This is a genomic window from Cellulophaga baltica 18 (assembly GCF_000468615.2).
Classification (GTDB): domain Bacteria; phylum Bacteroidota; class Bacteroidia; order Flavobacteriales; family Flavobacteriaceae; genus Cellulophaga; species Cellulophaga baltica.
This window is the reverse complement of the sequence record NZ_CP009976.1, coordinates 2,479,872-2,537,542: the sequence shown is the minus strand read 5'-3', so window position 1 is coordinate 2,537,542 and position 57,671 is coordinate 2,479,872. Positions and strand designations below refer to the sequence as shown.

Here is a 57,671-nt window from a genome sequence, read left to right as displayed (position 1 = left end):
CAAATATGAAGCTAAAAAAATGACCTTAGGTGAACTTACAGCTGTTTTAGAAAATGCCCGTAGAGAGGTAGAATGGAGCGCCGCGATGGTAAAGGCTACCTATCAAGACATTGTTAGTGAATACACGGGTTTTGAGCCTAAAGCTTATGGTTTTATTGATGATAAGATTAGAGGATCTATTGCCTTGTATTTAGGTAAAGCTGTAGGTGAGCTTGGCGATTTTATTGCAAAAGAATCTTCTTTGAGTAATAAAGTTTTAGACATACAAAACCAAAGCACATTTAGAGGCTTAAATCCCGGCTACGCCTATGGAGAATTGGTGGTGGTTGATGGCTCTCCTGATGAGATAGAAGTAGCCTCTGATAAGATTTATATTTTCCAACGTCCTCCGGCAGATTTAAAACCTGTTGCAGGAATAGGTACTGTAGCGGAAGGAAACATGGTTTCTCACGTGCAATTACTAGCCCGAAATCTAGGCATCCCGAATGCAGCATTATCCGATGAAAATTTAAAAGATTTACTAACCTATAATGGTCAGAAAGTATTTTATGCGGTCTCTAACAAAGGAAACGTAATTCTAAAATTGGAGAAAGACATGACAGCAGATGAACTTGCTTTATTTGCAAAAAAAGAACGGAAAGAAGAAAAAATTGCGGTGCCGGTAGCTAATATTCGTTTAGACGAAACTGAGATTCTAAATATGCGTAGTGTTGATGCGGATGATTCAGGAAAGCTTTGTGGACCAAAAGCGGCCAATTTAGGTCAATTAAAAAAGATGTTCCCGGACAATGTTGTAGAGGGATTAGTGATTCCTTTTGGAATTTTTAGAGATCACATGGATCAGCCCATGCCAGGACAAACGGTTACGTATTGGAAGTTCCTTAACACTATGTTTGCAGAAGCAGATAAAATGCGCGCAAATAATGTTATTGAGAAAGAGGTAGAAAACTATCAGCTTATTCAATTAGAAATCTTGAGAGCTGCTATAAAAATAATGCCGCTAAAAGATAGCTTTACCTCTTCCTTAGAAAAAGAATTCTCAACAGTTTTTGGTAAAGATTTAGGCGCAATTCCTGTTTTCCTGCGCAGTGACACCAATATGGAAGATTTAAAGGATTTTACGGGAGCGGGACTTAATCTAACTATTTTTAATGCGGTAGCTAAAGAAAAAATTATCGCGGGTATCAAAGAGGTATGGGCTTCGCCTTACACCGAACGTAGTTTTAAATGGAGGCAGAAATATCTATTAAACCCAGAAAATGTTTTCCCTTCTATTTTAGTCATTCCTAGTGTAGATGTAGATTATTCTGGTGTTTTGATCACTAAAGGATTAAATTCTGGTTTTGAAGAAGATTTAACCATAGCCTTTAGTCGTGGCGCTGGTGGTGCCGTTGATGGTCAGTCTGCAGAAACCTATGAAATTAAAAATTCTGGTGGCTATGACTTATTAGCCCCTGCACGTGAACCTTACCATAATACGCTACCAGATACGGGCGGTACTGGAAAAAAATTGGCAACTTTTGAAAAAGCGGTTTTAAATGAGCAGAATATAGAAGATATACGGGCCCTTGCAGAAACAATCCGAAAAAGAATGCCTGCAGAAACCACTACAGATTATAAAGGTGCATATGATGTAGAATTAGGATTTAAAGACAATAAATTATGGCTGTTTCAAATTAGACCTTTTGTAGAAAACAAAAAAGCATTGAGTTCTGCCTATTTAGAATCCATCACCCCAAAAAATAATACGAATAAAGAAATAGCCTTATCTACTAAATTATAACCATGAAAAAATTACTTATCCTAGGAGTACTAATTAGTTCTTGTTTTGCATTTACGACCCTTTTATATTACCCTATTGATGGGTATGAGCAAACAGGAATCAAAAGATTACTCCGCTTAGAATTAATTAAGAATGGTGAGCTAAAAGAAGCTACTCCTTTACCAGAAGGGGCTAAAAAATCATGGAGTGATATAAAACTGAATTTAACTTCTAAAGCATCGGATAGTGTGGGGAGTTTTTTACAAGTCGATGAAGATTTCCAGAAGGAAATTAGTGGTTTATTCAGAGGTTTAGACAAAAGCTACTCGCTTACTGTTTTAGATATTTCAGATTTGGATAGCATTCGGTATGCCAAAAGAAATGAAACTGCCGGGTACCAACCAGGTAGTGTAGGTAAACTGGCGGTATTAAATGCCTTGTTTACGCAATTGGCTAAAATATATCCAGATTCTTGGGAAAGCAGAACAAGTTTACTAAAAAATAAAACTGTTAAAGCGGGTGTTTGGAGCCTAACCGATGAGCATACCATCCCCATCTATAATGTAGAAAAGAAAACCTTGGTGAAACGCCAAGTTGTGGCTAGTGATGTATTTTCATTGTATGAATGGGCAGATCATATGTTGTCTGTAAGTAACAATGGGGCTGCAAGTATTGTTTGGAGAGAAGCTTTACTAATGGCAGCTTTTGGCAAAGAGTATCCTGAATTGACAGAAGAAAAGGCATCAGCTTATTTTAAAACAACACCTAAAAAAGAACTGACGGACTTAGCAAATGATGTGGTTAATTTACCTCTTCGTGATTTAGGCATCACCCATGAAGAATGGCGTCTAGGGAGCTTTTTTACAGGCGGTGCTAATACGTATGTCGGTGACAAAGGAGGTAGTACTGGAACTCCTATCGGATTGATGAAATTTTTAGTACAACTGGAGCAAGGAAAAGTGGTAGATGAAAATAGTAGCCTAGAAATGAAGCGTCTTATGTACATGACAGATCGTAGAATTAGATATGCACAATCTCCTGCGCTAAAAGATGCTGCGGTATATTTCAAATCTGGAAGCTTGTACAAATGCGACCGCTCTAATGGTCAAGTTTGTGGAAAGTATATGGGGAATGTTTCAAATTTCATGAACTCTGTTATCATCGTTGAACACCCAGATAATTGTACGTACATGGTGGTATTAATGACCAATGTATTGCGTAAAAATTCGGCTTCAGATCATATGTATCTAGCTTCTGCCATAGACAAAGTCATAAAGAAATAATAATTAAATTCTTCTTAGCTGGTTTACTACTTATGGACACATAACGTCATAATTCCATGTTAATAAAGTAAAATAAAAAACATACTACCTAGTATTTTATTACTTTTACTACATGGAGCAAAAGCAGAAATCGGAATTCACTAAACAATTAATCCTCGAGGAATCATTTAGATTATTTTATTCTAACGGTTTTAAAAGTACTAGTGTAGATAAAGTTATGCTCGCTACCAAGCTTACTAAGGGTGCCTTCTATCACCATTACAAAAACAAACAAGAATTAGGTCTCGCTGTAATTACCACAAAAGTAAAAGAGCGCGTTTATGATGGTATGGTTGCTCCATTATATCAACCGGGTAACGCTTTAGATATTTTAAAAGCTACTTTTATCGATCGTCTAAAATCATTTTCTATTCATGAAAAGAAACATGGTTGCCCCATGAATAATTTAATTAATGAAATTGGAGATGAAGAAATTGCATATCAAATCGCATTAAAAAAAATTATAGAAGAATGGCAAGCAGCGCTAATTTTCTTAATTGATAGAGGTAAATTAGAAAAAAGTATCCAACAAAATATAGAAAGTAAAGCGGTTGCTATTTATTTAATAAGTGCTTTTGAAGGCATTCGAGGCATAAGAAAGTTATACCAAGACGATGCTATTTTAGAAGCCTACATCTCTGGACTTTCTTTCTACCTGCAAAAATTAGAAGTTTAATTTTTTTTACATAAAAACATACTACATAGTATGTTTTATAAAATCCCCATCATTATGAGTCAACAAAATGAACAAAGAAGAAATTTCGTAAAAAAATCTGCCTTATTAGGCTTAGCGGGTATTGCTGCCCCACACTTAGGTTTTTCTGCGAATGATACCAAAAAAAACATAGAACCTACCCTTTTGACAGACCGTCCTAAAGTAATTTTCTTTGATGTAAACGAAACCTTATTAGACCTAAACGCAATGAGAGAAAGCGTAGGGAATGCCTTAGGCAAGAGAAATGATTTACTATCCTTATGGTTTACCACCATGCTACAATATTCATTAGTAGACACAGTAGCAAGGCAGTATCATGATTTTGGAATCGTAGGCGTTGCTGCACTACAAATGGTAGCCTCAAACAACGGAATCACAATATCTAAAGACGAAGCTACAGAAGCCATTCTCACACCCTTGCGATCACTACCTGCACATCCAGAAGTTAGATCTTCTTTAGAAAATTTAAAAAAGGCTGGTTACACTTTGGTCTCTTTCACTAACTCATCAAACATAGGTGTAAAAACACAGTTTGAAAATTCTGGATTAATAGATTTATTTGAAGAGCGCTTGAGTGTAGAAGATATCGGAAAATTTAAGCCTCATGCAGATGCGTATGATTGGGCTGCACGAAAAATGGGTGTAAAACCCCAAGAGTGTTTACTTGTAGCTGCACATGGCTGGGATATTGCGGGTGCACTCTGGGCAAATTGGAGAGCTGCTTTTATCAGCAGACCCGGCGCACAATTATATCCTTTGGCACCAAGTCCAGAACTCAATGAATCTAATTTAAAATTAATTTCCGATAAATTGATTGCCTTAAAATAAGTGCAATATGAACGTCATTAAGGAAAATATTTTAAATGCTATCACCATCATCATCATGGTATTTTTTGCATTTCCTAAATTAACAGGAATGCCTCGAAGCATAGAAGGCTTTAAGCAAATTGAAATTGCGCTAGGTATACCTGCAACTTTTTTTAGAATATTCACTGGCATTTCTGAAGTAGCTTTAGCAGTTCTTTTAATATTCGCATTTGTCTATAAAAAACAAACGTTAGAAAAAATAGCGTTTGCCTTTTTATTGATTACCATGTTGAGCGCTATTGTACTTGAACTCCTGGCTAGACCAGAACCTAAACTTATTCTTGTAGCCATAGCCGTATTTCTAGCTATTGGCGCTACTTATAAATTAAATAAAACCTATAACAACAAAACATGGTATACAATAAAGTAATTATCGTAACAGGATCCTCTAAAGGTATTGGTAAAGAAACAGCCTTACTATTGGCTAAAAACGGTGCAAAAGTGGTCATAAATCACTCTAACAGTGAAAAGGAAGCTAAAGAAACCGTTGCTCAAATAGTTGCTAACGGCGGAAGTGCATTTTCATTTAAAGCGGATGTGAGCAAAAAAAAGGAAGTAACCGCCTTATTTGATGCTACTCTTGAAGCTTATGGTAAAATTGATGTTCTAGTAAACAACGCCGGAACCATGGTTTCTAAACTATTGAAAAATAGTAGCGAAGACGATTTTAGTACCCTATTTAATGTCAATGTTAAAGGGGTATTCAATACGCTACAAGAAGCCAGTTCTAAATTAGCGGATAACGGTATAATCATCAACTTTTCTTCTAGTACCGCTAAATTGATGTTGCCAACCTATTCTCTTTATTCGGCTACAAAAGCTGCGGTAGAACAAATGACACGTGTATTCTCTAAAGAAATTGGAAGAGGAATATCTGTAAATGCAATTGCTCCAGGAGCCACAGAAACAGATATGTTTTTAGATGGAAAATCTGAAGAAACACTCACAAAACTTCGAGGCATGAATGCCTTTAATAGATTGGCAAAACCTATAGATATTGCTAAGGTAGTATTGTTTTTATCAAGCGATGATTCTAAATGGATTTCTGGTCAGGTGATTGGAGCCAATGGCGCTTTAGTATAAAAACGCTCTAAGTATAGCTCTCTTTTTGTGTATAAAGAGGGCTATACTATTTTATGCAATTCTTCCAAGGCTTCTTTTGCAAAAGATTGTATTTTGAAATTATCATCTTCCAAATACTTTTCTAGCAAGGGAATAAATTTTTTATCTTGTTGCTTACCGATCAAAAAGAAAACAGCAAGCTTTAGCTTTTGATCATTAGCTTCTAATAGCAATTGGAAGCATTCTAATTCCGTTAATATCTTTTGTTTAAATTGATGTATTATTTCTTCAGAAGTTACATCTACCACGCTGCTCTCTATAATAGGAAGTAATTTTCGTTTTAATTCTCCTGAAAGTAAATTATCTAAAAATTCTATAGCATTAGTTCTTGCCTCCTGTTTTTCACTTACCAAGCCCGCATAGGCAATGGTAATATCGTTCTGCTTATATTTTAATCCTAATAATTTAAAAATACGTTCTAAACCTGCATCCAATCTTCGCTCTAATAATTCTAATAAACTTGCACGTGCATCGCGTTCTGCTTCAGAAACTATTTCTTTTGTTTTTTTTCTATTTCGATAAGAAACTATAATCTGCGTATGCATCGCAGATAAGGTATTATGATACAATTTGCACTCCTCATAAATACTAGAAACAATTTTAGCATTATTAAAGTGAAGGCTAGGAAAGTCGGCTTTTAAGTCGCTCAAGGCTCTAATTGCTGATAGCCGCACCGCTAAATCTTTATCCTCTAGTAAGCGAAATAGGTTACGGACAGAATCTTGCGAATGAAATGCTTTAAATACTAGCGGAATAAACCTAGCAACTTCTATAGAAACCTCATGAGTTTTAACCATATCTAACAAGGTAGGCTGTATTTGCTGCCCATAGTTCTGTAGTGCTAACAGGGCTGTATTTCTCAAACTTTTATTAGGTAAAAAGCCAACAAGTAATGGAATAAACTCCGGACTTAAGGTTTGTCCTGCGGCATAAATGGCGGTTTTCTGTACCGCTTCCGAAGAGTGCAATAGGTATTCTTTTAGGATGTCATGAAAGCTTGCAATATTAGCAGCCCCTATTGTTTTCAATAGAATCTGCAATCGGTCTACATCTGCTTCATTTTCTTTAACCGCTGCAATCTCCCTAGCTATTCGTTCGGTTAGTTTATAATTTTTACGCAATGAATAATTATCTCTAGACTCCCGTGCCAAACAGAGCAATGCTGTTGTGGCTACTAATAAATTTTCGTCATCCAAATAAGCATCAAATACAATAGCTTCATTCTTTTGAGCGTGTAATAATAAGTAAGCCAATGTAGCCGCTACCAAATCCTCATCCTCACTTTTTAGCAATTCTGGTATTTGAGAAATCATACTTTTACTATTCAAAAAATAAAGACTTTGAATCGCTGCAGTTTTTATTTTAACCGAAGGGTGCTCTACCAGTAATTCTACCTCTTTTATAAATCGTTTGTCATTGATTTCCTGTAGTTTTTGCAGCATAAATAAGATTTGAGATTCTGATCCTGATTTAAATACTGTCTTCATACCTTCTACCACTGAAACGTTCTTTACAACGGAAGTATCTTTTATTTTAATATTGGCTAACTCGGCAAGGTTTTCTCTAAAGGTTTGAAAGTATTCTTTTCTAACTTTATAAATAAAAAACATCCAAATCCCCACAAGAAATATGATAATTGAAGTAATATAGTATATGGGTAAATCTAACCCCTTAATAGCAAAAATTAAGATAAAACCTGCGATACCAGTAGCTACACTATCTACAACAACATCTATAAAAGACTTTGTTTTGTTTTTAAGGTCAAAAGGTAAGGGTAAGGATAACAGTTCCGTAGCACTCTTATGAATAGATTGCTTTAAGGTGCCATCTACCGCTTTAATAAAAATGATTACCGATAATTCTGGAACAACAAAAAATAATGCTGCTCCCAAGAATATTCCTAAAGGCAATAACATTAAAGAAAAACCAACGCCCCAAATACCTACAACTCTTTGCGTAAAAAATAATTGAATTAATAGCGATAATAAATTGAAGGTGGAAAACCAAAAAGCAAAGAAAGAAGTCAGCTCATCTGGGTCTGGAATACGTGCAGAAGCAAAATCACTGTACAGATAGTCTACCAGTTTCGCAACAATAACACTGACCCCCACAATACCCGCTAGATAGGTTAGGTGCTTAGAGTTTTTAATTAATGTAATTGGTTTTACCTCTGGCACTCCGGTGCGCTTCTTCTGCTTAAATGTATTTAGTTTGATAATTCTGGCTTTCCATATTTTATTTAGCAAGGCGATACAAATCCCTAAAAACAAGGCGGCAATGAATATTACATTTTCATTGCCAATAAGCGGCGCTAATAATGATGTTAAGTACCCTCCTAAAATTCCGCCTAGAATAGCCCCAGAACCAATAAACCCGAACAGACGCTTGGCTTCTCTGGCGTTGTACACCAAATTTGCCATGACCCAAAACTGTGATGCGGAGAGAACAGCGTGAATGGCTACCCACACGTAAAAAAAATAGAGTGCCCACTTATTTAAGTAATGAAACCTCAGCAATAAGGCAAGAGCAATACTAAGGATTATAGAAACCGATAAGGTAAATCTAATTATTTTTTTTAGTGAAAAACGCGCTAATGCCCTAGAATAGGCATAAGAGCTTACTATTGCGGTTGCGGCAACTAAAAGAAAAGCCAAGGGAAGGTTTTCTACTCCTAATTCCGATAAAAATAAGGCGTTTACTGTTGGCTTGATAATTAGCAAAGAGGCTATTACCAAAAATATATACGCCAACATGTAGAAAGAAATTTTAAACTCTCCTTCTCTTATATCAAATGTTTTCTTAATTAAGTTTAGGAGCATGAAAGGTTTAAAATAATGCTAGTTACTAGCCAAAGATATTCGCTTTTTTAAAACTTTTTCTACTGGTTTTACTAAATCTCTAATAATTTGCTCTCCATTCGCATCATCTATTAAAGCTACTAGAATATAACGGCGGTCTGGATCATCTCCCCAAACCAATATAGAATCTGAATGGAAAGTACGCCAAGAACCAGATTTTCTAAACAAACGGGCATCTGGAGCAATTTGATCTAAGGTATTTACAAATTTGTGATGCAAGTCTGGATTTTCCATAATGGCCAACATTTGCTTAGAACGCTTTTCGTTCACTAATTTCCCATTAGCTAGTAAATAATAATACCTACAAACTTGCGTAACCGTAGCTGCATGACTTAAGTTTTTTAAAGGTTCTCTGTTAGTATCACCTCCGCTACCGTAGCGTTTGCCTACCCAAAGACCTCCTCCTTTATGCTCATCATAAAAAGCATATTTAGGATCTGTCATGACATCTTCTATTTTCTTGTACCCTACACGGTCTATCATTCTAGTAGAGGCTTGGTTGTTAGATTTACTAATCATTAAACGCATATCTGCCTTAACTTCCTTAGTTTCTTTTAACTGGCCTTTTTCAATAGCATCCATAGCCGCTAAAAGAATAGCAATTTTAGGTAAGCTAGCAGCATACATCATATGATTACCATTGATTCTTGCAAATCTTGTTTGCTCTGGATTGCTTAAATCTACCACACCAACAGCCATTTTCTTTTCTGAGATTAATTTCCTCCACTGTGGATTTGATTTTAATTCTTTCTCAAGGCTATTTTGTAATGATTTATTGAAGACACTAGGAAGACTTTTAATTTCTGTATCAGGAATACGAATTGGCAGCTCATCTTGTGCAAAAAGTGACGTACTGATAAGTACTAATAAAACTACAAGTAGTGAGTTCTTTTTCATAATTAAAACACAGATTTATGCTGTGTCAAAAGTATTTTTTTTATTGGTTCCTTGTGTGTTAAATTTTCATTACAATGTAAAAAAATAAAATCCATATAACACAATAGCTTACAGCAAATTACAGCGCTAGATATGTTAAAAAATTAATATTCTACTAGGTAAAAAAATAAAGTTACGTATTTTCTAGCATCTTAAAAAATAAGGCCGATTCGCAGTAAAATGTGTAAAATATACGGCATTAAAAATTCAGCACTTCTTTTTCATCAGTACCTATTATCGTTATTTCAAATTTATAGGAAGAGAGATCAGCTTTTAACCGGACGCTATTACTGCCTTCAACCCATGAAAAATCGAGCTCATGCTCCGTAGTTGCTGCAATAGTCAGTTTTCCTGTAAAAGCCGCATTAGTATTTCTTAAACGCAATAGTTTTAATTGTTTTAGCACTACTGGTGTTGCTAGGCTTTTTTTAATTTCTTCAAGAGATAGGGTGGTCCTATTTATTTCTTTGTGCCCTCCACTACCACCATGATCAGCAGCTTCATAATTGTTTTTACCTGCAAATAAATCTAAATACCATATCTGAGGTGTACCGGGCATAAATAATTGAATAGCTCTTGCCAATAATAATTTCTGATCACTTTCTCCCAAAGCACTATAAAAAGTAGCATTGACTTGGTAATAAGAAATTTTCTTCCCTGACGGATCATAAAGATTTTTAACCCTTCCACCACGCGCAATAATGGTGTCCATAATTTCTTCTATTTCTTTATCGGCTAATAAACCCTCCTGGTACACACCCTGTACTTCTTTTCCTTTAAGGTCTAGCACAGGAATACCATCATGGCATCCTAACATATTTACGGTAGTATAATTTTTAGCAACAATCTCATTCGCCCATTTCAGAAGCGCTTTATTGGTACCTTTTTCTAAAGCATGAATGGTTAAACCTGGTAAGAAAAAATCATATATAACATATCCTTTAGCCGCTACCTCATCATGAAGATGTAATCCGTATTCCGCATGGATTTCTGGTAAGAGTTGTAACTCATTTTCTTGTGCAATTTTATTAATGCGCTCTAAATAATCCCAAGTACCCGGTGTATTAAAAAAATTAGTTTGTCCCACTTCTTTATGCAAGTAGGCAAAAGCATCTAACCTAAGCACATTACACCCATAACTTCGCACTTTTTGTAAGGTCTCTTTGTAGAACTCCCATACTAAGGGCGACTTTGCATTTACATCCATCTGCCCTAAATACGACCGCTTCTTTTCTATAATTGCTAGGATCTGATCTTTATATATTTCGTGAGCTCCTAGATTAAGAGTTCTAAAATCTTGTTGCGTCGCTATCGCTGCATTCATGGTTTCACAAATAGCTACTGCTATTTTCTCTGATACATTTAAATTAGATACATCACCTATTGCTATTGGCTGATACTTAATTTCTTGGTAAAAGGTATTCCAATAGGGCTTTTCTGTTCCATCTGGGAAGATAACTTTAAGTATCGGTAGTCCAGATTTACGCATGAATAACTTATTCAAATGTTTAGCATCAGGTATAATCACTCCATTATCTGCTAGTTCTCCATGGCCCTCCCAAAACTGATTCCAATCAATAAAAAAATCTTTATATTTTGATGCTTTCCCATATTGCAACATATCTTTAAATTGCGGGGAAGCAACAGAAAGGTGATTTAAAACAATATCAAACTTAAGCATAATGCGCAATGCGGCTAAAGCTTTAAGGTCTTCTTTCGAAACAAGTTCTTGGTTAAAGTCATAATCAATAATAGAAAAACCACGATCTAAATCACTATTAAAGAAAGTAGGTAGTATATAGAATAATGAAAAAACATCTTCAAATTCGGGCATTTGTAATACCTCAATAGTATCGCTCAATTTGCTTCCAATACTATCTGGGTAAGCGTTTAGCATTACACCATTTCTAATCTCTGTCATATCTGAGGTTTATAATAACTTATTGTCTATTGCTATAATGAATTGCTTATAATAATTCTGAAATAATATTAATATTATCTGGGAGTCGCCCTACATTTTGAAGCTTTAACGCCGCTAATTTAAGAGCCACTTCTAAGCACTTTTCAATGGGTTTTTCATTGATATAAGCAAATAAAAATCCTGACCAAAAAGCATCTCCTGCACCGGTGGCATCCATAATTTTGTCTACCTTAATTGCTGGTAAAGTGATGACACCATAGCCTTGTTTTGAAAGCTTAACACCTTTACTCCCCAATGTCAAACATACTGTAGTCACCCCCTCAGAATGAAAGAAGTTAAAAATTTCATCATGCGGTACTTCTTTCTTAAACAAGCGAAGCATATCATCCTCGCTAATTTTAACGAGTGGATTAAATTTACAATAGGCTTTGATAACTCTTAATGCTTCTGCCCTACTCTTCCAAAGTTTTCTCGCATAATTCACATCAATACTTAATTGACAGCCCAATTCAAAAGCTTCTTGCGCTTTTTTAAGAATCGTAGCCTGCGCAGGGTTTTTACTTAGGGCAAAGCAGGTGGTATGAAATATTTTACTATCTAATAGTAAGGCTTTACTTAATTGTTTTTCCGTGATTGCTTTATCGGCTTGTCTAAACGGAATAAAATCTGGCGTACCCGCTGTTCTTGAAACGAAGATAACACTGGTGGGTTTGTTCTTTTTCTTAGTGATGTATTTTGTAGAAATCCCCACCTCATCTAATCGTTTAAAAATATAAGACCCAAAACCATCATCACCAACGGAAGCCACAAGCGCGGGATTTAACCCCAATCGTGCTGCATTCATCGCTACATTGGTAGGAGAACCTCCTAAATAGCGGTGATAATCTCTCGTATTATCAATTCCCATTCCGGATTGATGACCTATAAAATCTATTAAAATTTCACCTACACAGAGAATGTCTATCGTTCTTGGTTTTGTTTTCAAGTTTTTGGTTTTAGAATACTATGTTATTTAGTTTAGTTTTAAGACGCTGACTTATAGTAAAGTATAGCCACTTTTGCTAAATTAATTACCAAGATAAATCATAATTAATTTGTTTTGCAATTTTAGCTTACGAAAATGATTTCGTAATTAACTAAAACGATTTCGATTTTTATTTCTAACTTACTTTTGAAAGCAAAACCTATATTTAGACTATGAAGCCGGCAACCTTAAAAGAAATAGCTCAAAAATTAAATATATCTGTATCTACAGCTTCCAAAGCATTGAAGGATTATCCTGATGTTAGTAAAAAAACGAAAGCATTAGTTCATGAATTGGCTAAAACTTTAAATTACAAGCCTAATAGTTTAGCGGTTAACTTACGCAATAAAGAGACGAAAACTATTGGTTTAATAGTTCCCGAGGTAGTACATCACTTTTTTTCTAGTGTAATTAAAGGAATTATCTCTCAGGCAGAAAAGAAAGGCTATTTGGTAATTATTTTACAGTCTAATGAATCGTATAAATTAGAAAAAAAACAGCTTAATTTATTAATGCAGCAACGTGTAGATGGTATTCTTATTTCCTTAGCAAATGGTACGGCCGATTTTATGCACCTCAATGAAATTGTTGCTCAGGATAAGCCACTCGTTATGTTTGATAAAATTGCAAAATTAGTACGCTGTTCTAAAGTTATTATTGATGACCGCAAAGCAGCATATGATGCTACGCAACACTTAATTGATATAGGTTGTAAGAAAATAGCGCATTTTAGAGGTGCCTTATTGCCGCAGAATTCAATAGATCGTTTTTTAGGCTACAAGAAGGCTTTGTTAGATAATCAAATGGACTATGACCCTTCACTAGTTTACATCTGTGAATGTGGAGATAAAAGTTTTGAGGAAGGTAAAACCAATGCATTACAACTATTAGAAGATCATACAGATGTTGATGGCATCTTTATAAATACCGATTTAGTTGCCATTGGCGCCTTGACAGCGTTTCAAGAAAAAGGTATAGCTGTACCTAATGACATTGCGGTGGTAGGGTTTAGCAATTGGTTTATGTCTTCTGTAATATCTCCTAGTCTTACCACAATAAATCAGCCCGGTTTCTTAATGGGCAAAACAGCCTTTAAGCAACTTTACAAAGAAATTAAAAATCATAAAAAAAATAAACCAATAGAACTGAAAGAAATTATTTTACAAACAGATCTGATACTAAGAGAGTCTACCCAAGTATTTAAAAAAGAACATATCTAAGCCTTTTAAAAGTAGTATATTTGAGAAAATACAAGGTTTGATTTAGCAGTAAACAACCCAAGTACAAAATAATATGAAAAAATACATATCGCTTGCTTTAGGAATTTTTGCATTGGCAACTGTAGTGTACAGCTTTTTTGAAAATGCTATAGACCGATCAGAGATTTTAGGTTTTGAAGTAGGTATATGGAGCTATAGACTATTTTGGAGCGTATTGACTGCTGCATTATTTTTTAGTTTCTTAAAAGAGTCAAAAAATAAAATTAGCGATTTAAAATAAGTCCCTTTATTTCTTCTTATGGTTATAATTAAACTAAATCTGATCAGTCCCAAAAGTAACCGCTATAATTCTTAGTTTTTAATGGCAGCATTATTTATTCTAGGCATATTTTTAGTATTCATAGTATTTCTAGTTTGGCTTGTATTAAAACGTTCTAAAATAACCGCTAAACCTATAGAACTTATCATTGGTTCTGTATATATATTTACACTCTTCTTATTTCTCATTGGCTTACTATTTCATAGCAATCCATATTATAAAGCTATAGATCCTGTAGATGGAGAATGCTACAACCCTTTCTCGCAGCAACACATACTCACCCTACTATTTTACTTTGTTGCCTTTAATGTTTCGCTTTTTTTGGTGTGGACAAGAAGTAAAAAATTACCTCCTTTGAGTTTGGTACTTTCTATGGTATTTATAGTACTAGGAATTATTTTGAATCTCGTCATTATATACCAAACCTCAACCCACGATACCACCAGCTTAGATATGTACATAAGTGATACGGAACACATCTTACTACTATTTGCCCCTGTTGCAGCCTTGTGTGTGGGTATACTTCTAATGTACAAAGTAGTTACGGAACAGCTTACAGAAACCGCAGATAGAACTTATGCTAATCCTTATCTACACAAAATTCAGTGTTTTCTATTATATAAAAGCAGAAACCCGCTTTGGATACTTGTATTCCTATTTCCTGTATTTTTTATATGTACGCTAGTCCTTATTTTATTTGGCCAAGCTCCTGATGCTCTTATTAAGGTATTTACAGAAACTACCACCTGGAAACTATCGCAACAAATGCATCCACCAGTCTTAGATCATAAAGGACATTATTTATGTACCGTAGCCGCTTCTGGCCATCCTACTATTGTAAAACCGATTAGATTAGGCCAGCGCAATGGCAGGCCCATTATTGTAAATAGGCAATTACTCATTGCGAATGCTTTTGAGGAAATGATTCAAGATTTCTCCCCAAAACTACACCACGTGATTCGTAAAAATTATGACCGATATGGGTATAACCTTTCTACGAAAATAAATACTCCAAGCTTATCAAGTATCACCTATGTGGCTATGAAACCTTTAGAATGGTTTTTTCTAATAAGCTTATATCTCTTTTGTCACAAACCGGAATTAAAAATTAAACAGCAGTATACCTTGAAATTATAAAAGTCTTAGTACACAAACTTGAAAGAGCAACCCTCTGTATTTTAGGGAATATTACAAACTAAGCGTATATTTACTCTGATCTGATGTGCCTTAGAAAACCCCAATCTTTATTGCCTTAAATATAAAACCATGAAATACCTATTATCCTTTCTTTTTGCTGCTGCCATTATTCTTCTATTCTCCTTTAATGAATTTTCTGATGCCGGTGAGATCAGCTGGAATAAAATTGATGAAGGTTTATACTATGCCGAATACGATGCTCCAAAAAAATCTAGCCTTGGAGACAGTAAGATCAATATCTTAAAGATTTCTACAAAATTATATAACCTTAATTTATTGAGCGCCAAAGAAAATGGGGAACGCATTAAAACGGCTAAAAAGTGGGCACAAGATAAAAATCAAATTGCAGTTATTAACGCGGGTATGTACATGCAAGACTTTGCCACCAACGTGGGTTTTATGAAAAATTTTAATTTCACCAACAATGGTCGCTTAAGCAAAGACAATACAATTGCCGCTTTCAACCGAAAAAATGATAGCGTTCCTGAGTTTCAAATTATTGATAGAACCTGTCAAAACTGGGATGAACTAAAACATCAATACAACTCTTATACACAATCTATCCGCATGGTAGATTGCAATCAGAAAAATAAATGGGGACAGCAATCTAAAAAATGGAGCATGGTGGTTATCGGAAAAGATAAGGAAGGTAATGCCCTTTTTATATTTACACGCTCTCCATATTCCGTTCATGATTTTATTAATATCCTCTTGAATTCTTCTTTGGAAGTATACAATTTAATGTATTTAGAAGGCGGCCCCGAAGCATCATTCTACATGCACTATAATGAAACTAAAGTAGAAAAAATGGGAAGCTATGAAACTGGCTTTAATGAAAATGATGATAACAACGTATTCTGGTCTATTCCAAATGCTATTGGAATTAGCAAAAGGTAAACCATACACAGCAAGACCACCATTTACTTTACGTGTATAACTATTTAATGAACCACACCTACAAACTACCCTATGAAATTTAAAATAACTGCATTTTGCTTCGTTAGTTTTCTTGTTTATGGTTGTACCACCGAAAATAAAACCTTCCATGCTTCTGAGATAGGATGGACTATTAATTTAATTGATGGTTGGGACATTGAAAGTGCTAGAAAAGTAGATCAAGATATTCATGAAGGTTTAGCTCTTATTGAAAATTCGGGAGAAAGTGTCTATGTTAGTGGAAAAGAAATAGGACTCTTTGTGCTTCGATCTGATGAAATAACAAAATTTCAAGCAACCATCATTCCTTTTGAAGAAACCTATGAAAACGAATGGAATGATAAATACCCACAGATAAAAGATGTTATTTATTCTATTTTTGCCTCTCAAGGCGTACAAGTAGATTCTACTTCAAGTAAAGAAACCATAGATAATATAGCGTTTGAAGTGTTCAACATCAAATTGTCACAAAACGGTAGTACGCTAATGGAACAAAACATGTATAGAACGTACATCGAGGGTTATGATTTTATCATCAATATGAGTCACAATAGTATTAACGATAAAAATGCTATGTTAGCAACACTAAGAGCCTCAAAATTTGATAAGAAGTAGATCTTACTAAAACTTAACGAAAAGTTAAAGAATTACAATATAAGCTATAAAGTTTTTCTGTGTTGATTTGTTTTTTAGATTTGCGGCTAGCTATCGCTAAAAATGAAAAAGACAAATTACATTTCTAAAGCACTAACAGCAGTATTCCTACTGTTGTTTATGATGTTGCCTTTAGCAATTCAATTTGTGCATTCTTTTGAAAATCATGAGCATACAACCTGTAAAGATCAGGATAACCAAAAAACTCATATTCATCAGAAATCTCTTGATTGTCACATTTGCGACTTTCACTTCTTTTCCTTCACCTATGATATTTCATCCTATCCAGAGTTTGTAAAAACTGCTTTTTCTTTAAAAGCAACTACTAGTTTTGCAACTCAATTTATCAATACTTTCCTTAACAACAACACCTCATTAAGGGGTCCTCCTAGTTTTCTTGCTTAATTTAAAAAACATATTTTTTAAAATTTAATCAAGAATCTTTATGCGCATTTATGCACTGATGGTACTGCTAATATGCAGCTTACCTTCATTTTCGCAAATCTGCAATAATACACTATCTGGTAAAGTAATAGACTTACATGACGGTACCGCTCTAGTTGGGGCGATGATTATTATTGCAGGATCAGAACAAACGGTAGTCACTGATATCAATGGAAATTTTAGCATCCAAAATCTATGTGACCAAACCTATGCTATTCAAATTTCACATCCCTATTGTTTAACAAGTGGTCATAACATAACGGTGGATGGAAATACGATTAAGACCTTTCAACTAGAGCACCATTTGGAAGCCTTAAATGAAATAGTACTGAAAGGGCATGCCCAAAATAAAAAATCTAATACCCTAGCTCAAAATACTTTAAGTGGGGAAAAGATTGAACAATTTAGCAATGGTTCCTTAGGTGATGCTTTAAATAGTTTATCTGGAGTAAGCTCTTTAAATACAGGAAGCACTGTTGTTAAACCTATAATCAATGGTTTACATAGCAGCCGCGTGATCCTAATAAATAATGGAGTACGTATGGAAGATCAAGAATGGGGGGTAGAACATGCTCCAAATATTGATATAAATACTGCCGAAAATATAACCGTACTAAAAGGAGCCAGTGCCATACAATACGGTGGTGATGCTATTGCAGGTGTTATAATAACAGCACCAGAAAAGATATTTATTAAAGATAGCCTTTATGGTAAAACATTGCTTTCCGCTAGCTCTAATGGAAGTGGCTCTACACTAACTTCTAAGCTCACAAAAAGCGATGATAACGGGTGGTTCGGCACATTACAAGGAACCATTAAACGCTATGGCGATTTTGAAGCTCCAGAGTATGTTTTGAGTAACACGGGAACTTTTGAACGCAATGCATCTGTACGCGTAGGCTTTAACAAGTTCAATTACGGTATTGAAGGCTATTATTCTTTTTACAAAAATGAAATAGGAATATTAACCGCATCACATATTGGTGGCGCTGAAGATCAAGTTAGAGCTATAAACAGCACTATTCCTTTGGTACTTAATGATTTTACCTATGCTATTACGTACCCGAAACAAGACATTACACATCATTTGGCGCGTATAAAAGCTTTTAAAAAGTTTAACGGTTTTGGAAAAGTAAATCTTCAATATGATTTTCAGCAAAATCAGAGATTGGAATATGACATTCGTGTTGGTGATGATTCGGATACCCCGTCCTTAGACTTAGTACTGAAAACACATACCCTATTAGTAGATATTGATAGTAACTTATCTGAAAACATCTCTCTAAAATCAGGTTTCATGGCTAGGTATCAGGATAATTTTGCAGATCCGTCTACTGGTGTTCGAAGGTTAATTCCTGATTATGAGAAATATGACTTAGGAGTTTATGGCATTAGCACTGCTCAATTACAAGATAATTGGTTATTAGAAGCGGGGGCAAGATTTGATTTTACCTATATGGATGTTTTCAAATTTTACAGGACCTCCTTTTGGGAATCAAGAAATTATGCTGCCCTATTTCCTGAAATAGTCGTGGAAGAATATGACAATCAGTTGCTAACAAATCCTCAATATAATTTTTTCAATGCATCAGGAACAATAGGCTCCACCTACTCTTTCAACGATAAGCTTAAATTATTTTTTAATTACTCTTTGGCCTCACGGGTGCCCAACCCTTCTGAATTGTTCAGCGAAGGTTTGCACCATTCCGCTTCAAGAATTGAGTTAGGAGATTTGAGCTTCAAAAGCGAAATTGCGAACAAAGTTGCACTAACCTTACAAAAAGAAGGAACTGTTTTCGGGTTTTCAATTCAACCTTTTATAAATAACATCCATGACTTTATTGTAATAGAACCCACTAAAGTAGAGCAAACGATAAGAGGAAATTTTCAAGTGTGGGAATACCGGCAAACCAATGCGCAATTACTAGGTGTAGACATTGACGCTACTTATGCACTTAGTTCTCATGTTAATTTCAACCATCAATTTTCTTTAGTAAAAGGTTATGATCGCCAGGGTGGCGGTGCTTTAATTAGTATGCCTTCGGTGAATACTACCAATGAAATTACGTATGAGAATCCTAAGGCAAATAATTTAAAGCTAGCCCTGCAAAGCACGTATGCTTTTCGTCAAAATGAATATCCAAATACCAATTTTGAAGTATACATTGCTCAATCAGAATCTTTTGAATTGGTAGATGTTAGCACTCCGCCTGAAGCGTATCACCTATTAAATTTTAGGTCTAGCATAGCTGTTCCGGTCACTGAAAAATCTAACCTAAGTGTAGGCTTCAATGTTACAAACCTTTTAAATACCCGATACAGAAATTACCTCAATAGCCTGCGGTATTACGCCGATGATTTGGGGAGAAACTTTTTATTCAATCTTAAATTTAATTATTAATCTATTCAAAAAAAAAGTACAATGAAAACAATCAAAACATTAAGTTTAGCAGTAGTAGCAGCAATATCATTTGCATCATGCTCAGATAATGATGATGATACTCCAGAAATTGTTAATGAGGAAGAAGTAATTACTACCATGACCGTAACATTAACGCCAACTGATGATAGTGAAACCATTACCTTACAATCTAGAGATTTAGATGGTGACGGATCAGATGCTCCCGTAATTACCGTATCCGGAAATTTAGTTGCCGGAACAACCTATAATGGTGCTATCGTTTTATTAAATGAAACAGAGAGTCCTGCCGAAGATATTACGGAAGAAGTAGCAGAAGAAAGTGACGAGCACCAATTTTTCTATACGATAAGTTCTGGACTTGATGCCACAACCGAGTATACTAGTTTTGATGAAGATGGAAATCCATTGGGAACAACCTTTACCTTAACTACTGGTGCCGCAAGCTCAGGAGCTATAACCTTCACACTACGTCATGAACCTACAAAACCAAACGATGGTATTGAAAGTGCAGGAGGAGAAACTGATATTTTAGTATCTTTCGACGTATCTGTAGAATAAGTATCCTTGAAGATTTTAAAAATGCACTTTATAGCTGGTCTATAAAGTGCATTTTTTTTGGTAACCATCGAGAAGAAATAAAACTAGCTTTTAAGCTTAAAAATCCTTGAGCTTCAGTTGCAAATTCCCTATTTTTAGAGGAGCCAAAAATTATAACCTACTTATTATTTGAGTAGGTTACTTAGCGTCTTAATTCAAACACACCACAATGAAAATTAAAGGATTAGTATTTTTTTTCTTGATCACCTTATCTATTTCCCATGCTCAATCTGTGAGCATATCTAACAGCTATAATAGAGATTATACATCCTTGAATGGCCAATGGAATTATATAGTAGACCCTTATGAAAACGGATTTTATAATTACCGCTATGAACCGTTTGAAAATCAAGAAATTCCAGAAAGATCTGCCTTTTTTACCAATTCTAAACCTACGTCCAAATCTGATTTAATCGAATATGATTTTGATAAGATGGATACGATTACCGTACCTAGTGATTGGAATACACAGAAAGAAAAATTGTACTATTATGAAGGTTCTGTTTGGTACAAAAAATCATTTGATTATACGAAAAAAGAACATTCAAATAGAGTCTTTATATATTTTGAAGCATCAAACTACAAAACAGATGTTTACCTTAATGGTAAAAAAATAGGGCAACATTTAGGAGGGTTTACTCCATTTAATTTTGAAGTGACGCATCTATTAAAAGAAAAAGAGAATTTTCTAATTACCAAAGTAGATAATAAAAGAGAAAAAGACGCGGTACCAACACTTAATACAGATTGGTGGAATTATGGAGGAATTACCCGAGATGTAAAAATAATTGAAACAAGCGAAACCTTTATTTCTGACTATTTTATACATTTAGATAATGAGAATTCTAAAAAAATTACTGGATACCTAAGCTTAAATGGCACCCATATTATTGGCCAAGAGGTAACCATAGAAATTCCAGCGTTAAAAATAAAAAAGAGGTTTAAAACCGATGCTAATGGAAAAATAAACATTGACATTAGCGCATCTAATATAAAACTTTGGTCTACAAAAAATCCACAGGTATACAAGGTTATTTTCACGACAGCTACCGATACTACAACCGATGAAATTGGCTTTAGAACCATTGCTACCCAAGGCGCTGATATTCTATTAAATGGAAAGAAAATATTTTTAAAGGGGATTTCTATTCATGAAGAGAGCCCGATAACAGGCGGTAGAGGAAATTCTTTAGCGGACTCAAAACAACTACTAGAATGGGCTCAAGAATTGGGCTGTAACTATGTGCGTTTAGCACATTATCCGCATAACGAACATATGCTGCGCTTAGCTGATAAAATGGGCATTTTAGTCTGGGAAGAAAATCCGGTTTATTGGACCATTTCTTGGGATAATGAATCTACGTATGACAATGCTAAAAACCAACTTTCTGAAGTAATCCAAAGAGACAAAAACAGGGCTAGTGTAATCATCTGGTCTATGGCTAATGAAACCCCCACCACAGACGCACGAAATACTTTTTTAACACGGTTGGCAAAATATACTAAAGAACAAGATCCTACGCGTTTAATAAGTGCGGCCTTAGAGCAAAGTAATTACGAAGGAAATCCGCTTGTGCGGACCATTCATGATCCGTTTGCTGAAGTGGTAGATATTTTAAGCTTTAACCAATATATTGGCTGGTATGACGGCACTATTGAAAAATGTCAAACCATTAGTTGGAATATTCAATACAATAAACCTGTTCTTATTTCTGAGTTCGGTGCCGGTGCTAAATTTGGATTACATGGTCCTAAAGAAGAACGTTGGAATGAAGAATACCAAGAATATCTTTATGAAGAAACCTTAAAAATGATTGATAAAATTGATCAATTAAGTGGCTTTTCTCCTTGGATATTAGTGGACTTTAGATCCCCAAGAAGGCTCTTACCAGAAATACAAGATGAATACAATAGAAAAGGGTTAATTTCTGAAAAAGGCGAAAAGAAAAAAGCGTTTTATACCCTTCAGAAATACTATAATAATAAAAATTAATAGTTTTACACTAGCTTCAAAATTTGGTAGCACCCCAGAAGTTAATTATAAAGAGAGACTACATGAAAGAGATGGTTTTAAATGACGGAAACAAATTACCTATTGTAGGTTTTGGAACGTATAAAGCAGCAGAACAAGAAGGCATTGAAGCAGTAAAATTTGCCTTAGAAAACGGATATCGCTTATTAGATACTGCCGCAAAATACAACAATGAAGAAGCAGTGGGTAAAGGCATCAAACTAAGTGGTGTTCCTAGAGAAGAAATAAAAGTTACTACAAAATTATGGAGAGAAAATCTTTCCTATAAAGAGGCTAAATCTGAATTTGAAACCTCTCTACAAAAATTAGAATTAGAATACATAGACCTATACTTAATTCATTGGCCTGCAAATGCAAAGAATTATGATAATTGGCAGCATGCAAATGCGGAAGCATGGCGCGCCATGGAAGATCTACAAACCGAAGGGAAGATAAAGTCGATTGGAGTTAGTAATTTTTGGCCAGAACATTTAGAAGCGCTTTTTAAAACAGCACGCGTCTTACCCGCTATTAATCAGATAGAGTTTCATCCTGGATATTGGCAACCAGATGTTACGGCCTATTGTAAAGCTAAAAATATTACGGTACAATCTTGGTCTCCCTTGGGCAGAGGTGAGATTCTAAACAATAACATACTGAAATCTATTGCTAAAAAGTATCAGACTACGGTTGCCAAGGTTTGTTTACGATGGGTAACACAGCATGATGTTATCGTTATTCCAAAATCTACCACTAAAGAACGAATTAAAGAAAATATTGATATTTTTAGTTTCGAATTAACGCAAAAAGAAATTCAAGAGATTAATGCCATCCCTAAATTAGGGTATAGTGGGGAGCATCCTAATTTATGGCCCGACAGAGAGTCATAAATTCGTGTTTTCATGATCTAAGTCAATCAACTTTAATAAACCAAAATGAAATCTCGCAGAACTTTTTTCAGTAGTTTTATAGGTGTATCCGCAGTGTCGCTCCTCCCCTTTTCTATTTTCGCCAACGTAAAACAGAATGAAAAAACTACAGAAACTATCAAACCTAAACGTCTTAAAAAAGGCGACACTATAGGTTTAATTGCCCCAGGTTATGCGGTAAAACCTGAAGTATTAGAGAAAGCTAAAGAAACTTTAGTTGCCATGGGATTTGTTCCATATCATACGGAGCGCCTACTTTGGAACCACGGTTATTTTAGCAATACCGATACGGAGCGCGCTGCGGACATTAATGAAATGTTTGCCAATCCTAATATAGACGGGATCTTATGCGCTAGAGGTGGCTACGGTTGTACAAGAATCATGCATCTTTTGAATTATGAGTTAATTAAAAACAACCCAAAAGTGCTTGTTGGATTTAGTGATATTACAGCCCTAGCCAATGGCATATACTCAGAGACCGGACTTGTAACTTTTCATGGTCCGGTTGGGAGCACTCTAGATGATAAATATTCTATACAACAACTGGAAAATGTTATCATTCATCCTGAACATCAGCTGCTAATAAAAAATGCTATTCTTGAAGATGAAACGCTATTAAACAATCCAGAATTTGATAGGTATACAATTACTCCTGGAAAAGCTACGGGTACATTGGTGGGTGGAAGTTTAACCCTCATCAATGCGTTAATTGGTACTCCACATGAAATAGATTTTACCGATGCCATTGTTTTTATAGAGGATGTAGAAGAAGCTCCTTACCGCATAGATCGGATGCTTACCCAATTAATACAAAGTGCCACTTTTAAACATGCTGCAGGTATTATGGTGGGTGTTTGTAATGGCTGTGATAAACCGGCGGCTTCAGGAAGCTTTACCCTCAGAGAGGTGATTTTAGACCGACTCAAACCCTTAAATATTCCTGCAGCCTACGGTATGAGTTTTGGGCATGTAAAAAACAACATGACACTTCCTATTGGTATTAAGGCCACTTTTGATGCGGATAAAATGACACTGAAACTACAAGAAAAAGCCGTTCTATAAGTTTAAGAATAGGCTTTATCCCAATCTTTGAATACAACCTCATAACCTTGAGATTGAATCATCGCTTTTATTTCGGCTGTAGAACGCTCGTCAGAAATTTCAAACTGCTCTAAGGATTGCGGTTCTACACTATACCCTCCAGGGTTGGTTTTAGATTCCGCACTGATAGACGTAATACCTAAATGAATGATATGATCCCTGAATTTTTCACTTTCTCGGGTAGACATAGATAATTCCACATCTTCATCGAGCAAGCGATACGCACAAATTAATTGCACCAAATCTGAATCTGTCATTTCTACTTTAGGAGCAACATCACCTTCAAAAGGGCGCAATCTTGGGAAAGAAATAGAATACTTCGTTTTCCAATAGGTCTTTTGCAAATACCGTAAATGCAAAGCCGTATAAAAACTATCTACGCGCCAATCTTCTAAGCCAAATAAAGCACCGATACCTATTTTGTGGATTCCCGCTTTCCCCAATCTATCCGGAGTATCTAAACGGTATTGAAAGTTTGATTTTTTCCCTTTCGGGTGATGTACTTTATAGGTAGCTTCGTGATACGTTTCTTGATACACCAAAACAGCATATAAGCCTGCAGTAACTAAGGTTTCGTATTCCTCTTGGTCTAGTGGTTGTACCTCCATGCTTATATTGGAGAAATTGTTTTTTATTAATTCGATAGCATGCTTTATATACGACACTCCTACCGTTTTATTAGCCTCACCAGTAACTAATAAAATATGATCATATCCTAAGCTTTTTATTTTAGATACTTCTTTTAAAATCTCCGCATCGGTTAAGGTTTTCCTAGGAATTTTGTTGGTCATACTAAAACCGCAATAAGTGCAAATATTCTGACATTCATTAGACAGATACATAGGAATATACATCTGCATAGTATTCCCAAATCTTTTTTTCGTTAGCTGATTGCTGCGCTGTGCCATTTGCTCCAAAAAAGGTTTTGCGGCTGGAGAAATTAAGGCTTTAAAATCTTCCAATCCTATTTTTTCTTTTTGAAGTATTTGAGCAACCTCAGCAGTGGTTACGGCATAGATTTCCTTTTCCAAGGTATCCCAATCATACTGCTCAAATGTGGTTTTAAATGACATAGTGTACTTTTAAATTTCGTTTAAAAAAGAAGTTAAAGGGCTGCTGGCTTCTGCGCGCTCTTTAATAGGTGCTAATTTTGCCAAATAGGCCATTCTTCCTGCTTCTACGGCCATTTTAAAGGCATGGCCCATAGCTATTGGGTTCTGAGAAACGGCTATTGCTGTATTTACTAAGACAGCATCTGCCCCGAGCTCCATAGCATAAGCGGCATGAGATGGGGCACCAATACCCGCATCTACAATTACAGGCACATTGCTTTGTTCTATAATGATTTTTAAAAAATCTTCTGTTTTTATTCCTTTATTACTACCAATAGGAGCGCCTAGTGGCATCACACATTGAACCCCTACATCTTCTAAGCGTTTGCACAATACTGGATCTGCATGTATGTATGGCATAACTACGAAGCCTAGCTTCACTAATTCTTCGGCAGCTATTAAGGTTTCTATAGGGTCAGGCAATAAATACCGAGGGTCTGGATGAATTTCTAATTTTATCCAATTAGTGTTCAGCGCTTCTCTGGATAATTGCGCTGCAAAGACAGCTTCTTTTGCAGTACGAACCCCAGAGGTATTCGGTAATAAATTTATCCTACCACTCGTTAAATGGCTTAAAATATCATCGGCTTCATCTTCTAAATCTACCCGTTTCAAAGCTACAGTAACCAACTCACTCTCTGAAGCAAGAATAGCTTCTTCCATTACTTGCGCACTAGAAAATTTACCAGTCCCCGTAAATAAACGTGATTTAAATGTTTTATCTGCTATGTTCAATATATCTGCCATATTTATTGATTTAGATTAGGTCTCCACACCTGTTCTTCAATGCCTGTTTTTTCTAACGCTTTCTTAAATAGATTAATGCTATTAAAATTTTTAGTGATTTCTGAGGCTACTGCTACCCCGTAAATTCCCGTTTCTAGAATTTTAGCAACATCATTTATTGCAATACCGCCTACCGCGATAACAGGAATAGTTGTTTGTAGCTCCTTCATGATCGTTGCATAACCTTCTATTCCCAAAATAGGGCTTAGACGCTCTTTTGTTTTTGTAAAATGATAAGGCCCTAAACCTATATAATCTACTTTCTTAGTAAGTAATAGATTACAATCACCAATAGTATTTGCAGTACCGCCAATAATCTGCCAGCTTTCTAAATGTTTTCTAGCAATAGACGGGCAAGTATCTGTTCTTCCTAAATGAACACCATCTGCTTTTACCTCTTTGGCTATTCTATAGTGATCATTTATTATCAATCTAGTTTGATAGTGATCTGTAATTTCTCTGGCTTCTGTAGCAAATTTCAAAACCTTTTTAGGACTTAAATTTTTTAAGCGTAGCTGTACCAATGCTGCACCTGCCGTACAGGCACTTTTGATATTATTTAAATGCTCTTGAGGTGTTTCTCCTTGCGATATGTAGTGTAAATTTGGTAATTGCATGGGTATTCTATTTAAAATATATTAGTCCGTAGTTTTATTATTTATTGTAGTAGTGTTGCATGGCTGTAAACGCTGCTAGAGGGGAACCGCTATTCCATACGCCCCCTAAAACGCCTATGCCTTGATACCCTAATTCATGTAGTTCTTCTATATTGTTTTCTGTGACACCGCCCATACCAATAATCCGTTTTTGAATATGGCTTACCTTAAAACCTTTGCCTTCATATCCTTTTTTAGAAATTGAAGAAAAAACGGGACTAAGCAAATGATAATCAAACTCAAACTCACAAGCCTTTAAAACGTCTGGATCATGAAATGAAGAACTGATGGTTTTACCATACATATTGAGCGGTTTAAAATACTGCCCTGGATTATCTATATGATCTATTCTTTTTTGCTCCTGAAAATGAATGCCTTTTAAATTATAGGCATTCACTAATTCATGAAAATAATGCACAACGATACGGTTATGGTACTTCTCATCTATCAAATCTAAATAATCACAATGCTCTTGATAATTTTTAGAAGGCTTTCTTAAATGAAAATAGACCAAACCGGCTTCAAAAAGCTGGTGTAAAATTTCAATTTCATTGGTAATATCTTCTTCTGGCGCTATAAGAACTATCATATTTTTTTGGGTTAGGGATTGCAGTGGCATCCTTTTGCTGTTGGTGTAAATTTATGGCGTAAAACGACATAAACTTATACGAATAGGCAAAAGATATAACGGAAAGCCCGACTACGCCTTCTTTCAAGGCGTAGGAACCTCCAGTGTATACTACAAATATACTTCTGACCCTTTATCTTTAAATTCTTTAGACTTTTCCTCCATTCCTTTTTGAATGACTTCATTATCTACAATATCATGCTCCGCGGCAAAATCTCTTACTTCTTGAGATATCTTCATGGAACAAAATTTAGGTCCACACATGGAACAGAAATGTGCCACTTTTGCCCCATCGGCAGGCAAGGTTTCATCATGGTACTCTCGAGCTAATTCTGGATCTAGTCCCAAATTAAACTGATCTTCCCATCTAAATTCAAATCGCGCTTTTGATAAAGCATTATCTCTATGTTGCGCCCCCGGGTGCCCCTTTGCTAAATCGGCTGCATGGGCCGCTAGTTTGTACGTAATTACTCCTGTTCTCACATCTTGTTTGTTAGGCAACCCTAAGTGTTCTTTTGGTGTTACATAACATAGCATAGCGCAGCCAAACCAACCAATCATAGCGGCTCCAATACCGGAGGTAATATGGTCATATCCTGGCGCGATATCTGTTGTTAAAGGTCCTAACGTATAAAAAGGAGCTTCATCACAAAGTTCTATTTGTTTCTCCATATTTTCTTTGATCATATGCATTGGTACGTGACCAGGGCCCTCTATAAAACATTGTACCTCATGCTTACGTGCTATTTTTGTGAGTTCCCCCAATGTTTCTAACTCTGCAAATTGTGCCTCATCATTAGCATCTGCAACAGATCCAGGACGTAAACCATCTCCTAAAGAAAACGCTACATCGTATTGTTTTAAAATCTCACAAATATCTTCAAAATGCGTATACAAGAAACTCTCTTTATGATGTGCTAAACACCATTTAGCCATAATAGAACCTCCACGAGAAACAATACCTGTAACGCGTTTAGCCGTCATAGGCACATAACGCAATAAAACACCTGCATGAATTGTGAAGTAATCTACTCCTTGCTCTGCTTGCTCAATAAGTGTATCTCTAAAAATTTCCCAAGTAAGATCTTCTGCAACGCCATTTACTTTTTCTAAAGCTTGGTAAATAGGCACAGTCCCTACAGGAACTGGAGAGTTACGAATAATCCATTCTCTCGTTTCATGGATGTTTTGCCCTGTGGACAAATCCATAATATTATCGGCACCCCAACGGCATGCCCAAACCGCTTTTTCTACTTCTTCTTCTATGGAAGAGGTAACGGCAGAGTTACCAATATTGGCGTTTATCTTCACCAAAAAGTTACGACCCAAAATCATGGGTTCTGCTTCTGGGTGATTTATATTACTAGGAATTACAGCTCTACCTCTAGCCACTTCTTCCCGTACAAATTCTGCCGTAATTTTATTAGGAATGGCCGCGCCAAAATGTTCTCCTTTGTGCTGTTTTGCAATTTCGGTCATTTCTTCCATACGCTGATTCTCACGAATAGCAATGTATTCCATTTCTGGAGTGATTATTCCCTTTTTAGCATAATGCAGCTGCGTTACATTTTTACCCTCTTTAGCACGCATTGGCTTTTTTAAAAGTGAAAAACGCATATGATCTAAACTCTTATCATTGAGACGTTCATTACAATATTCTGAGGTAAACCCCTCTAATTGCTCCACATCTCCACGCTCTAAAATCCACTGTTCACGGATTCTATCTATTCCTTTGTGAACGTTTATTTCTATGTTAGGGTCTGTATAAGGACCTGAAGTATCATAAACTGTAACTGGCTCGTTGGGAGTAAGCTTTCCTGTCAAAGAATCTTTAGTATCACTCAACGCAATTTCTCGCATAGCCACTTTTAATTGTGGATGTAGTTTTCCTGCTACATAAATCTTTTTAGAATTAGGAAAAGGTTGCGTACTAAGCTTTTCGTTTTTTGGTGCGGTGTCTTTACTTTTCATATATTGTGAGATTTGATCTTTAAGAAATAAATACTGTACTAGGGGGTTTCAAAGAGGCTATTAACCGCCTTGAGTGGCTTGAATAATTAGAAGAGAATCATTCTCATCTAAAATTTCATATTTCCAGAAATCTTTGGTGATAATAGTATTGTTTAAAGCGACTGCAATTCCGTTTTGAGGTGTTTGCAATTTTTCGAGAAGTTGCAATACGTTTGTATTTTTTTCAATACGTATTGGTTTTTCATTTACGGTAATAGAAATCATATACAGTATATTTTAAATATGCTGTAAATTTTAAAAGCAGAGAATATTCTTTGAAAAAGGAGGTGCTTCAAGAACAAAGCACACACATATGAAAAGGTTGCAAACACCCATTGCAAGGTGCTTTTCAACTTTTCCCTTCGGCGGTACTAACCGCATCAGGTTCAAAGGGTATTTCTCAGTTCCGTAAAAGGAACACCCCTAAAGTTTACACTGTAAAACTATAAAAATTCTATGGAACTAAATGCTTTATACACATATTTAAAAGATAATTTCAAAGAATTAACAATTTAGCAACATGCCTATAAAAAAATAACACCCCTAAAATTTAGGAGTGTTATGCTATAGTATAAACTAAAAGATGCTCTTAATTAGCTACTTCGCTAATAAATTTAATACGATACAATCGAAGTTCTTCGTCTTCATAGTCGCCATCAAACTCTTTTAAAGCTAGATCTATATTATCTGATTCTGCTTCCAAATAATAGTCATGAATTTCTTCTTGTTGGTCTTCATCTAAGACATCATCAATCCAATAGGAAATATTTAGCTTCGTACCGCTATATACAATCTGCTCCATTTCTTTTAATAGCTCTGGCAGACTTAAGCCCTTTGCTGATGCAATATCATCTAAAGGTAATTTACGATCTACATTCTGGATGATGTATAATTTTAAAGCTGAATTAGCACCGGTACTTTTTACGATTAAATCATCTGGACGAATAACATCATTATCCTCGACGTACTTTTTAATAAATTCTACGAATGGCTTACCATATTTTTTAGCTTTACCTTCTCCTACCCCATGAATATTTACAAGCTCTTCTAAAGTCACAGGATACTTTAGGGCCATATCTTGTAAAGAAGGATCTTGAAAGATTACAAAGGGAGGAACGCCTAATTTCTGACCTTGTTTTTTTCTAAGATCTTTTAACACTTTTAATAAGGCTTCATCTGTAACGCCAGCACTCGTCTTAGCGGCACTTACAATAGCATCATCTGCTGCCTTATTGTACACATGATCTTTGGTCATCATAAAAGAAACTGGGTTCTTCACATATTCCGCTCCTTTCGGAGTTACATGCAAAATTCCATATTGTTCTATCTCCTTTCGTAGGTAACCGGCAACTAAACCTTGGCGCACTAATGCCATCCAATGTTCTTTATCTCTATCTTTTCCGATACCAAAAAATGGCTTTTCATCGGTTTTATGCGATGCAATAATAGCATTGACTTTACCTGTAAGTACTTTGACTATTTCTTTAGATTTGAACTTCTCCATGGTACCTTGTACCACCTGAATCACTTTTACCAAATCATCTTTTGCTTCTTCTTTGTCCTTTGGATTTTTGGTATTATCATCCATAAGGGCTCCATCGCCATTTACATCATCAAACTCCTCACCAAAATAATGAAGGATGAATTTCCTACGTGACATAGATGTTTCTGCATATGCTACCATTTCTTGCAGCAAGGCATTTCCAATTTCCTGTTCTGCCACAGGCTTACCAGACATAAATTTTTCTAATTTTTCTATATCCTTATACGAGTAAAAAGCCAAACAATGCCCTTCGCCCCCATCTCTACCTGCTCTACCCGTTTCTTGGTAATAACTTTCTATACTTTTAGGAATATCATGGTGAATCACAAACCTAACATCTGGCTTATCTATCCCCATACCAAAGGCAATGGTTGCTACCACCACATCTACATCCTCCATCAAGAACATATCTTGATATTTAGATCGTGTCTTAGTATCAAAACCGGCATGGTATGGCACAGCACTCACTCCATTTACTTGGAGTACTTGCGCTAATTCTTCTACCTTTTTTCTACTCAAACAGTAAATTACTCCAGATTTCCCTGAATTTTGTTTTACAAAGCGAATAATATCTGCTTCTATATTCTGAGTTTTAGGACGTACCTCATAAAACAAATTAGGTCTATTGAAGGATGCTTTAAACAAATCTGCATCTGTGATCCCTAAGTTTTTTATAATATCTTCCTGTACTTTTGGAGTTGCTGTAGCGGTTAATCCAATAATCGGAATGGTATCATCTAAGCGACTAATTATACTTTTTAAATTTCGATATTCAGGTCTAAAATCATGACCCCATTCTGAAATACAGTGTGCTTCATCTACCGCAACGAATGATATTTTTACAGATTGTAAAAACTCAACATATTCATCTTTCGTTAATGATTCTGGTGCCACATAAAGTAGTTTGGTAACACCACTAGTGATATCACTTTTTACTTGTTTTATTTCTGTTTTTGTCAATGATGAGTTCAAAACATGAGCAATACCGTGCTCTGAGGAGACACCACGAATCGCATCTACTTGATTTTTCATTAACGCAATAAGCGGGGAAACTACAATTGCAGTACCTTCTTGCATCAAAGCAGGGAGTTGATAACAAAGCGATTTTCCACCGCCTGTCGGCATTACTACAAAACAATTTTTACCTTCAAGAATACTTGTAATAACACTTTCCTGAAGTCCTTTAAATTGTGAAAATCCAAAGTATTTTTTTAGTGAGGAATGCAAATCAATTTCACTCAAGCTCATAATATATTTTACTATTAATACTGATGCTAAGTTCGCATTTTCAATGCGATATAGTTAGTTTCTTAACAAATTTAAAATTAACACAAAAAACAAAAATTTACTTTAAAGAATTTAAAATATCTTTTAACACTAAGTTTATGTAATTTTGTAACTAAATATAAGACATTCTTTTAGGAATACAATCAGATAATTGAATTAATTGATTTGAAAAATAATACTGCGATACTTGACATAGCAAGAAGAACCATAGAAAATGAAGCTAATGCCATTCAAAATTTATCTTCATTATTAGATGCTAATTTTTCGAACACCGTCAATCATATATTGGATTCCACAGGCCGAATTATTATTTCTGGAATAGGAAAAAGTGCCTTAATTGCATCGAAGATAGTGGCTACATTAAACTCCACCGGATCACCTGCAATTTTCATGCATGCGGCAGATGCAATTCATGGAGATTTAGGGACCATTCAGCAGAATGACGTGGTCATCTGCATTTCTAAAAGTGGCAATACTCCCGAGATAAAAATGCTGGTTCCCTTGATAAAAAAAACAGGAAATACACTTATTGCCATGACCGGTAATTTAGACTCTGTTCTTGCTAAACAATCAGATTTTATCTTAAATACTTTTGTAGAAAAAGAAGCCTGTCCAAATAATTTAGCACCCACCACAAGCACTACTGCTCAATTAGTTATGGGTGATGCTTTAGCTATATGCCTTTTAGAATTACGAGGATTTAGCAGTAAAGATTTTGCAAAATACCACCCCGGAGGTTCTTTAGGAAAAAGGCTCTACCTACGTGTTTCAGATATTGTAGAAAATAACATGAAGCCGGAAGTAGAAATCCACTCTGATGTAAAACAAGTAATTGTAGAAATATCAGCAAAAATGCTTGGAGTAACAGCCGTACTAGACCAAGGTAAAATTGTAGGCGTTGTTACCGATGGTGACATCCGTAGAATGCTAAATAAGCATGATGATATCAAAGGACTTACCGCTAAAGATATTATGAGTGCTAATCCTAAAACTATTGAGAATGATTCTTTAGCCGTAAAAGCTTTAGAATTAATGCAAGCAAAAAACATATCACAACTAATTGCCATTGAAAATGGCACCTATAAAGGTATTGTTCATATACATAATTTAATCAACGAAGGAATTTTATAATGGCAAATAAGAAAGACACCGTAGATATGTCATTTCTAGATCATCTAGAAGAATTACGCTGGCACCTAATCCGTTCAACTTTAGCAGTACTAATCGTAGGTTCTGTAGCATTTGCTTTTAGCCGTTACATTTTCGACTGGGTGATTTTTGCCCCTAGTAAAATGAATTTCGCAACCTATGAGTTCTTTTGCAACATTGCAAAGTTTTTTAATTTCACGTCTGATTTCTGTGCTGAAGAATTGCCATTTACCATACAAAGTAGAACCATGGCAGGGCAGTTTTCTGCGGATATTTGGACCGCTATCTGGGCCGGAATAATTATCGCATTTCCGTATATTTTATTCGAAATGTGGAAATTTATTAGCCCAGGACTTTATGAAAAAGAACGCAAGAATTCTAGAGGTTTTATTTTTATAGCTTCTTTCTTATTTTTCTTAGGCGTATTATTTGGGTATTATATTGTAGCCCCTTTATCTATTAACTTTTTAGGAACCTATTCTGTCAGTGATGTTGTTAAAAACGAATTTGATCTTAGCTCCTATATATCAACCTTAAGATCATCTGTAATTGCATGTGGAATTATATTTGAACTCCCAATCATCATCTATTTCTTAACAAAAATAGGATTGGTGACGCCAGAAATTTTAAAGAAATACAGAAAGATAGCTTTAGTAGTTGTATTAATTTTATCTGCAGTTATTACCCCTCCAGATGTTGCAAGTCAAATTGTAGTTTCTATTCCTATTATCATCCTATACCAAGTTAGTATTTACATCTCTGGATATGTAATCCGAAAAGAATTAAAAAAAGAAGCAAAAAGAAAGAAAAATGCCTAATCAAATAGAAGAATTTAATGCTTACCGTTCTAAAATGAATGATAAGCTGCTTGCCGATAATAATAAAATCATCAAAAGAATATTTAATTTAGACACCAATGCTTTTGCTCCCGGTGCCTTAGATGTTAAAACAAAAGAACTTCTTGGACTTGTAGCTTCTGCTGTACTTCGTTGTGATGATTGTGTGAAATACCACTTAGAAAGTTCTCATAGTGTGGGCGCCAGCAAAGAAGAAGTTATGGAAACCTTAAGTATTGCCACACTTGTTGGAGGTACCATCGTAGTTCCGCACTTACGTAGAGCTTATGAATATTGGGAAGCTTTAGAAGAGCAAGAAAACGAATAAGGGTTAAATTTTCTCTAATTAGTTGAGAGAGACCACATTTTCCATTAGTTTTGAAACAATATAAAAGGTAAAAACCAACAACGAACTAGCATTTATGAAGTTACGTGCAGACAATATAATGAAGTCCTATAGAGGGCGACCAGTAGTTAAAGGAATTTCATTAGAAGTTAATCAGGGCGAAATTGTGGGTCTTCTTGGTCCAAATGGCGCCGGAAAAACTACATCGTTCTACATGATTGTTGGTCTGGTTAAACCTAACGGCGGGAATATCTATTTAAACGATATGAATATTACTAAGTTTCCGATGTACAAAAGAGCACAAAACGGGATAGGTTACCTTGCACAGGAAGCTTCTGTATTTAGAAAACTTAGTATTGAAGAAAACATATTAAGTGTTTTACAGCTTACCAAGCTCAGCAAGAAAGAGCAAGAAATGAAAATGGAATCGCTTATCGAAGAATTTAGCTTAGGCCATATTCGAAAAAACCGTGGTGATTTACTTTCTGGTGGCGAACGTAGAAGAACAGAAATTGCGCGTGCTTTAGCTACAGATCCTAAATTTATTCTACTAGACGAACCTTTTGCAGGTGTAGATCCTGTGGCAGTAGAAGACATTCAGCGTATTGTAGCACAGTTAAAAGACAAAAATATAGGTATTCTTATTACCGATCATAACGTACAGGAGACCTTAGCGATTACCGAGCGTTCCTACCTGATGTTTGAAGGGGGAATTTTAAAGTCTGGTATTCCCGAAGATCTAGCCGCTGATGAAATGGTACGTAAAGTATATCTAGGTCAGAATTTTGAATTACGTAAAAAGAAACTGTTTTAGACAACTAAAACAATTAGAACTATAATTAAAGCCAACACTAAAAAACATCTTTTTAGTATTGGTTATTTTTTTTGTGTAAAACTCAAATAGGCATTCAAAAACTAATTAACGGAAGTTTAAATAGTATCCGCATCAGTAAGAATTGTGTTTATCTTGAACATGCACACTCTAATATTCTACAAACACTACCCCTTTACCTTAATTAAATTAAGGACAGATGTTAATACATAAAAGAGGATGATAGCAGGTACCGCCATAAACTTAAGGGTTACCAAGAGTATAATACTTACCACTAAAAACAAGTAGCGAATGGCATTATCTTTAAAGCTCCAATTTGAAAATTTTAAGGCGAATAAGGGTATGTTTGCATTCAGCAAATATGCACTTAGAAATGTCAATCCTATTAAAAACCATTGATTAAGTATCATGTTGTTTAACACTTCATTAGTATGGTACAGCAAAATCAAAGGCAAAGAAATAATCAATAAAGTGTTTGCGGGTGTGGGTAAACCTATAAAGGAGTTGGTCTGATTTTCGTCTATATTGAACTTTGCCAAGCGATAGGCAGAAGCCAGAGTAACAATTAACCCTAAAAGAGGAATTAATTCTTGAGGATTTAGTTTAAAAGATTGCCATGTAGCCAAGCCTGAACTTTCAGAAAACAAACCACCACTCCAACCTCCTGTTGAAGACATTTCTAAAAGCTTAAACATCACAATACCCGGCACCACACCACTCGTAACCATATCGGCTAAAGAATCTAACTGTAAGCCCAAACCACTTTTAACATTTAGTAATCGCGCAGCAAATCCGTCAAAATAATCAAAAAATATGCCTAGAAAAACAAACAATGCTACCATTTCAAAAACTCCGTGAACTGCAAAAAATACAGCAATACACCCACAGAATAAATTGAGTAAAGTAATAAGGTTTGGTATGTGTTTTTTCATGTGTTAAGCTTTTGGTAAAAATAGGATATTTTTATCGGAACTAATTATCTCAAATAAATTCTTCGCATATTTGTTTGTAGAAAAGTTTTACCCCATACTATGCTATTTAAAAAATACATTTTAAGTTTCTTTCTTACTTTTTCTTTATTTGGATTCTCGCAACCAACACTATCTCCTAAATCAAAAATTAGTGTCTTAACGGTAGGAACAGCAGATGAACTTTATGCTAAATTTGGCCATAGCGCTATACGGGTTCAAGATCCTGCTTTAGGAATTGATGTTGTATATAATTACGGTCATTTTGATTTCAATACGCCCAACTTTTACACAAAATTCACCCGAGGTAAACTTTTATATAGTTTAGCACGTGAGTCTTTTGAAGGTTTCATTTACGGCTACCAACTAGAAAACAGATGGGTAAAAGAACAAGATTTACAACTCACTGTTCAAGAACGTAATGATTTTTTGAAATTTCTAGAAAACAATCATCTTCCAGAAAACAGGTTTTACAAATATGATTTCTTATTTGATAATTGCTCCACAAGATTACCCGATGCCTTACAAACTGTTTTAGGAGCTAAACTAACTTTTGACTATACACATCTAGAAAATCAGTTTACATTTAGAGAATTAATACATCAAAACTTAGACGTTAATTCCTGGTCTAATTTTGGTATAGATCTGGCCCTAGGATCTGTAATTGACCGAAAAGCCACTCCATGGGAACATCAATTTTTACCAATCTATGTATTTAAACAACTTCCGCACGCTACGGTAGATGGAAAAAAATTAGTTTCAAAAGAAAGAACCTTATTAAAAGAAGTACCTGAAGAAAAAAATTCCAACTTTCTTCTATCCCCACTACTATGGCTTTCTATACTTAGTATACTAGTATGCCTAATCACGTTAAAAGATTACAAAGCAAAAAAAAGATCTAGATATCTGGACTTTGTTTTGTTTTTAACCACAGGACTAGCTGGAGTCTTGATTGTGTTTCTTTGGTTTGGAACAGACCACCAAGCCACCGCTAAGAACTTTAATTTCTTATGGACCTTTCCTATAAATAGCTTTATCGCATTCTTTTTACTAAAAAAAGGAGCGCTTGCTAAATGGATTTCTATCTATATGCTATTACTCCTTACTTGTATTGGTATCGCACTAACACTTTGGATTCTTAAAGTACAAATATTCAGTATTTTAATCCTTCCAATCGTATTTGCTTTAGTCCTTAGATATTCCTTTTTAATTTATTATCAAAGGTCTGCTAGAGTTCACTAACTTTGCCAGTTCTAATACAAAAATTACATGAATCTATTATCAGTAGAAAATATTGCAAAAGCCTATGGCGAACATGTTTTATTTTCTGATATCTCTTTTGGAATAAACAAAGATCAAAAAATAGCGTTAATCGCTAAAAACGGAAGTGGAAAAACATCCATATTAAATATATTATCCGGATTAGACACTCCAGATTCTGGCCAAGTAAATTACAGAAAGGGAATTAGAGTTTCATTCTTAGATCAAGAACCTAATTTAGATCCAAATTTAACCATCGAGGAGACCATCTTTGCCTCTGATAATGAAATATTAAAGGTCATTAGAGCTTACGAACATGCTTTAGAAAACCCAGAAGAAGCAGACGCATACCAAACCGCTTTTGAAGGGATGGAGCGCTTTCAGGCTTGGGATTTTGAAACACAATACAAGCAAATTTTATCTAAGCTTAATCTTAACGATATTCACCTTAAAGTAGAAATACTTTCTGGAGGGCAAAAAAAGCGTTTAGCCTTAGCAAATGCACTAATCAATAAACCAGACTTACTGGTACTTGATGAGCCTACCAACCATTTAGATTTAGAAATGATTGAATGGTTAGAGCAGTATTTTGCCAAAGAAAATATGACCTTGTTTATGGTAACGCATGATCGTTACTTTTTAGAACGTGTTTGTAATGAAATCATAGAGCTAGATGAAGGTGTTATGTATCCATACAAAGGAAACTACTCTTACTATCTAGAAAAGAAAGAGAACAGATTAGAGCAAGAGGCCACAGAGCAACATAAATCTAAACTTTTATTTAAAAAAGAATTAGATTGGATGCGCAGACAGCCTAAAGCTAGAACTACAAAGTCGAAATCTAGACAAGATGATTTTTACGAGATAAAAGAAAAGGCGAGCAAACGCAGAAACGAAAATGAGGTAGAGCTTGAAATCAATATGGAACGTATGGGAAGTAAAATTCTTGAGTTGCATAAAATTTCTAAATCATACCCAGGAAAGCCTATCTTAGATAAGTTTGAATACAACTTTCTTCGTGGCGAACGTCTTGGTATTATTGGTAAAAATGGTGCCGGAAAATCTACCTTCTTAAATATTCTAAGTGGTAATGATGAGCCCGATAGCGGAAAAGTTATTGTTGGTGAAACTATAAAGTTTGGATATTACACGCAAAAAGGTATAAATATTAAAGAAGGCCAAAAGGTTATTGATGTTATTCGTGAATTTGGCGATTACATTCCATTAGCCAAAGGAAGACAAATATCTGCACAACAATTATTAGAACGCTTTTTGTTTGACCGCAAAAAACAATATGATTTTGTTGATAAATTAAGTGGTGGTGAGCGCAAACGTTTGTATTTGTGTACCATTTTAATTCAGAATCCTAACTTCTTAATTCTTGACGAACCTACAAACGATTTAGATATTGTAACCCTGAATGTTCTAGAGAGCTTTCTAATGGATTTCCCTGGATGCTTACTAGTTGTTTCACACGACAGGTATTTTATGGATAAAATTGTAGATCACCTGTTTGTTTTTAGAGGCGATGCTGTTGTTGAAGATTTTCCAGGTAATTATTCAGATTTCAGATCTTACGAAGACAGTGCTGTATTAGAAAGCAGAGCTGCTAAAAAAGAAAACACACCTGCAGAAGCAGACAAAGGCACTAAGAAGAAAGAAGAAAAAAAGAAACTTACGTTCAACGAACAGAAAGAGTTCACAAATATTGAACGTGAAATAAAAAAATTGGAAGCAAAAAAAGAAGCTACACAACAAAAGTTTGCAGACCCTGCTTTAACTGGAGATGAAATAGATAAGTTATCTATAGCGCTTAAAGAAATTGAAGCTGCCATAGAGGTAAAAACAGAACGTTGGTTTGAACTTTCTGCACTTATAGAATAAAGCACATGTATTGGCTTAGGTATTTATTTTTTTTATTCTCATCTACAAATCAGCATGGTGTACACTCCCCTTTCGTGTATACTTTGGTGACCAAAGGTTTGTATAAAAAAGATAAGTACACCTCTATAAAATCTTTAAACACCGCTTTAAAACTAATAGATTATTTTAAAATTTCTGAGATAAATCTTAAGGATCAGAACGAAACTTTTAAAGCGCTGATAACAGAAAAATTTCCGAATATAGGTCTGGATAATAATTCTGAATCCTTTATATATTTAGACAACCTATCAGACAAAAATGTACTGTTTCTTAAAGAATTGGAGAGATTCAACAACGATACCCTGATTTACATCAATAATATCAACAAAAATTACGCTCATTGGCAAGCACTAATTACGCTTGAAAAAATAAAAGTGAGTATTGATACTTTTCATGGCGGAATTCTATTTTTTAGGAGAGAGCAAGTAAAAGAACATTTTAAGATTAGGATATAATCCAGTAATTTTAGACTAAATACGATTACAAATGAAATACACCCTTTACATACTATTTGTCGTCTTTGCCGTAATTTTTGTAATGAATCTTCTCAAGAATAAGAAAAGAACCAAAGAGCGAAAAAATCGCAGGTTTATGGACCGTAACAAGCGCTAAGCGCAGTACTAATTATTTTAAAAATAGCTCATGAAAATTTATACAAAAACTGGCGACAAAGGAACTACAGCACTTTTTGGAGGAACTCGAGTAGCTAAACACCATATTAGAATTGAAAGTTACGGTACCGTCGATGAGCTAAATGCATGGATTGGTATGATAAGAGACCAAGAAATAGATCAACATTCTAAAGACATCCTTACCCATATTCAGCATAAATTATTTATTGTAGGCGCTGTTTTAGCAACAGACCCAGAAAAGGCGATTTTAAAAAATGGTAAAGAACGTTTAAATATTGATAAAATCAGTGATGATGATCTTTCACTTCTAGAGCATGAAATGGATACCATCGAAGCGAAGCTACCGCAAATGACACATTTTATATTACCCGGTGGCCACACAACTGTGTCATACTGTCATATTGCCAGAACTGTATGCCGTAGAGCAGAACGTATCGCGTCACATTTAAATGATACTGAACCGTTTGAACCAAATGTCTTGCGGTATCTAAATAGGCTATCAGATTATCTTTTTATGTTGGGTCGCGGTTTATCTGCACATTTAAACGTTGAAGAAATAAAATGGATTCCAGAAAAAAAATAAAAGTAACAAATTGTTAATCAGCAGAATAACAATATATTCAAAAAATAATTTATTAATAACTATCAAAAAACTTGGATATATCATTTTAAAATTTATTTTTGCAAAAAATTAAAATTAATACCACTAACATGTATTGGACTTTAGAATTAGCATCTTACTTAAGTGATGCACCTTGGCCAGCTACCAAAGACGAATTGATCGATTACGCAATTAGAACCGGAGCTCCACTAGAGGTTGTAGAAAATCTACAGTCTATGGAAGAAGAAGGCGGTGAGATTTACGAATCTATCGAAGAAATTTGGCCAGACTACCCAACGGAAGAAGATTACCTCTGGAACGAGGACGAATATTAAAATATTAACGTAATAACATTAAAAAAGTCTCATTTGAGGCTTTTTTTTTACTTAATTTTGAACTTGAGTGACAGCATTACTGATTATGTTGTTGATTATAGTTCATTCTGTCATGTTATTCCGCTAAAATACCTTTGGTATGGTTATAGCATAGATTAAAAAAAATAATTTACCGTATGAGTTTTTTAAATTCTGTTTTAAAAGTTTTTGTAGGCGATAAGGCTAAGAAAGATGTCAAAGAGCTACAACCTATCATAGATAAGATTCATTCTTTCGAAAAAGAACTTGCTAATCTGAGCAATGATGAAATTCGAAATAAAACCCTTTCTTTCAAAGCACAGCTTAAAAATGACACACAAGTCATTAATGATAAGATACAAGCCCTTGAAGTTGAAGTAAAAAACTCAAAGGATATTGATAAGAACGAAGATATCTACGCAGAAATTGACGGACTGAAAAAAGAAGCTTACGAAATTTCTGAAAAAACCTTAAAATCAATTTTACCAGAAGCTTTTGCTGTGGTAAAAGAAACTTCTAAGCGTTTTGCGAATAATACAACCATAGAAGTTACTGCTTCTGAATATGACCGGCAACTTTCTGGAACTAAGGATTATGTTTCTTTAGAAGGAGATAAAGCCATCTGGAAGAATTCTTGGAATGCTGCAGGTAAAGAAGTTACTTGGGACATGGTACATTATGATGTGCAACTTATTGGAGGTATTGCTTTGCATGAAGGTAAGATTGCAGAAATGCATACGGGAGAAGGTAAAACCTTAGTGGCTACTTTACCATTATATTTAAATGCCTTAACCGGTAACGGAGTACATCTAGTAACTGTAAATGATTACTTAGCCAAGCGTGATAGCGCGTGGATGGCTCCTATCTTTCAATTTCATGGTATTACCATAGAATGCATTGATAACCACCAGCCAAATTCTGACGGAAGACGTGCTGCTTATAATGCCGATATTACCTATGGTACCAACAATGAATTTGGATTTGACTACCTAAGAGATAACATGGCGCACACGCCAAGTGATTTGGTGCAACGTCCTCATAATTTTGCTATTGTTGATGAGGTGGATTCTGTTTTAGTGGATGATGCACGTACACCATTAATTATATCTGGTCCTGTGCCCAAAGGAGATATTCAAGAATTTGATCAATTAAAACCTAAAGTAAATGATATTGTTTCTTTACAAAAACAGTATTTAACTGGCGTTTTAGCAGAAGCAAAAAAACTAATAGCCTCGGGTGATACAAAAGAAGGTGGTTTCCAATTATTAAGAGTACACCGTGGACTACCAAAAAATAAAGCATTAATTAAATTCTTAAGTGAAGAAGGCGTAAAGCAATTACTTCAAAAAACTGAGAACTATTACATGCAAGATAACAACCGTGAAATGCCTAAGGTAGATGAAGAGCTATGGTTTGTTATTGATGAAAAAAATAATCAGATAGAGCTTACTGAAAAAGGGGTAGAACACATTTCTGGTGAACAAGATCCTACCTTCTTTTTAATGCCAGATATAGGCGGAGAAATTGCTAAAATTGAAAATCAGCATCTTGATGTTGAAAAAGAAGCGGAGCTTAAGGAAGAACTTTTCAAAGAATTTGGTGTTAAAAGTGAACGTATACATACCTTAAATCAACTATTAAAGGCCTATACTCTTTTTGAAAAAGATGTAGAATATGTAGTAATGGAGAATAAGGTAATGATTGTTGATGAACAAACAGGTCGTATCATGGACGGTCGTCGTTACTCAGACGGTTTACACCAAGCAATTGAAGCTAAAGAAAATGTAAAAATTGAAGCCGCTACACAAACCTTTGCTACGGTGACTTTACAAAACTACTTTAGAATGTATAATAAGCTTGCCGGTATGACAGGTACAGCTATTACAGAAGCAGGAGAATTTTGGGAAATCTACAAACTAGATGTTATGGAGATCCCTACCAACAGACCTATTGCTAGAGATGATAGAAACGATTTGATTTATAAAACAAAACGTGAAAAATACAATGCAATTATAGACCAAGTAACAGAGCTTTCTGCTGCAGGTAGACCGGTCTTAATTGGTACAACTTCTGTAGAAATTTCAGAACTTTTATCACGTATGCTTAGTATTCGTAAAGTACCACATAATGTACTGAATGCTAAAATGCATAAAAAAGAAGCAGATATCGTTGAAGAAGCTGGTAAGGCTGGTATTGTTACGATCGCAACAAACATGGCTGGTCGTGGTACTGATATTAAATTATCAGATGCTGTTAAAAAATCTGGTGGTTTAGCCATTATCGGTACAGAACGTCATGATTCACGTCGTGTAGACCGTCAATTAAGAGGTCGTTCTGGTCGTCAAGGAGATCCAGGAAGTTCTCAATTCTATGTCTCTCTTGAAGATAACTTAATGCGTTTGTTTGGCTCTGATAGAGTTGCTAAAATGATGGACAGAATGGGCTTAGAGGATGGCGAAGTTATCCAACATTCCATGATGACAAAATCTATTGAGCGAGCGCAGAAAAAAGTGGAAGAGAATAACTTTGGCGTACGTAAAAGATTATTGGAGTATGATGATGTAATGAATGCACAACGTGAGGTTGTTTACAAACGTCGTCGTCATGCCTTACAAGGAGAACGTCTAAAGGTAGATATTGCCAATATGATCTATGATACTTGTGAGGTTATTGCAGAAACCAACAAAAACGCAAGTGACTATAAGAACTTTGAATTTGAATTAATTAAATATTTCGCTATTACCTCTCCTTTAACAGAAGAAGAGTTTTCTAAGAAGAGCGTACAAGAAATAGCTTCTTTATTATATAAGAACGCCTACCAACATTACCAAGATAAAATGGAGCGCAGTGCTACCGTTGCTAACAGGGTAATTAAGAATGTGTATGAAGATGAGGCTAATAAATTTGAACGTATTGTAGTTCCTTTCTCTGATGGAATTAAAACGTTTAATATTGTTACCAATTTAAAAGAAGCATATGAAAGCGAAGGGAAGCAATTAATTACAGATTTTGAAAAGAACATCACCTTAGCAATTGTTGATGATGCTTGGAAAGTTCATTTACGTAAAATGGATGAATTAAAACAATCTGTACAACTTGCTGTTCATGAACAAAAAGACCCTTTATTAATCTATAAGTTTGAAGCTTTTGAATTATTTAAAGGGATGATTGAGAAGGTAAATAAAGAAGTTGTAGCATTTTTATACAAAGGAGAAATCCCTAATGGAAATGACACAAACATTCAAGAAGCCAAAACAATTAGTGAGCCTAAAGAAAACTTAAACGTTAGTAAAGAGGAAGTTTTAAATAGCGATGAGCTTGCTGCACAGAACCGTGCTGTAGGTCAAAATCAAGGAAGCAGACCCGCCATTACGGAAACAATTACGCGTGAAGCACCAAAGATTGGGCGTAATGACCGTGTAACTATTAAAAATGTAATGTCTGGAGAAAGCAGAACTGTAAAATTTAAACAAGCAGAGCCACTTCTTTCAAAAGGAGAATGGGTAATTACAGAGCATTAATTTTTATATAAATCATATTCTAAAACGACAGCTTATTAAGCTGTCGTTTTCGTTTTTAAACAAATTTCATTTAGAGTTTTACATAAGATTCTTTGTATTTTGATGGTATTATAGAGAAAATACTTATCTTAATGCTTGGAAATTCCACCTGTTAAGGAAAATTATTAGCAGTAAAACTAAATAAATGGCTCACCAACAACGCCTTAAAACCAAAAAAAACCTCATTTTAAGAGTAAATTACATTTCCTCTGCCCTATCATTAGTGTTTGGTTTCATGTGTATTTACTTCCTAAACATTACAGAAGTAATTCCGTACGTGTTTTTTTTATTTTCATTATTAAACTTAGCAAACACCTTTGCCTTTAAAAAACACCAGAACTTATCCTTGATGTATAACGTTACATCACTCGTAACGCTGTTTAGCTGTATTGTTATTACCTTATTTAGTGGAGGTATAAACAGCGCATTTATTTTTGTCTTAGGTTTAGTTGTTTTTGCCGGCTATGTAACCACAAAACGCTATGGAGAGGTTTACCTTTATAGTGCTTTCATTATTGTTACCTTAATCTATTTTCAATCTATCTTAAGTCTTCCTTTTGTTAGGAATGTAGTTCCCGAAGCTTCGCAAGATCTTTTTAATTTTATTAGCATTCTATTCTCCTTATATATACTAGGTGGTGTATTTGGTAAGATATTAGTAAAAACACATTACAACTTATACCGATCTAAACTCGAAGTTGAGCAAAAAGTACGTGAGAAAGAAACACTTATTAAAGAGGTGCATCATCGGGTAAAAAACAACTTACAAACCGTATCCAGTCTTCTAAGCTTACAAGCTAGAAACATGAAAGACGAGGAGATGAAGAAAATGATTAAGAGTAGCCAGAATAGAGTAAACTCCATGGCTATGGTTCATGAAATGTTATACATGCGTGAAGATTTATCAAAAATTGAATACAAATCTTATGTAGAAGAATTAAGTGATTATCTCGTACGCTCTATAAAAGGCACCGATAATAGAATAAAAGTAGCTATTGACATTATTGATATAAACCTTGGAATAGATACAGCAATACCCTTAGGGCTGCTTATTAATGAAGCCATTACAAACTCTTTAAAATATGGTATTAAAGATAATGGTGAAGGAGAGATCAGTATCGCTCTTAAGAAAAGTCAAGATGAAAAAGATTATGTTTTAAATATTGGTGATAATGGTGATGGCTACGAAGAGAGTATTACACCACAAACTACTACATCACTTGGATTAAAACTTATTTACAATCTTACAAGACAACTGCAAGGTTCTATATTAAAAGATTGTACTAAAAAAGGAACCAACTATATTATAACCTTCAAGGAAATTGGTCAAAACTTCCAACCAATTGGATAAGCCATTTACTTTCTAACGCTTATTTACCTTCACTTTTAAAGGCTTTAACATTTTAGCCGTATTTTTCGTAGCTGCCATTACAGCAACAACAATAGATAAAGAAAATACTAGTACTACTATAGATACCATCATAATTACGCTAATTTAGATTTGTTTGCTTTGGTATAAAAAGATAATTCTTTTTTTACTTTATAATTTCTATCCATATATAAACGCGCAATTTTCGTTTCATTACTATTTAAGGTAGTTTCTACAGTTGGCGCCACTAAAACAACGTTTGCTGTTTGTGTAGCTACTTTTGCTTCTTGTGCTTGAGCAAATAGACCGATAAAAAGAACAAATAAAATAGTTAAAATAGATTTCATGACTTGGGTATTACACTGTAAAGGTACTACCAACTTCAAATGCATTTCGTCGATTTTCGCCCAATACCATGTATCTATCGGTGACTGTAAATTATCTAGATGTAAAGAACTTTTTGTCCGTTAACGGTAATTCAACTAAAAATAACTCATCGTAATAATAGGTACTTTATCGGAATACTACCCTCTCCTGCAGCACTAATCAAATTTATAAAAGAACAATAAATAGTTTTTTCATTTACCCCCTTTTAATGAGAACCTCAACTAAGAGTCTCAAATTTTCAACATCCAGAAATTATATCTGTTAGATTAAAATCCATGTAGCAGTGCTGTAAGAAGTAAATCAGATTAATTATCGAATAACGAATACAAACACGATCTTAAACAAAAAAAGATTCCTTATCAGGAATCCTCAGAACAAAAGTTCCTTTAAAATTTAATTTTCAAATATATGAGCAGTACTATTTTTTACTCCCAAGAAGCATTTGCTTCATTCTTGAAGCCGTCGCTATATTCATTCTAATAATATTAAGAAACGTAAATGCTATTACTACTATTAATGATACTTCCATAATTATGCTAATTTAGATTTGTGTGCTTTTGTATAAAAAGACAATGCCTTTTTTACTTTATAATTTCTATCCATGTATAAACGAGCAATTTTCGTTTCATTACTATTTAAGGTAGTTTCTACAGTTGGCGTCACTAAAACTACATTTTCCGTTTGTGCAGCAACCTTCACTTCTACTTTAGCATCTTGTGCTTGAGCAAATAGACCGATAAAAAGAACAAATAAAATAGTTAAGATAGTTTTCATGACGTATGTTTTACACTGTAAAGATACTACCAAGCCAAAGCGTATTTCGTCGGTTATCGCTCGATATCGTTTATCTATCGACGAATGGATCATATTGTTATGTGAACAAAATCGGAAGAGATATACGGTATAAAACTAGACTTCTATCATCGTATTTATTGGTATTTAAACGATGCTTTAAAACTCAAATAATGGCCGACTAGTACCAAAAAATCAGGTTTACCAGCTATTTTATTGCATTGAAATACGATATACGCTTAGTAGCGTTAAAATAACTACATAAGAGTTACATCTCATGGAGTATCACTTTAAAATAAAGTAGAAAGATAAAATTGTGTAAAGTTGAAGCGCTTATAAAAAAGTTGGTAAACGCATGAAGAATAGTTGTAAAAAAAGTCGGTATGAATAAAGAACTTATAATTATGCTAATTTAGTTTTGTTGGCTTTTGTATAGAATGACAATGCTTTTTTTACTTTATAATTTCTATCCATGTATAAACGAGCAATTTTTGTTTCATTACTATTTAAGGTAGTTTCTACAGTTGGCGTCACTAAAACTACATTTTCCGTTTGTACAGCAACCTTCACTTCTACTTTAGCTTCTTGTGCTTGAGCAAATAGACCGATAAAAAGAACAAATAAAATAGTTAAGATAGTTTTCATGACGTATGTTTTACACTGTAAAAATACTACCAAGCCAAAGCGTATTTCGTCGGTTATCGCTCGATATCGTTTATCTATCGACGAATGGATCATATGGTTATGTGAACAAAACCGGAAGAGATATACAGTATAAAACTAGACTTCTATCATCGTATTTATTGGTATTTAAACGATGCCTTAAAACTCAAATAATGGCCGACTAGTACCAGAAAATCAGGTTTACGCTATTTTATTGCATTGAAATACGATATACGTTGAATAACGTTAAAATAACTACATAAGAGTTACATCTCATGGAGTAATACTTAAAATAAAGTAGAAAGATAAAATTGTGTAAAGTTGAAGCGCTTATAAAAAAGTTGGTAAACGAATGAAGAATAGTTGTAAAGAAAGTCGGTATGAATAAAGAACCTATAATTATGCTAATTTAGATTTGTGTGCTTTTGTATAAAAAGACAATTCCTTTTTTACTTTATAATTTCTATCCATGTATAAACGAGCAATTTTTGTTTCATTACTATTTAAGGTAGTTTCTACAGTTGGCGTCACTACAACTACATTTTCTGTTTGTGCAGCAACCTTCACTTCTACTTTAGCTTCTTGTGCTTGAGCAAATAGACCGATAAAAAGAACAAATAAAATAGTTAAGATAGTTTTCATGACATATGTTTTACACTGTAAAGATACTACCAAGCCAAAGCGTATTTCGTCGGTTATCGCTCGATATCGTTTATCTATCGACGAATGGATCATATGGTTATGTGAACAAAACCGGAAGAGATATGCAGTATAAAACTAGACTTCTATCATCGTATTTATTGGTATTTAAACGATGCCTTAAAACTCAAATAATGGCCGACTAGTACCAGAAAATCAGGTTTACGCTATTTTATTGCATTGAAATACGATATACGCTGAATAACGTTAAAATAACTACATAAGAGTTACATCTCATGGAGTAATACTTAAAATAAAGTAGAAAGATAAAATTGTGTAAAGTTGAAGCGCTTATAAAAAAGTTGGTAAACGAATGAAGAATAGTTGTAAAGAAAGTCGGTATGAATAAAGAACCTATAATTATGCTAATTTAGATTTGTGTGCTTTTGTATAAAAAGACAATTCCTTTTTTACTTTATAATTTCTATCCATGTATAAACGAGCAATTTTCGTTTCATTACTATTTAAGGTAGTTTCTATAGTTGGCGTCACTAAAACTACATTTTCTGTTTGTGCTGCAACCTTCACTTCTACTTTAGCATCTTGCGCTTGAGCAAATAGACCGATAAAAAGAACAAATAAAATAGTTAAGATAGTTTTCATGACTTGGGTTTTACACTGTAAAGGTACTACCAAGCTAAAGTGTATTTCATCGATTCTCGCCCAATACCGTTTATCTATCGGTGAATGTAAATTATCTAGATGTAAAGAACTTTTTGTCCGCTAACGGTATTTGAACGATTATTCTATCACCGTAATTATTGGCATTTAAACGGTATTCCTATGACCCTATTTTTAATAGAAGATTAGGATCAGGACAGTTATTGCTATAAAACTCCAAATCATTACCATTACATACCCCTGGATAGTCTCCGAAATAAGCTCCAATAGAATTTATAATTTGAAAATGTAGGTGTGGTGCATAATTAACATTGATATCTGGAGTCCCTAAATAACCTATACAAGCTCCTGCTTTAAAACGGGCTCCAACTTCTAGATGCCTAATAGTCTCTAAAGACAAATGCCCATATAAGGTATAGAAGGTTACTTTATTAAGGTTATGCTTCAAAATAATCGTAGGACCATAATCTCCCACAGTATCATTATTCTTAAAACTATGAACTATACCGTCTATAGGAGCTAGTACTTTAGTACCTGCAACACACCAATAATCTATTCCTAAATGAATATTTCTGGCGGTATGTTGTTCTTTAGAAAAGCTGGACTTATCAGCATACAGATTTCTTTTTTCTAAATACCCGCCATGAGCAACTTTGGCATTGTTTGCAGAAAGGATCGTATTTATATACTGTTGACACTCATTTGGATCTGTAATAGCGATATTATCTAGTAATTGATTGGTCGTAGATAAATCTAAGGCACAATATTTAGCCAAAGGGATACTTTCATCCAGAATAGGAATACTTGTTTTGGAATATTCTATTAATACGTTCTCTAATTCACTCATATCGTTAGCAGCAAAAAACCTATCTTAACCTCGGAAGTATGAATTTAATAATTAATTAACAACTTGCACAAGAGGTTATACGTAAGTAAATTTAAAGGTATCCCACTAATAATAAAAAAACAATATGAACTATTTGAAAATTACTTTTATTGGTCTCTTAGCCTTAGCCACCACGAGCTGTCAATCTAAGACAAGAGAAACTAAAAATACTCCTATAACTACTGAAGCTTCCGCTCAAGATTTGTCTTCTTATGAAAGTGCCTATTTTGCTAGTGGTTGTTTCTGGTGTGTAGAAGCTATTTTTGAAAGTGTAAAAGGTGTTAAAGAGGTTATCTCTGGTTATTCTGGCGGAAAAGAAAAAAATCCTACCTATGAGGCTGTTGGTTATGGCAGAACAACACATGCAGAAGCCGTTAAAGTATATTACAACCCTAAAGAGGTAAGTTTTGAAACCTTAGTAAAGGTATACTTTGGCTCTCATGACCCAACAACTGTAGACGGCCAACGTCCTGATATGGGAAAACAATATAGATCTATTGCCTTTTATAAAGATGATCGTGAGAAAAAAATTATTGAAGCTTATATGGCTAAATTAAAAAATGATAAGGTCTATAACAAGCCATTAGCTACAGAGGTTACCAAATTTGAAATCTTTTATGATGCAGAAGATTATCACCAAGATTATGAAAAAAAACACCCTGACAATTCTTACATTAAAGGCGTATCTGTGCCAAGATTAAAGAAATTTCAAAGTAAATTTCCAGAGTTAATAAAGAAAAATTCTCATTAAACTATTCTAAAACTACGGTACTATACTTAGCATTAATGGTTAAGTTTTTAGCCGTATTTTTTGAAATATGATAGCCTCTACTCAAGGTTCTCCTATCGTTTTTGGTTTTCACTAAATGTAATATAGTAGGTGCTATTAATTTAGAATTCTCCCCATTTACAGTAATTGTAAATGGGGATATTGGTAGCTCACAACGAAGCGTTCCGTTTTGCACAGAAACATCTATAGCTGAGAAATCTTTATTTACTTCATGAATAGCTAAAGACCCAAAATTATTTTCCGCAAAAATATTCTGCAACAAATGCCCTATAGAAACTTCTGATGATGTTGCACTTAGGGTAATATTCTTAGCGGTATGTATAGACACCTTATCAGAATAGCTTACTTTTAACTTACCATAATTCCAATTTTGAATATTGATCGGTGAATATGAGGCATCAATTTGTGTTTGAGCACCATCAATACTATTTCCGTACAATCCGGCATAGGCAAAAGTTCCGTGAATATTTTTTGTGTTTTCTGCAAGCTTAACTTCGCCATGACGTACATTTAATTTAAGAGTTACGGACTTCGGCATTTTTATCTTAATATACTTTTTTACTTTTATTTTAGAATTACTACCCTGTGCATTAGACGATTGGTAATATACATTAGGCATCGTAAAGTAACTAAATGATATCGAATCATTAAGAATCGTATCTATTCTTCTACCTGTAAATTGGTGCATTTTATGTTGCGATTTGGCTTTCAACGCTTCAAGCAGCGCTCCTCTCCTTTCTTTATGCTCTGCTCTACGCTCCTCTAAGAGTTCTTTTCTTTCTTCTAATTCACCCAAACGTTCCGCACGGGCAGCGGTCAATTTTGCCCGGCGCTCTTCATAAGCACTTTCTCTAGCGCTCATCATTTCTTGCCTTATTTTTTCTGCCTTATGCTGTTCGGATTCTACCTTTTTTTCCAATTCTTTAAATGCTTTCCTATCTTTTTCAGAAAAGCCCTCATCAAGCTCTTTTTGCCACTTTTTCATATAAGCATCTCCCTCTTTTTTAAAGGCTTCGAAATCAAATTCTGGAACATTTATTCTAGGAATTTCAGGAAACTCAAGAGAATCTAGCATAAATGTCAGTTCCGCTATTTCTGGCAATTCTTCTATCTCTGGCAATTCAAACTCATTAAAATCCCATGAACTTTTAAATCCGCCTGGAGCATGAAGCGTCGTCCAAGAATTCTGCGCTCCAGAAGTAATAGATATTTGACGACTATTCCCGGTAATATTTAATTCATTTTGTTTGAAATACTTTTCCATATCTTTTGGAGAAGCTCCTTCTATGGCGATTACCACTTCAATTTCTACTTGGTCCTTATTCCATGTTTCAAACTCAATATCTGTATGCGATGTATTGAGGTTTATAATGGCATCCTTATTCACGTTATAATTTTCAATATACGTTTTAGTTTGTTTTTGTGCCGCTACAGAAGCAACGGCAAACAGAAACGCTATTAGTAATTTATATGCTGATTGCTGTTTCATTTTTTGATGATTTTAATTCGTTTAATGTATCTTTTAGTTTTTGCAACAACCGTAAACGCAACTGTAGATTTTGAATTAATGCAGAAATAGTTTGATCATTTGGCCCTATGGTATTTAATTCTTTATTCAAACGCTGATATTCAATATTTAAATCTGCCAACCGTTCCATGAATCCATCTACAAGATCTTTATTCTCCTGAGACACCTCTAGTTTTGCCAACTCTAAATTAATGGTAGCCAAGTAGTAATTCTCTACTTTTTTAAGGTCCGGAGATAAATCTCCCAAAGATATTTCTTGAAGATCAGTTTTTGAAGCTGATTTTACTAAGGTGGTACCTTCCTTAGATAGCCCTATTTCTTTGTTTACAAAGAAATATACCCCAATACTGATCATGATAAAGAGTACTGCTGCAATTTTCACAAAAAAGAGTATAGGTCTAGGTTTGCGTTCTGGAAATTCTTGATGCAAGCGTTCAGAAAAGCGCGCTCTATGTCCAGAATTTAACCTAGGCTTCTCTTGCTCTTCAGCATCCTTACAAAGCGTTCTAAGATCTTGATTCATATTCTTTCTTCTTTAATTTATCTTTTAAATAAGCTTTTCCTCTCATTAATTGCGTTCTGCACGTTGTTTCATGAATACCTAAAATTTGAGCAATTTCAGCATGATCATATCCTTCTAGTAAGTAGAGCAGTAACACATACCTATATTTCTCAGAAATAGTATGTATAGCCGTCCGTACTTCTTCTATCGTAATTGACGCTTCTATGTTCCAATCCTCATCTTGAACCACAAGTATCTTATTTTCTTCTAACGGAACATGCTCCGTACGCTTTGCCTTTAGAAAATCTATACTCTTATGAACCACAATTTTTTTTAACCATGCACCAAATGTTACCTCTCCTTTAAACTGATGAATTTTTTGAAAAGCTTTAATAAATGATTCCTGCAAAACGTCTTCTGCATCATCACTATTTCTCACAAATCTCATCACTACGCAAAACATACCATCACAGTACTTATCATAGAGTTTCATTTGCGCTCTACGATCGTTAGCCTTGCATTGCTCAATTAAATCTGTTTGGAATTTTAACAATTTTTCCAAGTTGGTTTATAGTTGTTGTTATCTTAAAGACGATGACTTTATTGCAGTGTTGCAAAAAAGTTTAGATTTGTTTTATAAAATTTTCTGTTTTGATTCAAAATACAATTAAAAATGACAAAATTGAGCTGACGGTTCTTGATTTTGGTGCTATTATTCAAAAGATAATCGTAAAAGATAAAAATGGGACTCCAACAAATATGGTTGTGGGTTTTGATGAACCAGAAGATTACTTAAACAACCCAATGTTTTTAGGTGCTTGCATAGGGCGCTATGCTGGAAGAATCTCTCAAGGGGGATTTTCACTAGATGGTAAAACATACCCTATTCATGAAGAAGACGGCGTTCATTTACATGGCGGAATTGCGGGTTTTAACACAAAAACATTTGAGGTAACTCATGTAAATCACGGCACGAAACCTTTCATACAACTTTCTTATGTAAGTGAACATTTAGAAGAAGGCTATCCCGGAAATTTAAACGTAACGGTTACTTACACCTTAGATGATGATGCATTAATCATAACGCATGAAGCTAGCACTGACCAAAAAACAGTAGTTAATTTAACCAATCACTCCTATTTTAAATTAGATACTACAGAAGAGGTAAATCATTATACCTTACAATTAGATTGCTCAAAGGTTTTAGCTACTCATGACAATCTTATCCCTACTGGAGAATTAATAGAGGTATCTAAAACAAACTATGATTTTTTAGAACGTACACCACTAGCAAATACTAGACTAGATACTCCATTTGTAATTGATAAGCGTCATGAAATTTGCGCATCGGCCTATTCAGAAATTTCAGGTATTACGCTGGAAGTAACCACCAACCAACCGGCAGTTGTAATTTACACTCCGGAAACAACAGGTTCTATCTGTTTTGAAACTCAAAATTATCCTGACGCTCCCAATCATCCTAATTTTCCATCAAGCGTGCTAACACCTGAAGACACCTATTATAACCAATCTACTTTTAGATTTAAAGTATAAAAAAAAGCCCGTATTAACGGGCTTTCCTATTATAATCTGATTTATCAACCTGCGTTATTCATCTAAAAGCAAATTAAGATTTACGGTGATATTATCTCTTGTAGCTTTACTGTAAGGACAAATTTCATGAGCGGCATTGATTAACTCCTCTCCTTTTTCCTTATCTACTGTTGGTAAATATGCGTCTAAGGTAGCCTCAATATTAAAACCGTCCTCATCTTTACCAAAACCAATAATCGCAGTAACACTAAAATCTCCTAAATCATCTACTCCATTGTCCTTAGCTACTGCTTGAAGGGCACCAGCAAAGCAAGTTGAATATGCGGCCGCAAATAATTGTTCTGGATTTGTATATTTCTCTTCAATAGGATCTTTTCCATTTGGCATCTTCACATCTAAATCAATCAATCCGCCTTCGGTTGTTACATGACCAGATCTACCACCTGTATTTGTTGCACTTGACTCAAATATTGTTTTCATTTCAATTTATTTTAACGTTTAAGACCATAATATACTAATAGAAGAAACGCTTACGAAAAATGAATTATTAAATTTGTGTGAATGTTTCACAAAAAACCTTATTTTCCTAAAAATCACGTATCATCTCTTTGAAAAAAAACAATAAAATATCTGCATTAGAAGAAAAAGAAGGAATACATCTTACCGATGTTTCTAATGAAGCCTCTATTGCTAAAATAAAAAACTTTAGAAAAAGACAACCTTCAGTAGCTTCTCTAATTCAAGGAATACGCGATGGAGATAAAACAGCCTTAAGCAGAGCCATCACCTTAGTAGAAAGTAAAAATAAAACGCATTTAGTGCAAGCAAATCAAATTATTGAAGCTTGTATTGCAGATAAAAAAAACACCTTACGTATTGGCATCACAGGAGTTCCCGGTGTTGGAAAAAGTACTTTTATTGAAGCCTTGGGTAAATATCTTACGAATCAAGGAAAAAAAGTAGCTGTTTTAGCCGTAGACCCTACAAGCTCTTTGAGTAAAGGAAGTATTTTAGGTGACAAAACTAGAATGGAAGTTTTGGTAAGAGATGAAAATGCTTTTATAAGACCCTCTCCCTCTGGAGATTCTTTAGGAGGTGTCGCTAGAAAAACAAGAGAATCTATTATTCTATGTGAAGCTGCTCATTTTGATGTTATTCTAATTGAAACTGTAGGAGTTGGCCAAAGTGAAACAGCAGTTCACGGTATGGTAGACTTTTTTTTACTCTTAAAGCTTGCCGGAGCAGGAGATGAATTACAAGGTATAAAAAGAGGTATCATGGAAATGACCGATACCATTGTGATTAATAAAGCGGATGGCAAGAATAAACAAGCTGCGAATCTAGCAAAAATAGAATTTACTCGGGCGCTACATTTTTATCCTCCAAAAGAAAATGGTTGGGTGCCTAAAGTGCTACAATGTTCTGCTTTAGAAAATGAAGGTATTTCTGAAGTATGGCAGACCATTCTAAACTTTAAAGATGCTACTGCTGACGCTATCTATGACAAAAGAAAATACCAGAATAAGTTTTGGCTTCTACAAACCATAGAAGATAATTTAAAAATGCAGTTTTATGAAGATACTGCAATACAACAGCAGCTAGAGCAACTTACTACACTGGTAATGAACGCCAAAGTGTCTCCGTTTGTTGCTGCTGAGCAATTGCTGGCCTTACATCAAAAAAAACTTAAATAAAAAGCATAAATTTGCAGCTTCAATTTAATTACTATGACTGTTTTAACTGATGCGCTTCTTTCTATTGTTGTTCCTTTATATAACGAAGAAGACAATGTTGTTTTGCTTACGGAGAAAATCCATGAAAGTTTGGTTGGTTACAACTATCAAATTATCTACATCGATGATTTTTCTAAGGATGCCACACGCATGGTTGTTAAAAAAATGAATGATCAAAAAGTTCACTTAATAGAATTGAAGAAAAATTATGGCCAAAGCTTGGCATTGGCTGCAGGTATAGATTATGCCGAAGGAGATTATATTATCACTATGGATGGTGATTTACAAAATGATCCAAGCGATATTCCCGAGATGTTGTCTTATGCTATTGAAGGCGAGTATGATTTAATTACTGGTATTCGTCAAAAAAGAAAAGATTCTCTAGTTAAGAAAATCCCTTCTAAGATTGCCAACTTTTTAGTAAGACGTGTCACCAAGTTAGACATTAAAGATAATGGTTGCGCTTTAAAAGTTTTCACAAAAGATATTGCGAAGGACTTAAATTTGTACGGTGAAATGCATCGTTTTATTACGCTATTAGCACATTTAGAAGGCGCACAGATAAAGCAAGTTCCTGTAAAACACCATGCTAGGCATGCAGGAGTTTCTAAATATGGTTTAGAAAGAGTATTTAAAGTTATTGCCGACATGATGTTGTTATTATTCATTCGTAAATACTTTCAAAGACCCATTCACTTATTTGGAATATTCGGTGTTTTACTAATGCTTTTAGGGGGCTTAATTAATATCTACTTGTTAGTTATAAAATTAATGGGCGAAGATATTGGAAATCGTCCTCTTTTAATTTTTGGTTTGATGTTTATTCTTGCTGGGATACAACTATTCACTATAGGAATTGTTATGGAGTTATTAATTAGAACCTACTATGAATCTCAACAGAAGCGACCATACCGAATTAAAAAAATTCTTGTAGGTGATAAAGCCCAATAAAAAAATAGTTACAGCACTTAAAATTAGTATAAGTGCCGTATTACTCTATTTTGTTTTTACAAAAATTAATTATACAGATGTTTTTAGTACGTTAAAAAAAACGAACCCATACTACTTAGGCTTGGCTGCGCTTTTTTTTATTATTTCTAAAGTAGTTTCTGCTTATAGAGTCAACCTCTATTTTCACTTATTACATGTATTCTTGACTCCTTTAAGTAATTTAAAACTGTACGCTTTAGGTATGTTTTACAATTTGTTTCTACCAGGAGGTATTGGTGGCGATGCCTACAAAGGATACATAATTAAAAAAGAGTTCCCAGTAGACACTAAAAGAATTGTAGCTGTATTGGTATTAGA

55 protein-coding genes and 1 riboswitch (2 of these 56 cut by a window edge) are annotated in these 57,671 nt (G+C 34.6%); of the genes, 33 read left to right on the top strand and 22 right to left on the bottom strand.

Annotated features, from left to right (window positions below):
* The 6 genes from M666_RS10725 to M666_RS10700 form a co-directional block, all read left to right on the top strand.
* A protein-coding gene (locus M666_RS10725) for a PEP/pyruvate-binding domain-containing protein (protein WP_029445853.1) crosses the window boundary here: on the top strand, nt 1-1,783 show its 3' portion. It extends 1,121 nt beyond the left edge of the window; only the last 1,783 of its 2,904 coding nucleotides appear in the window; the start codon falls outside the window, past its left edge; the stop codon is at nt 1,781-1,783.
* Between the two features lie 2 nt (nt 1,784-1,785).
* Nucleotides 1,786-3,045 (top strand): serine hydrolase, encoded by a 1,260-nt coding sequence (locus tag M666_RS10720; protein ID WP_029445852.1) that lies wholly within the window; start codon nt 1,786-1,788, stop codon nt 3,043-3,045.
* A 112-nt stretch (nt 3,046-3,157) separates the two neighbouring features.
* Nucleotides 3,158-3,760 carry a TetR/AcrR family transcriptional regulator gene (locus tag M666_RS10715; RefSeq protein WP_025614536.1) on the top strand — a complete coding sequence of 201 codons (603 nt, stop codon included), beginning with the start codon at nt 3,158-3,160 and terminating at the stop codon, nt 3,758-3,760.
* Between the two features lie 54 nt (nt 3,761-3,814).
* Nucleotides 3,815-4,627 carry a haloacid dehalogenase type II gene (locus M666_RS10710; RefSeq protein ID WP_029445851.1) on the top strand — a complete coding sequence of 271 codons (813 nt, stop codon included), beginning with the start codon at nt 3,815-3,817 and terminating at the stop codon, nt 4,625-4,627.
* A gap of 7 nt (nt 4,628-4,634) precedes the next feature.
* Nucleotides 4,635-5,036, top strand: a complete 402-nt coding sequence (locus tag M666_RS10705) for a DoxX family protein (protein ID WP_029445850.1) — start codon at nt 4,635-4,637, stop codon at nt 5,034-5,036.
* Complete coding sequence (locus M666_RS10700) at nt 5,018-5,749, top strand: SDR family oxidoreductase (protein ID WP_029445849.1); 732 nt, start codon at nt 5,018-5,020, stop codon at nt 5,747-5,749. Before M666_RS10705 ends, M666_RS10700 begins: the two co-directional genes overlap by 19 nt.
* 41 nt (nt 5,750-5,790) lie before the next feature.
* On the opposite strand, the gene M666_RS10695 is transcribed toward M666_RS10700, so the two are convergent.
* The 4 genes from M666_RS10695 to M666_RS10680 form a co-directional block, all read right to left on the bottom strand.
* On the bottom strand, nt 5,791-8,607 hold the full coding sequence (locus M666_RS10695) for a hypothetical protein (RefSeq protein ID WP_029445848.1): 2,817 nt from the start codon (nt 8,605-8,607) through the stop codon (nt 5,791-5,793).
* Nucleotides 8,608-8,625: 18 nt separating this feature from the next.
* On the bottom strand, nt 8,626-9,543 hold the full coding sequence (locus M666_RS10690; protein ID WP_025614531.1) for a serine hydrolase: 918 nt from the start codon (nt 9,541-9,543) through the stop codon (nt 8,626-8,628).
* 238 nt (nt 9,544-9,781) lie between these two features.
* Nucleotides 9,782-11,503, bottom strand: coding sequence for an alpha-amylase family protein (locus M666_RS10685; RefSeq protein WP_029445847.1), 1,722 nt, complete (start codon nt 11,501-11,503; stop codon nt 9,782-9,784).
* Between the two features lie 46 nt (nt 11,504-11,549).
* Nucleotides 11,550-12,488 carry a carbohydrate kinase family protein gene (locus M666_RS10680; protein ID WP_025614529.1) on the bottom strand — a complete coding sequence of 313 codons (939 nt, stop codon included), beginning with the start codon at nt 12,486-12,488 and terminating at the stop codon, nt 11,550-11,552.
* Nucleotides 12,489-12,700: 212 nt separating this feature from the next.
* Between M666_RS10680 and M666_RS10675 the strand changes: the two genes are divergently transcribed.
* The 11 genes from M666_RS10675 to M666_RS10625 all read left to right on the top strand — a co-directional run bounded on the left by M666_RS10675 (nt 12,701) and on the right by M666_RS10625 (nt 24,318).
* Entirely contained in the window at nt 12,701-13,747 is a 1,047-nt protein-coding gene (locus M666_RS10675; protein ID WP_029445846.1) for a LacI family DNA-binding transcriptional regulator, read from the top strand.
* Nucleotides 13,748-13,820: 73 nt separating this feature from the next.
* Entirely contained in the window at nt 13,821-14,027 is a 207-nt protein-coding gene (locus M666_RS10670; protein WP_029445845.1) for a hypothetical protein, read from the top strand.
* A gap of 81 nt (nt 14,028-14,108) precedes the next feature.
* Nucleotides 14,109-15,203, top strand: coding sequence for a DUF6688 domain-containing protein (locus M666_RS10665; RefSeq protein WP_029445844.1), 1,095 nt, complete (start codon nt 14,109-14,111; stop codon nt 15,201-15,203).
* Nucleotides 15,204-15,332: 129 nt separating this feature from the next.
* Nucleotides 15,333-16,160: a phosphodiester glycosidase family protein gene (locus M666_RS10660; protein WP_029445843.1), complete on the top strand. Its 828-nt coding sequence runs from the start codon at nt 15,333-15,335 to the stop codon at nt 16,158-16,160.
* Between the two features lie 72 nt (nt 16,161-16,232).
* On the top strand, nt 16,233-16,814 hold the full coding sequence (locus M666_RS10655; protein WP_029445842.1) for a hypothetical protein: 582 nt from the start codon (nt 16,233-16,235) through the stop codon (nt 16,812-16,814).
* Nucleotides 16,815-16,916: 102 nt separating this feature from the next.
* Nucleotides 16,917-17,258 carry a hypothetical protein gene (locus M666_RS10650; protein ID WP_029445841.1) on the top strand — a complete coding sequence of 114 codons (342 nt, stop codon included), beginning with the start codon at nt 16,917-16,919 and terminating at the stop codon, nt 17,256-17,258.
* Nucleotides 17,259-17,298: 40 nt separating this feature from the next.
* The gene (locus tag M666_RS10645) at nt 17,299-19,698 is read left to right on the top strand and encodes a TonB-dependent receptor (protein ID WP_029445840.1); all 2,400 of its coding nucleotides are present in this window, start codon (nt 17,299-17,301) and stop codon (nt 19,696-19,698) included.
* Nucleotides 19,699-19,719: 21 nt separating this feature from the next.
* Nucleotides 19,720-20,277: a hypothetical protein gene (locus M666_RS10640; protein WP_029445839.1), complete on the top strand. Its 558-nt coding sequence runs from the start codon at nt 19,720-19,722 to the stop codon at nt 20,275-20,277.
* Nucleotides 20,278-20,485: 208 nt separating this feature from the next.
* A complete protein-coding gene (locus tag M666_RS10635; RefSeq protein WP_029445838.1) occupies nt 20,486-22,309 on the top strand; it encodes a glycoside hydrolase family 2 protein in 1,824 nt (607 codons plus the stop codon).
* A gap of 62 nt (nt 22,310-22,371) precedes the next feature.
* A complete protein-coding gene (locus M666_RS10630) occupies nt 22,372-23,217 on the top strand; it encodes an aldo/keto reductase (RefSeq protein ID WP_029445837.1) in 846 nt (281 codons plus the stop codon).
* 45 nt (nt 23,218-23,262) lie between these two features.
* Nucleotides 23,263-24,318, top strand: a complete 1,056-nt coding sequence (locus tag M666_RS10625) for a S66 peptidase family protein (protein ID WP_029445836.1) — start codon at nt 23,263-23,265, stop codon at nt 24,316-24,318.
* Between the two features lie 2 nt (nt 24,319-24,320).
* Here M666_RS10625 and thiH read toward each other — a convergent pair whose 3' ends face one another.
* The 7 genes from thiH to recQ form a co-directional block, all read right to left on the bottom strand.
* Nucleotides 24,321-25,430, bottom strand: a complete 1,110-nt coding sequence (gene thiH / locus M666_RS10620; RefSeq protein ID WP_029445835.1) for a 2-iminoacetate synthase ThiH — start codon at nt 25,428-25,430, stop codon at nt 24,321-24,323.
* A gap of 9 nt (nt 25,431-25,439) precedes the next feature.
* A complete protein-coding gene (locus M666_RS10615; protein ID WP_029445834.1) occupies nt 25,440-26,216 on the bottom strand; it encodes a thiazole synthase in 777 nt (258 codons plus the stop codon).
* Nucleotides 26,217-26,218: 2 nt separating this feature from the next.
* The gene (thiE, locus tag M666_RS10610; RefSeq protein ID WP_029445833.1) at nt 26,219-26,872 is read right to left on the bottom strand and encodes a thiamine phosphate synthase; all 654 of its coding nucleotides are present in this window, start codon (nt 26,870-26,872) and stop codon (nt 26,219-26,221) included.
* 37 nt (nt 26,873-26,909) lie between these two features.
* Nucleotides 26,910-27,500, bottom strand: coding sequence for a thiamine phosphate synthase (locus M666_RS10605; RefSeq protein WP_029445832.1), 591 nt, complete (start codon nt 27,498-27,500; stop codon nt 26,910-26,912).
* A 150-nt stretch (nt 27,501-27,650) separates the two neighbouring features.
* Nucleotides 27,651-29,510, bottom strand: coding sequence for a phosphomethylpyrimidine synthase ThiC (gene thiC / locus M666_RS10600; protein ID WP_029445831.1), 1,860 nt, complete (start codon nt 29,508-29,510; stop codon nt 27,651-27,653).
* A 60-nt stretch (nt 29,511-29,570) separates the two neighbouring features.
* On the bottom strand, nt 29,571-29,774 hold the full coding sequence (gene thiS / locus M666_RS10595) for a sulfur carrier protein ThiS (protein WP_025614514.1): 204 nt from the start codon (nt 29,772-29,774) through the stop codon (nt 29,571-29,573).
* A gap of 115 nt (nt 29,775-29,889) precedes the next feature.
* Nucleotides 29,890-29,984: riboswitch (TPP riboswitch) on the bottom strand.
* 154 nt (nt 29,985-30,138) lie between these two features.
* Complete coding sequence (gene recQ / locus M666_RS10590; protein WP_029445830.1) at nt 30,139-32,340, bottom strand: DNA helicase RecQ; 2,202 nt, start codon at nt 32,338-32,340, stop codon at nt 30,139-30,141.
* Between the two features lie 204 nt (nt 32,341-32,544).
* Here recQ and M666_RS10585 point away from each other — a divergent pair, with 204 nt between their 5' ends.
* The 4 genes from M666_RS10585 to lptB all read left to right on the top strand — a co-directional run bounded on the left by M666_RS10585 (nt 32,545) and on the right by lptB (nt 35,524).
* A complete protein-coding gene (locus M666_RS10585) occupies nt 32,545-33,510 on the top strand; it encodes a KpsF/GutQ family sugar-phosphate isomerase (RefSeq protein ID WP_024479955.1) in 966 nt (321 codons plus the stop codon).
* Nucleotides 33,510-34,346, top strand: a complete 837-nt coding sequence (gene tatC / locus M666_RS10580) for a twin-arginine translocase subunit TatC (protein WP_024479954.1) — start codon at nt 33,510-33,512, stop codon at nt 34,344-34,346. The genes M666_RS10585 and tatC overlap by 1 nt, the downstream gene beginning before the upstream one ends.
* Nucleotides 34,339-34,692, top strand: coding sequence for a carboxymuconolactone decarboxylase family protein (locus tag M666_RS10575; protein WP_024479953.1), 354 nt, complete (start codon nt 34,339-34,341; stop codon nt 34,690-34,692). The genes tatC and M666_RS10575 overlap by 8 nt, the downstream gene beginning before the upstream one ends.
* A gap of 94 nt (nt 34,693-34,786) precedes the next feature.
* On the top strand, nt 34,787-35,524 hold the full coding sequence (gene lptB, locus M666_RS10570; RefSeq protein ID WP_029445829.1) for an LPS export ABC transporter ATP-binding protein: 738 nt from the start codon (nt 34,787-34,789) through the stop codon (nt 35,522-35,524).
* Between the two features lie 185 nt (nt 35,525-35,709).
* Here the strand turns inward: lptB and M666_RS10565 are convergent, their stop codons facing one another.
* Nucleotides 35,710-36,474 carry a CDP-alcohol phosphatidyltransferase family protein gene (locus M666_RS10565; RefSeq protein ID WP_029445828.1) on the bottom strand — a complete coding sequence of 255 codons (765 nt, stop codon included), beginning with the start codon at nt 36,472-36,474 and terminating at the stop codon, nt 35,710-35,712.
* A 99-nt stretch (nt 36,475-36,573) separates the two neighbouring features.
* On the opposite strand from M666_RS10565, the gene M666_RS10560 reads away from it, so the two are divergent.
* From M666_RS10560 to M666_RS10530, 7 genes are all read left to right on the top strand, one after another.
* Nucleotides 36,574-37,752, top strand: coding sequence for a lipoprotein N-acyltransferase Lnb domain-containing protein (locus M666_RS10560; RefSeq protein ID WP_029445827.1), 1,179 nt, complete (start codon nt 36,574-36,576; stop codon nt 37,750-37,752).
* A gap of 27 nt (nt 37,753-37,779) precedes the next feature.
* Nucleotides 37,780-39,654, top strand: coding sequence for an ABC-F family ATP-binding cassette domain-containing protein (locus tag M666_RS10555; RefSeq protein WP_029445826.1), 1,875 nt, complete (start codon nt 37,780-37,782; stop codon nt 39,652-39,654).
* A gap of 98 nt (nt 39,655-39,752) precedes the next feature.
* Nucleotides 39,753-40,148 (top strand): hypothetical protein, encoded by a 396-nt coding sequence (locus M666_RS10550; protein ID WP_151198044.1) that lies wholly within the window; start codon nt 39,753-39,755, stop codon nt 40,146-40,148.
* 187 nt (nt 40,149-40,335) lie between these two features.
* The gene (locus M666_RS10545) at nt 40,336-40,908 is read left to right on the top strand and encodes a cob(I)yrinic acid a,c-diamide adenosyltransferase (protein ID WP_029445824.1); all 573 of its coding nucleotides are present in this window, start codon (nt 40,336-40,338) and stop codon (nt 40,906-40,908) included.
* Between the two features lie 128 nt (nt 40,909-41,036).
* Entirely contained in the window at nt 41,037-41,261 is a 225-nt protein-coding gene (locus tag M666_RS10540) for a DUF2795 domain-containing protein (RefSeq protein WP_013551418.1), read from the top strand.
* Between the two features lie 176 nt (nt 41,262-41,437).
* Nucleotides 41,438-44,800: a preprotein translocase subunit SecA gene (gene secA, locus M666_RS10535; RefSeq protein ID WP_029445823.1), complete on the top strand. Its 3,363-nt coding sequence runs from the start codon at nt 41,438-41,440 to the stop codon at nt 44,798-44,800.
* Between the two features lie 388 nt (nt 44,801-45,188).
* Nucleotides 45,189-46,190: a sensor histidine kinase gene (locus M666_RS10530; RefSeq protein ID WP_226989902.1), complete on the top strand. Its 1,002-nt coding sequence runs from the start codon at nt 45,189-45,191 to the stop codon at nt 46,188-46,190.
* 134 nt (nt 46,191-46,324) lie between these two features.
* Here the strand turns inward: M666_RS10530 and M666_RS10525 are convergent, their stop codons facing one another.
* From M666_RS10525 to M666_RS10500, 6 genes are all read right to left on the bottom strand, one after another.
* On the bottom strand, nt 46,325-46,555 hold the full coding sequence (locus tag M666_RS10525; protein ID WP_029445821.1) for a hypothetical protein: 231 nt from the start codon (nt 46,553-46,555) through the stop codon (nt 46,325-46,327).
* 571 nt (nt 46,556-47,126) lie between these two features.
* A complete protein-coding gene (locus tag M666_RS10520) occupies nt 47,127-47,369 on the bottom strand; it encodes a hypothetical protein (protein ID WP_029445820.1) in 243 nt (80 codons plus the stop codon).
* 420 nt (nt 47,370-47,789) lie between these two features.
* On the bottom strand, nt 47,790-48,032 hold the full coding sequence (locus M666_RS10515) for a hypothetical protein (RefSeq protein ID WP_029445819.1): 243 nt from the start codon (nt 48,030-48,032) through the stop codon (nt 47,790-47,792).
* Between the two features lie 417 nt (nt 48,033-48,449).
* Nucleotides 48,450-48,692, bottom strand: a complete 243-nt coding sequence (locus tag M666_RS10510) for a hypothetical protein (protein WP_039325626.1) — start codon at nt 48,690-48,692, stop codon at nt 48,450-48,452.
* Nucleotides 48,693-49,109: 417 nt separating this feature from the next.
* On the bottom strand, nt 49,110-49,352 hold the full coding sequence (locus tag M666_RS10505; protein WP_029445818.1) for a hypothetical protein: 243 nt from the start codon (nt 49,350-49,352) through the stop codon (nt 49,110-49,112).
* 178 nt (nt 49,353-49,530) lie between these two features.
* Nucleotides 49,531-50,217: a peptidoglycan DD-metalloendopeptidase family protein gene (locus tag M666_RS10500; RefSeq protein ID WP_029445817.1), complete on the bottom strand. Its 687-nt coding sequence runs from the start codon at nt 50,215-50,217 to the stop codon at nt 49,531-49,533.
* 124 nt (nt 50,218-50,341) lie between these two features.
* Here M666_RS10500 and msrA point away from each other — a divergent pair, with 124 nt between their 5' ends.
* Complete coding sequence (gene msrA / locus M666_RS10495; RefSeq protein ID WP_029445816.1) at nt 50,342-51,007, top strand: peptide-methionine (S)-S-oxide reductase MsrA; 666 nt, start codon at nt 50,342-50,344, stop codon at nt 51,005-51,007.
* A 1-nt stretch (nt 51,008) separates the two neighbouring features.
* Here the strand turns inward: msrA and M666_RS10490 are convergent, their stop codons facing one another.
* The 3 genes from M666_RS10490 to M666_RS10480 are packed head-to-tail and all read right to left on the bottom strand — an operon-like array spanning nt 51,009 to nt 53,638.
* Entirely contained in the window at nt 51,009-52,535 is a 1,527-nt protein-coding gene (locus M666_RS10490; protein ID WP_029445815.1) for a hypothetical protein, read from the bottom strand.
* Nucleotides 52,513-53,097, bottom strand: a complete 585-nt coding sequence (locus M666_RS10485) for a hypothetical protein (protein ID WP_029445814.1) — start codon at nt 53,095-53,097, stop codon at nt 52,513-52,515. Before M666_RS10485 ends, M666_RS10490 begins: the two co-directional genes overlap by 23 nt.
* Nucleotides 53,081-53,638 (bottom strand): RNA polymerase sigma factor, encoded by a 558-nt coding sequence (locus M666_RS10480; protein WP_024479934.1) that lies wholly within the window; start codon nt 53,636-53,638, stop codon nt 53,081-53,083. Before M666_RS10480 ends, M666_RS10485 begins: the two co-directional genes overlap by 17 nt.
* Nucleotides 53,639-53,727: 89 nt before the next feature.
* Here M666_RS10480 and M666_RS10475 point away from each other — a divergent pair, with 89 nt between their 5' ends.
* Complete coding sequence (locus M666_RS10475) at nt 53,728-54,630, top strand: aldose epimerase family protein (RefSeq protein WP_029445813.1); 903 nt, start codon at nt 53,728-53,730, stop codon at nt 54,628-54,630.
* A gap of 54 nt (nt 54,631-54,684) precedes the next feature.
* On the opposite strand, the gene M666_RS10470 is transcribed toward M666_RS10475, so the two are convergent.
* Nucleotides 54,685-55,110 (bottom strand): organic hydroperoxide resistance protein, encoded by a 426-nt coding sequence (locus M666_RS10470; RefSeq protein ID WP_024479932.1) that lies wholly within the window; start codon nt 55,108-55,110, stop codon nt 54,685-54,687.
* Between the two features lie 122 nt (nt 55,111-55,232).
* Between M666_RS10470 and meaB the strand changes: the two genes are divergently transcribed.
* The 3 genes in view from meaB to M666_RS10455 are tightly spaced (at most 33 nt apart) and all read left to right on the top strand, a layout consistent with a single transcriptional unit that may run on beyond the window.
* Nucleotides 55,233-56,324 (top strand): methylmalonyl Co-A mutase-associated GTPase MeaB, encoded by a 1,092-nt coding sequence (gene meaB, locus M666_RS10465; RefSeq protein ID WP_025614502.1) that lies wholly within the window; start codon nt 55,233-55,235, stop codon nt 56,322-56,324.
* A 33-nt stretch (nt 56,325-56,357) separates the two neighbouring features.
* Nucleotides 56,358-57,314 carry a glycosyltransferase family 2 protein gene (locus tag M666_RS10460; protein WP_024479930.1) on the top strand — a complete coding sequence of 319 codons (957 nt, stop codon included), beginning with the start codon at nt 56,358-56,360 and terminating at the stop codon, nt 57,312-57,314.
* A protein-coding gene (locus tag M666_RS10455; RefSeq protein WP_029445812.1) for a lysylphosphatidylglycerol synthase transmembrane domain-containing protein crosses the window boundary here: on the top strand, nt 57,298-57,671 show its 5' end (the start). It continues 496 nt past the right edge of the window; the window shows 374 of its 870 coding nt (coding positions 1-374); the start codon lies at nt 57,298-57,300; its stop codon lies beyond the right edge, outside the window. The genes M666_RS10460 and M666_RS10455 overlap by 17 nt, the downstream gene beginning before the upstream one ends.

Coding starts and splice junctions, on each gene's coding strand:
- M666_RS10720 (WP_029445852.1), top strand. CDS start 1,786: ATGAAAAAATTACTTATCCTAGGAGTACTAATTAGTTCTTGTTTTGCA.
- M666_RS10715 (WP_025614536.1), top strand. CDS start 3,158: ATGGAGCAAAAGCAGAAATCGGAATTCACTAAACAATTAATCCTCGAG.
- M666_RS10710 (WP_029445851.1), top strand. CDS start 3,815: ATGAGTCAACAAAATGAACAAAGAAGAAATTTCGTAAAAAAATCTGCC.
- M666_RS10705 (WP_029445850.1), top strand. CDS start 4,635: ATGAACGTCATTAAGGAAAATATTTTAAATGCTATCACCATCATCATC.
- M666_RS10700 (WP_029445849.1), top strand. CDS start 5,018: ATGGTATACAATAAAGTAATTATCGTAACAGGATCCTCTAAAGGTATT.
- M666_RS10695 (WP_029445848.1), bottom strand. CDS start 8,607: ATGCTCCTAAACTTAATTAAGAAAACATTTGATATAAGAGAAGGAGAG.
- M666_RS10690 (WP_025614531.1), bottom strand. CDS start 9,543: ATGAAAAAGAACTCACTACTTGTAGTTTTATTAGTACTTATCAGTACG.
- M666_RS10685 (WP_029445847.1), bottom strand. CDS start 11,503: ATGACAGAGATTAGAAATGGTGTAATGCTAAACGCTTACCCAGATAGT.
- M666_RS10675 (WP_029445846.1), top strand. CDS start 12,701: ATGAAGCCGGCAACCTTAAAAGAAATAGCTCAAAAATTAAATATATCT.
- M666_RS10670 (WP_029445845.1), top strand. CDS start 13,821: ATGAAAAAATACATATCGCTTGCTTTAGGAATTTTTGCATTGGCAACT.
- M666_RS10665 (WP_029445844.1), top strand. CDS start 14,109: ATGGCAGCATTATTTATTCTAGGCATATTTTTAGTATTCATAGTATTT.
- M666_RS10660 (WP_029445843.1), top strand. CDS start 15,333: ATGAAATACCTATTATCCTTTCTTTTTGCTGCTGCCATTATTCTTCTA.
- M666_RS10655 (WP_029445842.1), top strand. CDS start 16,233: ATGAAATTTAAAATAACTGCATTTTGCTTCGTTAGTTTTCTTGTTTAT.
- M666_RS10650 (WP_029445841.1), top strand. CDS start 16,917: ATGAAAAAGACAAATTACATTTCTAAAGCACTAACAGCAGTATTCCTA.
- M666_RS10645 (WP_029445840.1), top strand. CDS start 17,299: ATGCGCATTTATGCACTGATGGTACTGCTAATATGCAGCTTACCTTCA.
- M666_RS10640 (WP_029445839.1), top strand. CDS start 19,720: ATGAAAACAATCAAAACATTAAGTTTAGCAGTAGTAGCAGCAATATCA.
- M666_RS10635 (WP_029445838.1), top strand. CDS start 20,486: ATGAAAATTAAAGGATTAGTATTTTTTTTCTTGATCACCTTATCTATT.
- M666_RS10630 (WP_029445837.1), top strand. CDS start 22,372: ATGAAAGAGATGGTTTTAAATGACGGAAACAAATTACCTATTGTAGGT.
- M666_RS10625 (WP_029445836.1), top strand. CDS start 23,263: ATGAAATCTCGCAGAACTTTTTTCAGTAGTTTTATAGGTGTATCCGCA.
- thiH (WP_029445835.1), bottom strand. CDS start 25,430: ATGTCATTTAAAACCACATTTGAGCAGTATGATTGGGATACCTTGGAA.
- M666_RS10615 (WP_029445834.1), bottom strand. CDS start 26,216: ATGGCAGATATATTGAACATAGCAGATAAAACATTTAAATCACGTTTA.
- thiE (WP_029445833.1), bottom strand. CDS start 26,872: ATGCAATTACCAAATTTACACTACATATCGCAAGGAGAAACACCTCAA.
- M666_RS10605 (WP_029445832.1), bottom strand. CDS start 27,500: ATGATAGTTCTTATAGCGCCAGAAGAAGATATTACCAATGAAATTGAA.
- thiC (WP_029445831.1), bottom strand. CDS start 29,510: ATGAAAAGTAAAGACACCGCACCAAAAAACGAAAAGCTTAGTACGCAA.
- thiS (WP_025614514.1), bottom strand. CDS start 29,774: ATGATTTCTATTACCGTAAATGAAAAACCAATACGTATTGAAAAAAAT.
- recQ (WP_029445830.1), bottom strand. CDS start 32,340: ATGAGCTTGAGTGAAATTGATTTGCATTCCTCACTAAAAAAATACTTT.
- tatC (WP_024479954.1), top strand. CDS start 33,510: ATGGCAAATAAGAAAGACACCGTAGATATGTCATTTCTAGATCATCTA.
- M666_RS10575 (WP_024479953.1), top strand. CDS start 34,339: ATGCCTAATCAAATAGAAGAATTTAATGCTTACCGTTCTAAAATGAAT.
- lptB (WP_029445829.1), top strand. CDS start 34,787: ATGAAGTTACGTGCAGACAATATAATGAAGTCCTATAGAGGGCGACCA.
- M666_RS10565 (WP_029445828.1), bottom strand. CDS start 36,474: ATGAAAAAACACATACCAAACCTTATTACTTTACTCAATTTATTCTGT.
- M666_RS10560 (WP_029445827.1), top strand. CDS start 36,574: ATGCTATTTAAAAAATACATTTTAAGTTTCTTTCTTACTTTTTCTTTA.
- M666_RS10555 (WP_029445826.1), top strand. CDS start 37,780: ATGAATCTATTATCAGTAGAAAATATTGCAAAAGCCTATGGCGAACAT.
- M666_RS10545 (WP_029445824.1), top strand. CDS start 40,336: ATGAAAATTTATACAAAAACTGGCGACAAAGGAACTACAGCACTTTTT.
- M666_RS10540 (WP_013551418.1), top strand. CDS start 41,037: ATGTATTGGACTTTAGAATTAGCATCTTACTTAAGTGATGCACCTTGG.
- secA (WP_029445823.1), top strand. CDS start 41,438: ATGAGTTTTTTAAATTCTGTTTTAAAAGTTTTTGTAGGCGATAAGGCT.
- M666_RS10530 (WP_226989902.1), top strand. CDS start 45,189: ATGTATAACGTTACATCACTCGTAACGCTGTTTAGCTGTATTGTTATT.
- M666_RS10525 (WP_029445821.1), bottom strand. CDS start 46,555: ATGAAATCTATTTTAACTATTTTATTTGTTCTTTTTATCGGTCTATTT.
- M666_RS10520 (WP_029445820.1), bottom strand. CDS start 47,369: ATGAAAACTATCTTAACTATTTTATTTGTTCTTTTTATCGGTCTATTT.
- M666_RS10515 (WP_029445819.1), bottom strand. CDS start 48,032: ATGAAAACTATCTTAACTATTTTATTTGTTCTTTTTATCGGTCTATTT.
- M666_RS10510 (WP_039325626.1), bottom strand. CDS start 48,692: ATGAAAACTATCTTAACTATTTTATTTGTTCTTTTTATCGGTCTATTT.
- M666_RS10505 (WP_029445818.1), bottom strand. CDS start 49,352: ATGAAAACTATCTTAACTATTTTATTTGTTCTTTTTATCGGTCTATTT.
- M666_RS10500 (WP_029445817.1), bottom strand. CDS start 50,217: ATGAGTGAATTAGAGAACGTATTAATAGAATATTCCAAAACAAGTATT.
- msrA (WP_029445816.1), top strand. CDS start 50,342: ATGAACTATTTGAAAATTACTTTTATTGGTCTCTTAGCCTTAGCCACC.
- M666_RS10490 (WP_029445815.1), bottom strand. CDS start 52,535: ATGAAACAGCAATCAGCATATAAATTACTAATAGCGTTTCTGTTTGCC.
- M666_RS10485 (WP_029445814.1), bottom strand. CDS start 53,097: ATGAATCAAGATCTTAGAACGCTTTGTAAGGATGCTGAAGAGCAAGAG.
- M666_RS10470 (WP_024479932.1), bottom strand. CDS start 55,110: ATGAAAACAATATTTGAGTCAAGTGCAACAAATACAGGTGGTAGATCT.
- M666_RS10460 (WP_024479930.1), top strand. CDS start 56,358: ATGACTGTTTTAACTGATGCGCTTCTTTCTATTGTTGTTCCTTTATAT.